This is a genomic window from Pseudomonas sp. MWU349 (assembly GCF_017947325.1).
Classification (GTDB): Bacteria; Pseudomonadota; Gammaproteobacteria; order Pseudomonadales; family Pseudomonadaceae; genus Aquipseudomonas; species Aquipseudomonas protegens.
On record NZ_JAFEVP010000002.1, the window covers coordinates 452,237 to 508,162 of the forward strand.

Sequence of the window (55,926 nt, forward strand, 5' to 3'; positions counted from 1 at the left end):
TGAATGTTCAGTTCACCCTTAGTCGTCTGGCCATTCGCGCAATCGACACTGCGCATAAAAAATTTATCCACGAGGCAAAATCGCTAGAATCCGCCCCCTCCCCCCATCGGATCTGCATGCCCGTGACCACTCGCCTGGTGCCTTACGAACAGCTCGACAGCCACCAGCATGCCCGCTTGCTGGAGCTTGAGGTGCTGCCCGGACAGAAGGCGTTTAGCGGGGACATTCATGGCGCGCTATACACCCTTGGCAACGCGCCGCGGGGAGCGATCAGGGGCTTTGCCCTGCTCAGCAAGGAGTGGCCGGTGGCCTTCCTGCTGCTCAAGCGCCCGCCCTGCCTGCCGGCCTGGGCCGATGCCGACAGCGCCAGCCTGCACGCCCTGCAAGTGGACCGGCGGCACCAGGGCCGGGGCTTCGGCCAGGCCTGCCTGCAAGCGGTGCCTGAGGCCGCCCGCCAGGCCTGGCCCCAGCTCAAGGGCCTGACCCTGGCGGTGGACAGCGACAACCAGCCGGCCCTCAAGCTGTACCGCAAGCTGGGCTGGGTGGAAAACGGCGATGCCTGCAAGGGCCGGATCGGCTATGAACGGCGGATGGCGCTGGCGTTCTGACCCCGAGCCCGCTGCCGTAAACCCGATATCCGCTCTACAGCGACTGCACCATCTCATGCCAGGCCATGCCGCCGTGGTCCGACTCCGACGCCTTGATGTAGACAAAACCAAAGCGCTGGTACAGCGGTACATGGCGTTCCTTGCACATCAGGTGGATGCGCGCCTTGCCCAGTTCGCGCATGCGCGCGATGAAGGCGTGCAGCAGTTGCCGGGACAGGCCCAGGCCCTGGAAGTCCGGGTGCACCACCACCGACATGATCACCACTTCAGGGCCCGCCGGGTCATGGCCGATCAGTTCCTTGAAGGCCTCGTCGGCCATCTGCACGTCGAAGGTGGCGCCGGAGTTGATGAAGCCGGCCACCACGCCCTCCACTTCGGCAACGATGAAGCCCTCGGGCCAGGTGGCGATGCGGGTGGCGATCTTGTCCCGGGTCGCGGCCTCGTCGCCTTCATAGGCCAGGGTCTCGATGGCAAAGCAGCGGTCCAGGTCGGTGGGCAGGACGGTGCGGATCAGCGGAGTCGAAGCGGTCATGGGCAGCAACCTGGGGTCGGAGAAGGGCCGCCGATTCTACCAACAGTGCAGCCTGCGTATGCATTGCATAGGGATCGAAGGGGGCGCCGTAAAGCTTTCATATAAGCCCTGGCAACGCCTGCGCCAAGGGCTTATCTATCAGCTCCCCGACGCCAGGGTGGCCGGCCCGAGCGGGCCGGAACCGCCCCGTCCTGCCCACAGGAGCTTTCCCATGAGCAATATCCAGATCGGCTTTCTACTGCTGTTCGGCATTGCCGCCTTCGGCTGCATCACCCTGTACATCGACTTTGTCCACGAACGGCGCCGCGGCGAAAAATCCCCGGGCCGGGATCACAGCCCCACCAGGCGGTAACCCACCTGCAACTCGGTGATCAGATGCTGGGGCTGGGCCGGATCGGCCTCCAGCTTCTGCCGCAGATGGGCCATGTGCACCCGCAGGTAATGGGCGCGGTCGACGTAGTCCAGCCCCCAGACTTCCAGCAGCAACTGACGATGGGTCAGCACCCGGCTCTGGCCACGGATCAGCGCGCAGAGCAGGCGGTACTCGATCGGCGTGAGGTGCACAGGCAGCCCTTCGCGGCGCACCTCATGGGTGGCCAGGTCGACCTCGATGGCGCCAAAGGCCACCTTGCTGGTGGCGGCCGCCGTACCGCTCTGGCCATGGCGCCGCAGCTGCGCGCGAATCCGCGCCAGCAGTTCCGGCACGCCGAACGGCTTGACCAGGTAGTCGTCGGCGCCGGCATCCAGGGCGGCGACTTTCTCGTCCTCCCGATCTCGGGCCGACAGCACCAGGATCGGCACCGCCAGCCAGCCGCGCAGCTCGCTGATCAACTGCTTGCCGTCGCCGTCCGGCAGGCCCAGGTCGACGATCACCAGGTCCGGCTGGCGGCTGGCGGCATGGATCAGGGCGCGCTTGACGCTGTCGGCCTCGAACACCTGGAAACCTTCGTCCTCCAGGGCGATACCGACGAAACGGCGGATATTGGCTTCGTCCTCGACGATCAGGATGCGTGCGCTGCTCATAGGGTTTCCATGGAAGGCGGCTGACCCGCCGGCAAAGTGATGACAAAACTCAGCCCGGCATCGGCATGAGGCTGGGCCTCGATGCGCCCGCCGTGGGCCTCGACGATACGTTTGGCCAGGGCCAGGCCCAGGCCGATGCCGGCCACGGCGGATTCCTGCTGACCGCGACTGAAGGCTTCGAACAGGCTGGCCGGGGAACTGCCCCTCGGACAGCCCGGGCCGCTGTCGCTGACCTGCAGGATGATCTGCTGGTTGACCTGGCGAGCGCTGATCTGCACCAGGGTCCCGGCCGGGGTGTACTTGGCGGCGTTGTCCAAAAGGTTCACCAGCACCCGCTCCAGCAACAGCGCGTCCACTTCCACCAAGGGCAACTGCGGCGCCATGGCCACTCGCAATTGATGCCCGGCCAGGGGCTCGCGCAGCTGGCGCAAGGCACTGCCGACAATCTCCTCCAGGGAGTTCCACTGGCGATTCAGGCGCACCCCGCGCTCCTGCATGCGCGCCATGTCCAGCAGGTTCTCGATCAGCCGCTGCATGGACGAGGCCTGATCGTGAATCCCTGCCAGCAGGTGCTTGAGCGGGCCCTGCGCAGCGTGGGGCAAGGCGGCGTCGGCGGCGCCGATGATGGTGGTCAGCGGCGTGCGCAGGTCATGGGAAATCGCCGCCAGCAGGGTGTTGCGCATGCGCTCGCCCTCCATCTGCAGCACAGTGCTCTGGGCTACCTCGACGTAATGCACGCGCTCCAGGGCAATCGCCAGCTGGCTCATGCAGGCTTCCAGCAGGCGCTGTTCCTCCGGCTCATTGAGGCGCTCGGCATCCTCGGCTTCAAGCACCAGCACGCCCCGCACCCGCATCGGCGCCTTGAGCGGCAGGTAGCAGCCCTTGGCCGCCGCCAGGGTATCGGTGCCGCGCCCGGCCGGTTGGTCGTGGTCATAGGCCCACTGGGCGATGCTCTCGTCAATGGCCAGGCCATTGGCGCTCAGCGCCCGCACCCGGTTCTCGGCATCCGGCAACGCCAGCCCGACCCGGGCCTCGAACACCCCGCTGAAGGTACGCAGGGCCACGGCGCAGATCTGCTCCTCGGTCAACGCCGCCGACAGCTCACGGGCCAGCCCGGCCAGGGAGGTGGCACGACGCTCGCCCGCAGCCGCGGTACGCGCTTCATGGCGCAGGCGCGCGGTGAGCTGGCCGGTGATCAGGGCAATCCCCAGCATCAGGGCGAAGGTGAAGAAGTACTGGGTGTCGTTGACCGTGAACGACCACACCGGCTGGACGAAGAAGAAATCGAAGCACAGCACCGCCAGCATCGCCGCCCAGACGCCGGGGCCCCGCCCGTAGCGCAGCGCCACCAGGACCACGGTCAGCAGGAACAGCATGACCACGTTGGCCGGGTCGAACACCTTGAGCAGCAGCGCCGCCACCGCGGTGGCGGCAAAGCACGCCAGGCTCGCCCACAGGTAGGCCGGCGCGCGGCTGGGCGGCAGGCCGGCCTCGGGCTTGTCCACAGGCGCGGGGCGCCGGCTCAAGGGCCCGTTGGCGATCACGATCTGGTCGATTTCCGGGTGCTGGCGGCTGATGCGGTCGCTCACCGACTGGTGCCAGAACTGCCAGACCTTGCGCGGGTAATGGCCCAGCACCAGGCGATTGGCGTTGTGCTCGCGAGCGCAGGCCACCAGGGCTTCGGCGACATCCATGCCGGGCAAAGTGGCGGTCTCGGCACCAAACTCGGCGGCCAGGGCCAGGGTCTTCATGGCCGCCGCATAACGGGCGGCGCCGGCGCCACGGCGCTGGGCCGAAGCCACGTGCACCACCATCCAGTCGGCTTCGAGCTTTTGCGCCAGGCGCGCGGCTTCGCGCACCAGGCGCTCGTCCGCCGGGTCGCCGGCCACCCCCACCAGCAAGCGCTCGCGGGCCGGCCACAAGGCATTGATCGAACGCTCGCGGCGATAGTCGCGCATCTGTGCATCGACCCGGTCGGCGGTGCGGCGCAGGGTCAATTCACGCAGGGCCAGCAGGTTGCCCTTGCGAAAGAAATGCCGTGAAGCGCGTTCGGCCTGGGGCCCGAGGTAGACCTTGCCGTCCTTGAGGCGGCGCAGCAGGTCGTCCGGCGGCAGGTCGATCACCAGCACTTCGTGGGCTTCGTCGAACAGGTGGTCGGGCACCGTCTCGCGCACCCGGATGCCGATGATCCCGCTGACGATGTCGTTGAGGCTTTCCAGGTGCTGGACGTTGAGGGTGGTCCAGACGTCGATCCCAGCCCGCAGCAGTTCTTCCACGTCCTGCCAGCGCTTGGGGTGGCGCGAACCAGGGACGTTGCTGTGGGCCAGCTCGTCCACCAGCAGCACCGAGGGACGCCGCGCCAGGGCCGCGTCCAGGTCAAATTCGGGCAAGGCGTAGTCGCGGTGCATCAGGCGGTGACGCTCCAGCACCTCCAGACCTTGCAGCAGCTCCGCGGTTTCCCGCCGGCCATGGGTTTCCACCACCCCGGCCACCACGTCGCGGCCCTGGGCCACTTCGTGGCGCGCCGCGGTGAGCATGGCGCAGGTCTTGCCGACCCCGGCGTTGGAACCGAAATAGATCCGCAGCTTGCCGCGCTGGGCGGCCTGTTCATCCTGCTGCAGCTTTTCCAGCAGCGCATCGGGATCGGGGCGACCGTCGCGGGGCGGCATATCAGCATCGAGAACAGCCATGTGCATCCTTAAATGGACAAGGCGGCACTCGAAAGAGCGCCGCCTTGCAAGTCCCTGTCAGACCAGGCCAAGCCCGGCCAGCAGCATGTCGATCAGCTTGATCCCGGCAAAGGGCACCAGCACCCCGCCCAGGCCATAGATCAGCAGGTTGCGGTTAAGCAGCGCCGCTGCGCCGATGGAGCGGTACTTCACCCCCTTGAGCGCCAGGGGGATGAGGAACACGATGATCAGCGCATTGAAGATCACCGCGCTGAGAATCGCCGAATTCGGGCTGGTCAGCTGCATCACGTTCAACGCACCCAATTGCGGGTACGTGGCGACGAACGCGGCCGGTACGATAGCAAAATACTTGGCCACGTCGTTGGCCACGCTGAAGGTGGTCAGGGCGCCGCGGGTCATGAGCATCTGCTTGCCCACTTCCACCACCTCGATCAGCTTGGTCGGGTTGCTGTCCAGGTCCACCATGTTGCCGGCTTCCTTGGCCGCCTGGGTGCCGCTGTTCATGGCCACCGCCACGTCGGCCTGGGCCAGGGCCGGGGCGTCGTTGGTACCGTCGCCGGTCATGGCCACCAGCTTGCCCTTGGCCTGGTAGTCGCGGATCAGTTGCAGCTTGTCCTCGGGCCGCGCTTCGGCGAGGAAATCGTCGACCCCGGCTTCCACGGCGATGGCCGCCGCGGTCAGGCGGTTGTCGCCGGTGATCATCACGGTCTTGATGCCCATGCGCCGCAGTTCGGCGAAGCGCTCCTTGATGCCGCCCTTGACCACGTCCTTGAGCTCCACCACGCCCAGGGCCTGGGCGCCGTCGCTGACCACCAGCGGCGTGCTGCCACGGCGCGAGACTTCATCGACCTTGGCCTGCAAGGCCGGCGGGAAGCTGCCGCCCTGGGCCTCGATATGCCGGCGGATGGCATCGGCCGCGCCCTTGCGGATGCTCCGGCCCTCGGGCAGGTCGACCCCGCTCATGCGGGTCTGGGCGGTGAACTGCACGAAGCTGGCGCCCAGGGCGTGAAGGTCGCGCCCAGGGATGTCGAACAGCTGCTTGGCCAGCACCACGATGCTCCGGCCTTCCGGGGTCTCGTCCGCCAGGGAAGCCAGTTGCGCGGCTTGCGCCAGTTCGCTGTCCTTGATTCCCGGCGCCGGCAGGAAGGCGCTGGCCTGGCGGTTGCCCAGGGTGATGGTGCCGGTCTTGTCCAGCAGCAGCACGTCCACGTCCCCCGCCGCTTCCACGGCGCGGCCGGAGGTGGCAATGACATTGGCCGACATCATCCGGCTCATGCCCGCCACACCGATGGCCGAGAGCAGGCCACCGATGGTGGTGGGGATCAGGCACACCAGCAGCGCCACCATCACCGTGGCGCTGATCACACTGCCGGTGCCGCTCATGGCCACGGCGAAGATCGAGTACGGGCTCAGGGTCACAATCACCAGCAGGAACAGCAGGGTCAGGCCCACCAGGAGAATGGTCAGGGCCACCTCGTTGGGAGTCTTCTGGCGCTTGGCCGACTCCACCATGGAGATCATGCGGTCCAGGAACGACTCGCCGGGGTTGACGCTGATGCGCACCACCAGCCAGTCCGACAGCACCCGGGTGCCGCCGGTGACCGAGGAAAAGTCGCCCCCGGCCTCGCGGATCACCGGCGCCGATTCACCGGTGATGGCGCTTTCGTCCACCGTGGCCACGCCTTCGATGACCTCGCCGTCCAGGGGCACCAGGTCGCCGGCCTCGATCAGCACCACCATGTCCTTGCGCAGTTCGCTGGCGGCCATGGGCAACCAGGCGGCGCCATGCCGGGGCTGTTGCAGCAGCTTGGCCAGGGTCTGGCGCTTCATGCCCTTGAGGCTCGCCGCCTGGGCCCGGCTGCGGCCCTCGGCCAGGGCCTCGGCAAAGTTGGCAAACAGCACGGTGAACCACAGCCACAGGGTGATGCTGAGGATAAAGCCGCTGGGGGCCTCACCCTCGCCGCCCAGGGACTGGAACCACAGCAGGGTGGTGAGGAGGCTGCCCAGGTAGACCACGAACATCACCGGGTTCTTCCACTGCGCCTGGGGCAGCAGTTTCTTCACGGCATCCAGGCACGCGGTGAGCACTAGCCCACGGTCGAACAACGCTATACGAGGGTTGCTACTCATGATCGACGTCTCTTACTCACTGGCCGCAACGGGCGAGGAATGCAGGGGCGCTTGGGCATCCAGCGCCAGGTTGAGTTGCAGCACATTGACCCGGGGCTCGCCCAGCAGGCCGAAGGTGCGGCTTTCGCTGTGCGCCTGCAGCAGCATCAGCACGTCCACGGCGGCCATGTGCCGCTGGCGGGCCACCCGGTTCAGTTGCAACCGGGCGTTGGCCAGGGAGATGTGCGGGTCCAGGCCGGAAGCCGAGGCGGTTACCGCGTCCACTGGCACCGGTATGTCTGCCACCAGGCCATTGAACTGGCGATAGGCGCTGACCCGCGCGGCCACGCTGTCCACCAGCTTCTGGCTGGTGGGGCCCAGGTTGCTGGCGCCACTGGCCCCGGCGTTGTAGGGCTGGGGCACACTCTTGCTCGGGTCCAGCGGATCGCTGCCCAGGGTCATGCTCGGGCGGCCCTGGAAATACTCCGGGCGGTCGAACGCCTGGCCGATCAGCGCCGAGCCCACGACCCGGCCATCACGCTGCACCAGGCTGCCCTGGGCCTGGAACGGAAACAGCAGGTTGGCCAGCCCCGTGGTGACCAGCGGATAGGCCAGCCCGGTGAGCAGCATGAAGAACACCGCCGACACCAGCGCCGGGCGCAACAGGCCCTTGAACAGCAGCGCGGTGGCGCCCTGGGTTTGCATTTGCGTAGTCATCACAACCCCTTACTTGTAGGTCTGGCCGGCGAGCAACTGCAGTTGCTCCACCAGCGGGCCGAGCGCGAGGGCCGGCAGGAAAGTCAGGCCACCGACCACCAGCACCACGAACACCACCAGCAACATGAACAGCGGCGTGGCGGTGGGAATGGTGCCGGCACCGGCCGGGATGTTCTTTTTCGCCGCCAGGGAACCGGCCACGGCCAGCATCGGCAGCATGGTGAAGAAGCGCCCCATGAGCATCGCCAGGCCAATGGTGGTGTTGAAGAACGGTGTATTGGCGTTCAGGCCGGCAAACGCCGAACCGTTGTTGGCGGTGCCCGAGGCGTAGGCGTAGAGCACCTCGCTGAAGCCATGGGGGCCCAGATTGTTGAGGCTGTTCAGGGTGTCCGGCCACAGCGCTGCCAGGGCGGTGAAACCGAGGATGCAGATCGGGTGCGCAAGCACCGAGAGCATCACCAGCTTGATCTCCCGGGCCTCGATCTTCTTGCCGAGGAACTCAGGGCTGCGGCCGATCATCATGCCCACCAGGAACACCGTCAGCAGGGCGTACTGGATCAGGTTGATAAAGCCCACGCCGTCACCGCCGAACACGCAGTTGAGCATCATCTGCGCCAGGGGCACGAAGCCGCCCATGGGGGTCAGCGAGTCGTGCATGGCATTCACCGAACCGGTGGTGGCGCCGGTGGTGGTGGTGACGAACAGCGCGGTGTCGGCAATGCCGAAGCGCAGCTCCTTGCCTTCCATGTTGCCGCCGCTCTGGGTCTCCGACATCTGCTGGTCGGCACCGGCCTGGGTCAGCAGCGGGTTACCGCCCTGCTCCGCGGTGAAGACAATCGCCAGGAAGCCGACGAACATCACCAGGAAAGTGCCGAAGAACACCCAGCCCTGACGCCGACGCAGCAGCATGCTGCCGAAGGCATAGGTCAGGGCCGAAGGGATCAGCAACATGCTGAGGATGTGCAGGACGTTGGTCAGCGGCGTCGGGTTCTCGAACGGGTGGGCCGCGTTCATGCTGAAGAAGCCGCCACCGTTGGTGCCGATGTGCTTGATCGACTCGAAACTGGCCACGGCGCCGACGATCAATTGCTGCTGGGCGCCTTCCAGGGTGGTGGCCAGGGCCTGGGAGTTGAGGGTCTGGGGCATGCCCTGCCAGACATAGACCAGGGCCATGATCAGGCACAAAGGCAGCATCACCCGGTACAGGGTACGGGTGAAATCCACCCAGTAGTTGCCCAGGTCCGCCGAGCTGGAACGGCTCAGCCCACGAATGAAACCGGCTGCCGCCACCACGCCGGCGGTGGCGCCGACGAACATCAGGAAGGTGATGACCGCCATCTGGCTGAAGTTCGACAGGCTGCTTTCCCCGGAATAGGCCTGCCAGTTGGTGTTGGTGATAAAGGACGCGGCGGTGTTGAACGCCAGGTCCGGGGTCTGCGCCGCCAGCCCCAGGGGGTTGAGCGGTGTGCTGCCTTGCAGGCGCAGCAGCAGGTAGCCCAGCAGCATCATCGCCGCGTTGGACAGCAGCAGGGCCGATCCATAGCGGGCCCAGCCCATGGTTTCAGCCGGGTCGATCCCCAGCAGGCGGTAGGTGGCACGCTCCGGCAAGGCGTGGCCACGGCCGCTGAAGACCCGGGCCAGCCATTGGCCCATCAGCGCGGCCAGCCCGGTCATCAGGCCGAGGATCACCGCGTATTCCAGCACAGTACTCAACATGTCGATGCTCCGTTCAAATCTTGCCCATGGCGACGATGACCAGGGCCGTCAACACAAAGAACCCCAGGGTCAGGCCCACGAAGATCAGGTCGAACATGGCTGGTTTCCTTTCTGGTAGATGCCCGGACGGGCGAATGAAAGTGGGTGGCAGTTGCTGCGTGCGGTCATCAGAATTTCTCGGCACGGATCAGCGCATAACCCAGGTAGGCAAACAGCAGCACGGCGCACAAACCGCTGGCGCCGTAGATGAATGGCAGTGTCAGCAAGGCAGCTCTCCCCTTAATGCTCAAAGGCGGTGCCGGGAGCGCAAAGCGCAACCCGGGCACAGCCGGTCAGGGCACCCGCGACGGGCGCCGGCAGGGAGTCGGGAACGCCTCGTCCACCGCTCTCCTCTGCGCCACGCAGGTTAGGTGAGGGCGCATCAAGGTCGGGCACTGATTGCCGGGGGCGGCATTAAGACGGCGTAAAGATTGCGGTGGTACGGGGCGGGAGAATCGGGGACGGGCCAGCGCCCCCGAGGGGCTCAGTCACTTCTCAGGGGCAGCCAGATTTCCAGTACCCCGGTGCCGGCCTGGGGGTTGAAGTCGGCGCTGTAGCGCTCGAACTCCGGGGCATCGGCGGCCTCTCGACCTGACTGGGGCAGCCAGGTGTTCCAGATGTAGTCGAAGGTCCAGGGCAAGTCCTGCAAGGCGCCGCCATGCTCGAACACCGCATAGTGCTGCGGCTGCACCTCGATCCAGCGATAGCGCTCGGGCAGATCGTCGAGCTTGCTGATCTCGACCCCGGCGATGTACTCGAAGCCGCCCTGGCCGTCGGGGTTGCAACAGATGCCATAGGTCTTGCGGTCGACCTGCCCCGGCACCTTGCCGATGTGCGGCACAAAACGCTGCCACAGCAGGCCGATGTCCTGGCGAGTGGCAGGAGTGAATCGTTCGCCGAGGCCGGCGATCAGCAAAAAACGCTCCCTTTCGAAGCGCGGTTCTGGGCCTCTGCCCTGTTCTTGCTCATCCATGAATGCCACTCCTGCCGCAGAAAAGATGGGTTCGGCACGAAGTATAGAAGCCAATAGCCAAGGCCAGGATCAGAGCGCCGGAAGGTCTGCCGCGCCCGTACCAAGGATGAACTCCTGGTAGCCGGATAGAATCACGTACACCGCGAAATAGCAGAAGATCGCCGCAGATGCCAGGTAGGAGTAGCGCAACAGCTTGTCCCCCAGCAGCTTGCCGCCCTGGGTCGCGGCCAGGCACAGGCCCAGGGTCCAGACCAGCCCGGCACAGAAAAAGCCGGCCAGGAACAATCCCGAATCGGCAATCCCACCGCCCCCTGATCGGGCAATCAGGGTGCCGCCCACGGCAGCGAACCAGAGGATCGCACTGGGGGACGACATGGCCAGGAAGATCCCGCGGAAAAACTCCCGGCGCGCCGAGCCCTGGTCCGCCTCCCCGGCGGTGGCCAGCACCGCGCTGTGATGGAGGGCGGCGTAGATCATCTTCGCCGCGAAGTACACCAGCAGGGCCGAACCGCCGATCCACAGCACCCAGCGCACGCTTTGGTATTGCAGCAGCACGGTCATCCCGGCCAGGGCCAGCAGCGCATAGATCAGGTCACCGACACAAGTCCCCAGGCCCAGGCAGAAACCCTGGAAATAACCCCGCTGCATGGCCAGGGTGATCATCGCGATATTGGCCACGCCGATGTCCAGGCACAGCGAAAGGCTCAACAAGAAGCCGCTGGTAAACTCCATCATTCATCCCGTTTGCTGCTGTTGTTCGAAGAGGGGCCGAGGTGCGCCGCCCCCGCAAAAGCCAGGCCGGCGGAGGCAGCTCGCAGCCCTTGCAGGCAAGAAGCGTGCACGTTATAGCGGCAAATCCTGCCCCCTCGCAAATCCGCCCGGCGCACCAAAAATAATTTTCCGCGCCTCTGGACAAGCCGCCGGCGGCGCCCGTATCGTCTGCCCCGCAGGCCACCGCAGTGGCCAACGTCGCTCGGACGGTTCCGGGCGCTTACGTCTATTCGAGGCAACAATGGCCGAACAAGGTTCGCCGCGCCGCTTTGCGCGCATCGATCGTCTTCCCCCCTATGTTTTCAATATCACTGCCGAGCTGAAGATGGCTGCGCGTCGGCGCGGCGAAGACATCATCGACTTGAGCATGGGTAACCCCGACGGCCCTACCCCGCCGCATATCGTCGAGAAACTGGTCACCGTCGCCCAGCGCGAAGACACCCACGGCTACTCCACCTCCAAGGGCATTCCGCGGCTGCGCCGGGCGATTTCCCGCTGGTACAAGGACCGCTACGAGGTCGACATCGACCCGGAAAGCGAAGCCATCGTCACCATCGGTTCCAAGGAAGGCCTGGCGCACCTGATGCTGGCCACCCTGGACCAGGGCGACACGGTGCTGGTGCCCAACCCCAGCTACCCGATCCACATCTACGGTGCGGTGATCGCCGGCGCCCAGGTGCGCTCGGTGCCGCTGGTGCCCGGGGTGGATTTCTTCGCCGAGCTGGAGCGGGCCATCCGCGGTTCGATCCCCAAGCCGAAGATGATGATCCTCGGCTTCCCGTCCAACCCCACCGCCCAGTGCGTGGAGCTGGACTTCTTCGAACGGGTGATCGCCCTGGCCAAGCAGTACGACGTGCTGGTGATCCATGACCTGGCCTACGCCGACATCGTCTACGACGGCTGGAAGGCCCCGTCGATCATGCAGGTGCCGGGCGCCAAGGACATCGCGGTGGAGTTCTTCACCCTGTCCAAGAGCTACAACATGGCCGGCTGGCGCATCGGCTTCATGGTGGGCAACCCGGAACTGGTCAGCGCCCTGGCGCGGATCAAGAGCTACCACGACTATGGCACCTTCACCCCGTTGCAGGTGGCGGCGATTGCCGCCCTGGAAGGCGACCAGCAATGCGTGCGTGACATTGCCGAACAATACCGGCAGCGGCGCAACGTACTGGTCAAGGGCCTGCACGAACTGGGCTGGATGGTGGAGAACCCCAAGGCTTCGATGTACGTCTGGGCCAAGATTCCCGAGGCCTATGCGCACCTGGGCTCCCTGGAGTTCGCCAAGAAACTGCTGGCCGAGGCCAAGGTCTGTGTCTCGCCGGGGGTGGGTTTCGGTGAATACGGCGACGATCACGTGCGCTTTGCCCTGATCGAAAACCAGGATCGGATCCGCCAGGCCGTGCGCGGCATCCGCGGCATGTTCCGCGCCGACGGCCTGGCACCGAAAAGCTGAGATGGCTTGAGCCACAAAAAAACCGCAGCGATGCGGTTTTTTTGTGGCTGGCTTAACGGCTGTTTTCGCGGGCAAGCCCGCTCCTACGGGCGAAGCTCTTAAACCACCAACGACAGCAGCAGGATAAAGACCAGGCCCACCACCGAAAGGATGGTTTCCATCGCCGTCCAGGTCTTGAACGTCTCGGCCACGGTCATGTTGAAGTATTGCTTGACCAGCCAGAACCCGGCGTCGTTGACGTGGGACAGGATCAGCGAACCGGCACCGGTGGCCAGCACCAGCAGCTCGCGGTTGACCCCGGGAATCATCCCTACCACCGGCACCACGATGCCGGCACCGGTGATGGTGGCCACGGTGGCCGAACCGGTGGCGATACGGATCACCGCCGCCACCAGCCACGCCAGGAGGATCGGCGAGATCTGCGCATTGACCGCCATATGGCCGATCACGTCACCCACGCCGCTGGTCACCAGCATCTGCTTGAAGCCGCCACCGGCACCGATGATCAGGATGATCGCCGCGGTCGGTGCCAGGCTGGCATCCAACAGTTTGAGGATCTGCTTGGAACCGATGCCCTGCTTGTAGCCGAAGGTGTACAGCGACAGCAGCAGCGCCAGCAGCAAGGCGGTGATCGGGTGGCCGATCATGTCCATCCAGATGCGGAAGAAGTGTCCGTCCGGCAGCGCCACGTCGGCGAAGGTCTTGAGCAGCATCAGGAACACCGGCAGCAGCACGGTCACCAGGGTCACGCTGAAGCTGGGCAACTGGGCGGCCTGGGGCTCGCGGGCCAGTTGGTCCACCAGCTCCTGGGACGGATTGCCGGGAATGTACTTGGCAATGAAGGTGCCGTAGATCGGCCCGGCGATGATCGCCGTGGGCAGTGCCACGATCAGCCCATACAGGATGGTCTTGCCGATGTCGGCGCCGAACACGCCGATGGCCAGCAGCGGCCCCGGGTGCGGCGGCACCAGGCCGTGCACCGCCGACAGGCCGGCCAGCAGCGGAATGCCGATCTTGATCAGCGACACCCCGGTACGCCGGGCAACGATGAACACCAGCGGAATCAGCAGCACGAAGCCGATCTCGAAGAACAGCGGGATGCCCACCAGGAAGGCGGCGAACATCATCGCCCACTGCACCCGCTCCTTGCCGAACGAACGGATCAGGGTCTGGGCGATCTGATCGGCGCCACCGGACTCGGCCATCATCTTGCCGAGCATGGTACCCAGGGCCAGGATGATGCCGACAAAACCGAGCACGCCACCAAAGCCGTCCTGGAACGCCTTGATGATCTTGTCCACCGGCATGCCCGACGTCAGGCCGAGGAAACCCGCGGCGATGATCAGAGCGATGAAGGGGTGCAGCTTGAATCGGGTGATCAACACGATCAGCCCGATGATAGTGACCACTGCATCAACCAGCAGATAGGTCTCTTGGGACATGCCAAACATGGAATTGCCTCCGGTTTGTTGTTTTTATTAAAGCGTTAAAAACAAGGGCCGAGTGGGATAGCGCTACCTTTTTCGAGCCAGCACTTAATGTGAAGGTTCCAGGCCATGCTCCAGCCACCATTGGTTGGCCAGTTCGGCCAGGCGCTGGACGCTCAGGGTGCTGGCATCCAGGGCCAGGGTGAGCGGCTCCCCCACCGGGGATTCGAGAGTGGCGAACTGACTGTCGATCAGGGTCGAAGGCATGAAATGCCCTGGCCGGTGCGCCACACGGTCGGCGGCGACTGCCGGTGTCAGTTCGAGAAAGACAAAGCCCAGGCCGGGCGTGGCGGCGCGCAGGCGCTCGCGGTACTTGCGCTTGAGCGCCGAGCAGGTCAGTACCGGGTGCTGGCCGGCGGCCAGGGCACGACGCAGTTCATCGCACAGGCTGTCGAGCCAGCCGGCGCGGTCTTCGTCGTCGAGGGGAATGCCGGCACTCATCTTGGCGATGTTCGCCGCCGGGTGGAAGGTATCGCCTTCAATGGCCATGGCGCCGCTGCGCTGGCACAGGGCCTGACTGACACTGGACTTGCCGCAGCCGGCAACACCCATGATGACCAGGGCGGTGATGGGTTGACTCATGAAACACCTCAGCGCGCAGACAGCGCTACCTTCGCAAATAAAAAATCTAGTACAAAAACAGTGTCTGCCGACGCCTTCTTGTCATTTTTGTGGGTTGCCGCGTATATAGTCCGCCAAACCAAAGAGCGAGGGTCAGGCACACCTCGCTCACGCATTGCAGCTGTTTCAGGACAGCGCTACCTTAGAGACTTGAATTTTGTTTGGCAAGCCGTCTGATGACCACTCATAAAAACGATAAAAACACCCGTACCACGGGCCGTCCCACCCTCAATGAAGTCGCCCGCCTGGCCGGAGTCAGCCCGATTACCGCCTCCCGGGCGCTGCGCGGCGTCAGCAGCGTGGCCACTGAACTGGTGGAAAAGGTGCAGAAGGCCGCGCTGGAACTGAACTACGTGGTCAACTCCGCCGCCCGCGCCCTGGCTTCGGCCCAGAGCCAGTCGGTGGTGGTGCTGGTGCCGTCGCTGTCCAACCTGCTGTTCATCGAAACCCTGGAAGCCATCCACCAGGTACTGCGCCCCAAAGGCTTCGAAGTGCTGATCGGCAACTGCCACTATTCTCGGGACGAAGAAGAAAACCTGCTGCGCAACTACATGACCTACCAGCCCCGGGGGCTGCTGCTGACCGGTTTCGACCGCACCGAAAGCGCTCGACGGATGATCGAGGCGAACAACATTCCCTGCGTCTACATGATGGACCTGGACTCCGGCGCCGGGCTCAACTGCGTGGGCTTCTCGCAATTGAACGCCGGCGAGACGGCGGCCCAGCATCTGATTTCCCGCGGGCGCAAGCACCTGGCCTACGTCGGTGCGCAACTGGACCAGCGCACCCTGCTGCGCGGCGAAGGTTTCCGCCGTGCCCTGCAGCAGGCCGGGCTGTACAACCCCGACCTGGAACTGTTGACCCCACGGCCCTCGTCCGTCGGCCTGGGGGCCGAGCTGTTCCTGCAACTGATGCAGAGCCAGCCCCAGGTGGATGCGATCTTCTTCGGCAACGACGACCTGGCCCAGGGCGCGCTGCTGGAAGCCATGCGCTGCGGGATCAAGGTGCCCGAGCAGGTGGCGGTGCTGGGCTTCAACGACCTGCCCTCCTCCGAACACATGGTGCCGCGCCTGAGCAGCATCAGCACTCCGCGCGAAGCCATTGGCCGCCGCGCCGCCGAACAGATGCTGACCCTGCTGGCCGGCAACAGCGTGGCCGAGCCGGTGGTGGACATGGGGTTTGAACTGCGGGTTCGGGAAAGCACCTGAAACACCTCAGGGCCTGACGCTCAGGACACTGAGCAACAGGCCGAAGCCCACCAGCACCGCGCCGAACAACTGATCGATCCGGCGTTTGTAGGCCAGCAGCCGGCCGGCAATCGCCGGTGCCGAGAAAAACAGCGCCACCAGCACGAACCACAGCACGTGGGCCAGGACGATGATCGCGCCGTAGCCGATCTGCACCGGCAAGGCCGTGCCCGGCTGAATCACCTGCATGAACAGACTGAGAACGAAAATCATCGTCTTGGGGTTCAGGGCATTGGTCAGAAAGCCACTGCGCAAGGCGCCCCAGGTCGACATCCGTGCCCCCTCTGCCGGTTCTTCCCCCGGACGTTGCTCAGGGCTGCGCAACAGCTTGATGCCCAGGTAGATCAGGTACAGCGCCCCCGCGATCTTCAAGGCGGTAAACCACAGCAGCGACTGCTGCAACAACACCCCCACCCCCAGCAGGCTGTAGCCGATATGCACCATGACCCCGAGCCCGATGCCCAGGGCCGTGAACACGCCATGGCGGCGCGAAAGCAGCAGGCTGTTGCGGGTTACCAGGGCAAAGTCGGCCCCGGGGCTGAGTACAGCAAGAATGGTAATGGTGATTACGAGTAACAGTTCGGTCACGTTGAATACGCCTAGGCTATAGAATCAGGCGCTACTGTATTGGGACCATGACCCAGGCCGATAACGATGAAAACTGACATTCCTGGTGATAAAAACTCACAACTCTCGCGACGGCGCCTGCCCCCGCTGAGCGCCTTGCGCTGCTTCGAAGCCGCTGCACGCCTGGAAAGCTTCACCCAGGCCGGCGCCACCCTGCACCTGACCCACGGCGCCATCAGCCGTGCGGTGCGCGCCCTGGAAGAGGACCTTGGCACCCCTCTGTTTGAGCGCCGCAGCCAGCGGGTCTTTCTCACCGCCGCCGGAGCCGAACTGCTGCACAGCGTGACCCAGGCCCTGGACCTGATCGAGAGCACCGCCAGCCGCCTGCGAGCCCCGGCTCCCGCAGCACCGCTGGTGCTGTCCTGCGAGCCGACCCTGCTGATGCGCTGGCTGATTCCGCGCATGCCGGAGTTCTATGCCGAGCACCCGCAAGTGCCGATCCAACTGCTGGCCGGCGGCGGGCCCTTCTCGTTCGGTGCCGGTATCGACCTGGCGATCCGCCGCAACGACTTTGCCTGGAGCCGCGACACCCAGGCCCACTGGCTATTCGACGAAGCCATAGGCCCGGTATGCCGCCCTGAGCGCCAGGCCGACTGGACCCCGGCAACGGCCGGGCTGGCGCAACTGGCGGCGCAGGCCCCACGCCTGCACAGCGCCACCCGGCCGCACGCCTGGCAACAGTGGCTGCAATTGCAGCAACAACCGGTTGCCCCGACGCCACCGGAGCAGGTCTTCGAGCACTTCTACTTCAGCCTGCAAGCAGCCGTGGCCGGGCTGGGTCTGGCCATTGCCCCCTGGCAACTGGTGCGTGACGACCTGGAGGGCGGGCTGCTGTGTGCGCCCTTCGGCTTTGTCGCCGATGGCAGCGCTTATTACCTGCTTTCCCCCCAGGCCATAGACCCGGATTCGGCCAGCGGAAAACTGCTGCACTGGTTGCGCCGGCAAGCCCTGGCGTAGGCACTCAGGCAGGCGGGGCCACGGCCCCCAGCGCCGGGTCCTCGCCGCTGAGCAATTGCACCAGGGCCAGGGCCCCCTTCTGCAAGGGCTGGCTCTTCAACCACACCGCATGCACCGGCAACACCAGGCCGTTGTCGATGTTCTTGAAATGCAACCGTTGCAAACGCCCCGCCGCCAGCAACGGCTGGATCACCGACAGCGGGAAATTGCCCCAGCCGATCCCCGCCTCCACCATGTGCAGGGCCATGGCCAGGCTGTCGGTGCGCCACAGCGACTCGCCCACCAGGGGCCGGGTATCACTCAGGGGCAGGTCGCGGCTGGCCACCACCACCTGACGGACCTTGATCAGCTCTTCCAGGTACAGCGAACCGTCACTGGCCTGGAACACAGGGTGCCCGGCGCAAATGCAGGCAATCATCCGCTCGCAGCCCAGGTACTGGAAATACTCCAGGGCATTCACGCTCAAGCCGGCAAAGGCCACGCCGACGCTGACCCGGCCACTGTGCAAAAGGTGCAGCACGTCATCCTGGGGAGCACTGAGCAGCTCCACTTCCAGCAGCGGATAACGCTCGGCAATCAGCTTGATGGCGGCCAGTACTCGTTGCTTGTCGATGTCATCCACCACCGCGATCGACAGCTTGCTCTCCAGGCCCAGGGACAGCTCGACGGCATGCACCTGCAATTGCTTGAGCTGGTCGGCAATCAACCGCGCATGGGGCGCCAGGGACAAGGCCAGCGGCGTGGGCAGCGGCTCGCGGTGGCTGCGATCGAACAGCGCATACCCCAACTCCGCCTCAAGGTTGGCAATGCCCATGCTCACGGCCGAAGGCACCTTGCCCAGCGCGCGCGCCGCCGCAGAAAAGGAGCCGCGATCGAGCACGGCGAGAAACAACTGGATGCTGTCGCTGGAGAAGTTCATGAGAAACAACCTATCAGGAAAACTGAAAGCTTCCGACTTTTTCTGTCACCTTGATTGAAGCTATCTTCCGCGCCCTGCGCCACCCTCAGGCTGGCCATTCCCATTCAAAATCGAGGAACCCGCATGCAAGGCGTGAAACGCAAACTGGTCTATGTCTCTTTATTCGAAGTGTTCGGCATGACCTTCTCGGCCCTGGGCCTGGCCCTGCTGTCCGGCACCTCGCCCAGCAGCACCGGGCCGCTGGCGGTGGTCATCACCAGCATCGCGGTGACCTGGAACTTCATCTACACCACCCTGTTCGAGCGCTGGGAAAGCCGCCAGCCATCGCGCACCCGTACGGTCAAGCGGCGCATTGCCCATGCCGTGGGTTTCCAGTTGACCCTGATCGTGTTCCTGATTCCGCTGATCGCCTGGTGGATGGCGATCAGCCTGGTGCAGGCCTTTCTCCTGGACCTGGCGCTGATCCTGTTCATCCCCTGCTACACCTTTGCCTTCAACTGGCTGTTCGACCGGGTTTTCGGCTTGCCGGCCTCGGCCCTCCCCGATCCGGCCTGAGATACCCGTAAAGGCAACTCGATCGTCGCCGAGACGACGCCACGCTGTTAGATTCCCATGGCCATCCAGTGCCACGAACAAGGAAGCGTCATGGGAACCCGCTGCAGAATTCTCGGTAAAGCCTCGTCCATCAATGTCAGGAAAGTCTTGTGGACCTGTGAGGAGCTTGGGCTTTCCTACCAGCAGGAAGACTGGGGTAGTGGCTTTCAGTCCACCCATACCCCCGAGTTTCTCGCCCTCAACCCCAATGCCCAGGTACCGGTGCTGATCGACGACGCCGGGGTCCTGTGGGAATCCAACAGCATCTGCCGCTACCTGGCCAACCTGCACCCCGGCAGCGGCCTGCTGCCCACGGCCCCGCGCGCCCGGGCCCTGGTTGAGCAGTGGATGGACTGGCAGGCCACCGAGCTGAACCCGTCCTGGAGCTATGCATTCATGGGCCTGGTGCGCCAGCATGCGGGTTACCAGGACAGCCAGCGCATCGGCGCCAGCCTGCTGGCCTGGAATGCCAAGATGCAAATCCTCGAACGCCAGCTCGAGCGCTCGGGCGCCTATGTTCTGGGCGAGGATTTCAGCCTTGCGGATATCGTTCTTGGCCTCTCGGTGAATCGCTGGAAGATGACCCCCATGGAGCACCCGGCCTACCCCGCCGTGGCCGCCTACTACGAACGCCTCAGCCTGCACCCGGGCTTCATGCTGCACGGGCGCAATGGCATCGCCTGAGCTGGCCATCCCTCCTCTGGCCCATCGGAGATTCGAAATGAACGGACTTAACGTACTACTGACCGGCGCTTGCGGTAGGATCGGCAAGGTGTTTTTTCAGGGCTCCCAAGAGCGCCACCGCTTCACCCTCACCGACCGGGTGGAGCCGGACTTCGAAATCCCCGCGCCACACCGCTTCGTGCGCCTGGACCTCGACGACCCGCAAGCCATCGGCCGCCTGCTGCCGGGGATCGACGTCATCGTGCACCTGGCCGGCATTCCCCATGCCAGCGCCAGCTTCGACCAGTTGCTGGCGAACAATATCCTCGCCACCACCTACCTGTTCGAGGCCGCGGTACAGGCCGGTTGCCGGCGCCTGGTATTTGCCAGCAGCGCCCAGACCATCGAGGGCTACCCGGTGGACCGGCAGATCACCCCGGGCATGCCGGTGATGCCAGCCAACCTGTATGGCGTGAGCAAGTGCTACGGCGAGGCGCTGTGCGCCTTCTACGCCGCCAAGCGCGGGCTGTCCTGCATTGCCCTGCGCATTGGTGCGTTCGAAGACCCGAAACACCACGAACTGACCACCACCCGCGACCTGAGCGCCTGGCTCAGCCCACGGGATGCAGTGCAACTGCTGCAACGGGCAGTGGAAACCCCGGGGGTGCAACTGCTGATCGGCCACGGCATTTCCAACAATCGCTTCAAGCGCCTGGACCTCAGCGAAACCACCCGGGTGCTGGGCTACCAACCGGTGGACGATGCCTTCCAGGAAAATTTCGGCATTCCCATCACCTACTGAGCCACCACCGGGCACCCGCCGTCACGCGCGGGTGCCCGGCGTTGCGCTATAAATCCGGCAGATGTAACGAAATACGACAATAAATCAGCGCATCCTCCGGTTTACGCACGTGGATTCACAATCCTTGGTTTCCGTTAGCAGGCTAAGATTTCCGCTCTGTGTCCTGTGGAATTCCCTGCATGCCCGCCTCTGCCCCGCTCACCAGCGACCTCGACCCTCAACGCGCCGCCGGCATCAGCGCGCGCATCGACCGCCTGCCTGCCGTGGCCACGATCTGGCGCCTGGTGGCGCTGCTGTCCATTGGCGGTTTTTTCGAGCTGTACGACCTGTTCCAGACCGCCTACATCAGCCCGGGGCTGATCCGCGACGGGATCTTCGCCAGCGGCAACCAAGGGGTGTTCGGTGTTTCCGACCAGGCGGCCTTCGCCTCGGCGACCTTTCTCGGCCTGTTCCTCGGCGCCAGCCTGCTGAGCCCGATAGCCGACCGCTTCGGGCGCCGGGCGATCTTCACCTTCGCCCTGATCTGGTACACCCTGGCCACGGTGCTGATGGGGCTGCAGAGCACCGCGCTGGGGATCATCTGCATGCGATTCCTGGTGGGCATCGGCCTGGGCATCGAACTGGTGACCATCGACGCCTACCTCAGCGAACTGGTGCCCAAGCGCATGCGCAGCTCGGCCTTCGCCTTTGCCTTTTTCGTGCAATTCCTGTCGGTGCCGGCAGTGGCGCTGATGTCCTGGTGGCTGGTGCCCCAGGCGCCCTGGGGGATCTCCGGCTGGCGCTGGGTAGTGTTGGCCAGCGCGGTGTTCGCCCTGTTCATCTGGTGGTTGCGCTCACGCTTGCCGGAGTCGCCACGCTGGCTCGCCCAGCACGGGCACTTCGACGAAGCCGAGCGGATCCTGCAAGGCCTCGAGACCCGTTGCGCCCGGGACTACGCCAAGCCGCTGGATGAGCCCGAACCCCAGGCCGTGGATATCCAGGGCCGTGGGCGCTTCACCGATATCTGGCAACCGCCCTACCGCCGCCGGGCCTTGATGCTGATCGTGTTTCACGTGTTCCAGGCCATCGGCTTCTTCGGTTTCGGCAACTGGCTGCCGGCGCTGCTGTCGGGCCAGGGCGTGAGCGTCACCCACAGCCTGCTGTACGCCTTCATCATCACCCTGGCCTATCCCCTGGGGCCGCTGCTGTTCGTGCGTTTCGCCAACCGCTTCGAGAACAAGTGGCAGATCGTCGGCTCGGCCCTGGGCGCCATGACCTTCGGCACCTTGTTCGCCCTGCAGAGCAGCGCCCTGGGGCTGATTGTGTGCGGGGTGATGATCACCTTCTGCAATGCCTGGCTGAGCTTCAGCTACCACTCCTACCAGAGCGAACTGTTCCCCACCAACATTCGCGCCCGGGCGGTGGGTTTCTGTTACTCGTTCAGCCGCTTGTCGACGGTGTTCAGCAGTTTGCTGGTGGGCTTTTTCCTCGAGCATTTCGGCACGCCCGGCGTCCTGGCCTTTATCGTCAGCAGCATGCTGATCGTGATCCTGACCATCGGCCGCTTCGGGCCGCGCACCCGCAACCTGGCCCTGGAAGACATCGCCCACGCATGAAGACGGCGCCGGCAGCGGTTGCCTGAAAGCGGCAAGACTTGTCCGCTTGCTGGCAGCCACGACCGACGTCCTGAGCCAAGCCCTTGATATACAAGGGCGTATCAATCGGCATGGAACTTGCTAAAACCTCAGCCTAGTTCTCTTACACAGGTTCCCGATCATGTTGGTCAACGCCCAGAAATCCGTTTCGGTGCAGCCCACCTCGCGCACCGATATGGACCCGACTACCGCAGCCGCCAGCGCGCTGTACAGCGGCATGCTGCAACAGGCCCAGAACTCCGTGACCTATCCGGCGTCCCAGTCCTCCAGCCAGCAGGCCAACAGCGTGGACGACAACGTCAACGCCGCCTTCGCCAAGACCCGCGTGCTGCTCCAGGCCACGCCACCGACCGCCAGCGCCGCGCAAGCCACCAGCGCGACGGAAACCGGCGCGCTGAGCGAGTTCAAGGACTACATGAGCAAGACCCCGGAACAGCGCCTGCGCGACAGCATCCTCAAGGACATGGGGCTGACCGAGGAAGATCTGAAGAACCTGCCGCCAGAGCGCCAGTTGGCGATCAACCAGGAAATTGCCCAGCGCCTGCAGGACAAGATGCAGCTGGCCAAGGAAGAGAAAGACGCCAAGAACAGCGCCAAACCGGTGGACGAGAAGTTCCTCGCCGCGCTGTAACGCCGCTGGACGCAAAAGGGTTCCCCATGGGAACCCTTTTTTGTGCCCGGCGAAAACCGGCTACTGCAACTGCAGGGTCGAATTGAACTGGCTGATGGCATCCACCACGTGCCGCGAGCCCTGCTGGATCTCCAGGATCACCTCCCCCGCCTCATTCGCCAGTTCGACCCCGAGCCCGGTGCGGCTCAGGCTCGACTGCATGCTGGTCACCGCGCTCGTCGACAGGTCGTGGTTCTTGCGCACCACCTCGACGATTTCCACCGTCGCCTGGCTGGTGCGCGCCGCCAGGCTGCGCACCTCGTCCGCGACCACGGCGAAACCGCGCCCGTGCTCACCGGCACGGGCAGCCTCGATGGCCGCGTTGAGCGCCAGCAGGTTGGTCTGGTCGGCGATGCCGCGGATGGTCTGGACGATGCTGCCGATGATGTCCGACTGCTTGCTCACCGCATCGATGCTGTGGGCCGCTTCATTGAGGTCATGGGAAATCTGCTGAATGATTTCCACCGTCTGCTGCACCACCTCCGAGCCCTTCTGCGCACAGGCGTCATTCTGCACCGAGGTGCTGTGGGCGGATTCGGCGGCGGAGCGCAAGGTGGTCATCTGATCGGTGATGTCGCTGGCGATCTTCACCACCTTGTACAGGCGGCCCTTGGTATCGAACAGCGGGTTGTAGGAGGCTTCGAGAAACACCGTCTGCCCATACTTGTTTTCCCGCTCGAAACGATGGGAGTGAAACTCGCCACGGTTCAGCGAAGCCCAGAATTGCTTGTATTCCGGGGATTCAGCCTCGGAACGGTGGCAGAACATGCTGTGATGCTGGCCGACGATTTCATTCAGGGTGTACTGCATGGTCTTCAGGAAGTTGTCGTTGGCGGTGATGATCCTGCCGTCCGGGCTGAACTCGATGATGGCCATGGAACGGCCAATAGCGTTCAGCAGGCTCTGGTTTTCATGTTCGACATTGATGCGTTCGGAGATGTCCGAAGCCACCTTGATCACACTGCGCACCTGACGGTTGGCATCGAACACCGGCATGTAGCTGGCTTCGAGCCAGATCTCCCGGCCACGCTTGTCCAGGCGCAGAAAAGTCCCGCTGACCGGTTCGCCACGCCCCAGGTCGCGCCACAGCTTGCTGTACTCCTCGCTGCGATAGAACTCTTCCTCGCAGAAAATCCGGTGGTGCTTGCCCCGTATGTCTTCTGCGGAGTAGCCCATGACCTGGCAGAAGTTTTCATTGGCATCCAGCACGATGCCATCGGGCGAGAACTCGATCATCGCCATGGAACGACTGATCGCCGCCAACTTGGCGTTGGCCTCGCTCAGCGCACAGTTGAATCGTTCGATTTCCAGCAGGTCAGCCTTGTGATGTAGGTTAAACATGGTTGTATCACCTTCAACGCTGTCTTTTGATTGACGGAAGCTTCTAGTCTTTCAACTGATCCACCACAACGATCTATAAAACAGGGTAAGCGCCTCCCTACATAAGAGAGAGGAAGTGTCAGGTGATAAATGATGTTTAATCGGAGAGTCCATGTTGCAACGCTCTTATCAAGCCATCCTTTACTTGATGCCCTATTCCCGGGCCTGACCTAACAACGTTAAGAAACTCCATCTAAATCGACACTCCTGATCCTGCAGTGCCTTTAACTGCGCACTCTCGTTTTTATTCATGGATTCAATACTGCGCCCTGGATGAAGGTCGCACGCATACCGATTACAACTGCGCAGGCCGCGCGGGACGGATACTCATAGGCCAACAGATACGAATTTTCACAATTGAGCATAGACAGCCGCAGACCCTATGCAAGGCCACTAGTCAGTCTGTTTTCACAACTTTCGAGGTATTGAAGTGCATGGGCGACAAGTAACAAACAAGACATAAACAGAGCCTGTGGCAATGCCCGGGAGCTCCCGCACTAAAACTCTTCGAGGCTCGACAGAAACGCCTGGACCAGCGCACTCGACTCCCGCCCCGGCGCCGCTACCAGGGCGAACTCCCGCTCCACTCCTGTGCTCAGTTCCAGCACCCGCAACCCTTCGCGCTGCACCGGTAACGTACTCTGTGGCACCAGAGTCACTCCCAGCCGCTCACGCACCAGGCTGAAGGCACTGTTCCATTCCCGTACCTCCACCCGGACGTCGGCCAGGGGGATCCCGGCCTCGGCGGCCAGGCTGCGGGCATTCACCGAACAGCCCCCGGTGGCCAGGACAAAGGGCTGCGCCAGCAAGGTTTCAAGGTCGATGGTCGAGGCCGGCCAGGGGTGATCTTCAGGTAGCACCGCGACCCACGAATCACGCCCCAGCAACCAAGAGCGGCGCTCGGGGGCCGGGTTGAGTACCACCCCAAGGTCCACCAGTTGCGCCTCCAGCAGCGTTTCGACCTCATCATCACTGACCTCAAGCTGCACCACTTCGATGCTCGGATACAGCTGCTTGAAACGCCGCAGCAACGGCGGCAGGAAAGTCGCCAGGACCATGGGAAAGCCCGCCAGTCGCACACTGCCTTGAGGAATGCCCCGCGCCGCGTCCACCTGCCGGCGGACCTCGGCCAGGGCCTCGAGCATCACCCGCGCCTGGGCCAGCACCTGCAAACCGATCGCTGTGGGCAACGCCTGGCGGCTTTCGCGGACAAACAGCTGCACCCCGAGCATGTCCTCCATCTGGGCCAGGGCCTGGCTGGCCCCGGACTGGGTCATGCCCACCTGCTCGGCGGCCCGGGTGATGGTGGAGCACTCGGCAATTGCCACCAGCAGGCGCCAGTGCATCAGGTTCATCATGGCAGTAGCTGTCCTTATGGCAGTGTTCTGAAAGATTAATTTTACCCATGTTGCCGCCTTACACGACACTGGCTCGCACTTTCACCAGAGACCTGCCGATGAAACTCTATTACGCCCCACAAGCCTGCTCCCTGGCCTCCCATATCGTGCTGCGCGAGCTGAAATTGCCGTTCGAGGCCATCCGCGTCGACAACCGCAGCAAGCGCACCGCCGACGGCCGGGACTTCCTCGCCATCAACCCCAAGGGCTATGTAGCCGCCCTGCAACTGGACGATGGCCAGGTCCTCACTGAAGGCCCGGCCATCCTGCAATACCTCGCCGACCTCAAGCCCGAGTCCGGCCTGGCCGCGGCCAATGGCGGCTGGGAGCGGGTGCGCCTGCAGGAAACCCTGAACTTCATCACCAGCGAAGTGCACGGGATCATGGGCTGGCTGTTCAATCCGGGGTTCGATGATGGGGTGAAAGAGGTGTTCAAGCAGAAGTTGTTCAAGCGCCTGGCCTTGCTCGAGCAGACGCTGGAACACCAGGACTACCTGCAAGGCGCGCAGTTCGGCATCGCCGATGCCTACCTGTTCACCGTCCTGCGCTGGACGGCTTCGTTCGCCATCGACCTGGCGAACTGGCCGGCGCTGTCGCGGTTCCAGGCCCGGGTCGAGCAGCGACCGGCGGTACGCGATGCCCTGGCGCTGGAACTGGCCTGAGGGGAGAGAGCACGAAGCCCGCAGGGCGGGCTTCGTCAAAGTGATCAGTGGCCGAAGATATTCACTTCGGTCTTCTTGGCCTTTTTCTCGGCGCGTTTCTCGTCTGCGCTCTTTGCCGGCTTTTTCTTGGCATTTTTCTTGGCGTTCATACCTTTGGACATGACGTTCACTCCACTGATGCGGGAAAGGCTTCAGGTATAGCACCTATAGTCGGCCAGGGTTCTTTTATAATCCGCCGGCCCCTGTTGCCCAATCCGGAAACCTCATGCCCGACCTCCAGATCAACCTGCTTGCCGAGGTTGAACGGCCCTTGCTTAACAAGTTCTATCGCCAGCACCGGTCATCCATGCGCGCCGCTTGCGAGGGGCAGCTTTGGGTTGCCCGAAGCAGTGAAATCATCGCTGGCATGAGCCTGAGCCCGGCAGCTGAGGGCTATTGGCTGACGGGCCTGTTCGTCGCCCCGAGCAGTCGCGGCCAGGGGCTGGCCGCCCAGCTGGTGGCGCAGGCCGTGCAAAGCGTCGAAGGCCCGGTCTGGCTGTTCTGCCATCCGGACCTGCAGGCCCTGTACCGATCGATGGGCTTTTGCAGCACGACCTGCCTGCCACACGCCTTGAACGAACGGCTGGCCCGCTACCAGCGCAGCAAGCCGTTGCTGGCCATGGCCATCGACCGACCTGGGTCGAGGCCCTGACACCGGGCAGGCCGGGGCTTATTCGTCGGCGTTGGGGTCGAGGTCGGGAAACAGCACTTCGGTGAAGCCGAACTTGCTGAAATCGCTGATCCGCGAGGGGTACAGCCGGCCGATCAGGTGATCGCACTCATGCTGCACCACCCGGGCGTGGAAACCCGAGGCCACGCGCACAATGGGCTCGCCCCTGGGGTCGAAGCCTTCGTAGCGGATGTGCTGGTAGCGCTGCACCGCCCCGCGCAGGCCGGGAACCGAGAGACAACCTTCCCAGCCCTCTTCCAGCACCGGGCTCAAGGGCGTGATCAGCGGATTGATGAGGATGGTTTGCGGCACCGCCTCGGCTTCCGGATAACGTTCGCTGTGCTCGAAGCCGAAGATCACCAGTTGCAGGTCGACACCGATCTGCGGCGCCGCCAGGCCAACGCCACCCACGCTTTCCATGGTCTGGAACATATCGTCGATCAGTTCCCAGAGCTCGGGGCTGTCGAACATTTCCGGCGGTACCGGCGGGGCGATGCGCAGCAGGCGCTCATCGCCCATCTTGAGGATTTCACGGATCATGATCAGGCTTCGTCAGTGGTCGGCTTGAGCGAGTGGTCCCGGCCCAGTCCCGAAACGTGTTGTTTTTCGTCGTGCTGGTCAAAGTCCTTTTCGCCAGGGTCCTTGCCTTCGGCCGACATGTGTTCGATCACCGCGTTCATCTCCGCTCCCAGCAACAGCACCGCAGCGGAGATATAGAAGTACAGCAACAGCACGATGATCGCACCGATACTGCCATACATGGCGTTGTAGTTAGCGAACGTCTTCACGTAGTAGGCAAAACCCAGGGAAGCGACGATCCACACCACCACCGCCAGCACCGAGCCCGGGGTGATGAAGCGAAATTTCTGCTGCACATCGGGCATCACGTAGTACATCAGGGCCACGGCCACCATCATCAGCAGCACGATCACCGGCCAGCGCAGGATGGTCCACAGGGTGACGATGAAGTCCTCCAGGCCCACCTGCCCCGCCAGCCAGGCCATCACTTGCGGCCCCAGCACCATCAGCGCCGCGGCGGCCAGAAGCATGCCGGCAATGCCTACGGTGTAGAACACCGACAGCGGGAAGCGCTTCCAGATCGGCCGCCCCTCGACCACGTCGTAGGCGGCGTTCATCGCGCTCATCATCAGGCGCACACCCGCCGAAGCGGTCCACAGGGCGATGACGATACCGATGGACAGCAAGCCACCCTTGGACTGCTGCAATTGATCGATGACCGGGTTGACCTGCTCCAGGGCTTCGTGGGGCAGCACCAGCTCCGACTGCAGGCGCAGCCAGGTGAAGAAATCCGGCAGATGGAGAAACCCGATCAAGGCGATCAGGAACAGAATGAAGGGGAACAGCGAGAACAGCATCTGGTAGGCCAGTGCCGAGGCGTAGGTGGACATCTCGTCCGCGATGAACTCATTCACCGTGCGGATCAGTACCCGGTGCAGGGGCAAACCTTTGAGGTCGGGAAAAATCATAGCGTCTCCTTTCGCCGCAAAAAGGTTGAAGTCGATAGCGACTCAGGGGGCGTTTTCTACAACAAATTAGCCTAGTTGGCGAACCGCAACCATTTCCAGGGGCCGATTCCCCTCTCTCACCCACCCCTCACATGAAAACGGCCATCCGTGGATGGCCGCTGCAGTGGGTCATCGAACAGGCCGTTTTCAGGCCTTGTCGATGGTCTTTTTCACTGCATCCTTGGCTTTGCCCACCGCTTGCTGGGCTTCGCCTTTCTTCTCCTGCAGCTTGCCTTCAGCCTGCAGCTTGGTGTTGTCGGTGGCTTTGCCGACACCTTGCTTGACGTTACCGATGGCTTCGTTAGCCAGACCTTTTGCCTTATCCGCTGTGCTGCCCATGGTATTTCTCCGTAGAACATTCATTGATCGAACAAAGGGGATTGCGTCGTTACCCAAGGTTGACCTGCGGCTTTCGTGCAGAGTTTCAATTATTTTTGCCGAGCATTTCATCGCGCCGCCCAGGTAGCGCTTTATGTTTGCCGGGCAACCCGGGAGAATGCTCCCCCTGTTCAGGCCAAGCACTGAAGATCCAATCCCCGTAGGAACGTTATGAAACTCGATAAAAAGCAGGCTATCGCCCGCAGGAACCAGGAACTGGGCGGTGCGGTGCTGGGCGTCAACAACTGCCACTTCGCGGAGCTGAACCGCAACCGCAATATCTGGTGGTTCGATATCCTGGTCACCCGCCTGGCCATCGGTCAGTACGAATGGGTGCACCTGCTGCTGCACACCCCGGACACCGATCAACTGCTGCACCTGAAGGTGCCTACGGTGTTCCTGCGGGAAAAACTCGAAGGCCTGGTGATCCGCAACGAAGGCAAGCGCAAGGCCGCCCTGAGCCTGGAGTTGAGCGCCGACAAGGACTCCTTCCTCAAGGACGTGCGCCCGGCCGGCACCGGCGTGAGCTTCGCCCAGTTCCAGCAGTAAGGCGGGCGCCGCCCAATAAAAAGCCCCGCACTGGCGGGGCTTTTTTGTGGGCGCTGCGGCTTACTTCTTCACGCCGAGCTTCTTCAGCTCTTCGTCACGCAGCTCGCGGCGCAGGATCTTGCCGACGTTGGTGGTGGGCAACGCATCGCGGAACTCAACGGCCTTGGGCACCTTGTAGCCGGTGACATTGGCACGCATGTGCGCCATCACCTGCTCCTTGGTCAGGGTCACGCCCGGCTTGACCACGATGAAGATCTTGATGGTCTCGCCGGATTTCTCGTCCGGTACGCCGATCGCCGCGCACTGCAGCACGCCCGGCAGCGAGGCCAGTACGTCTTCCAGCTCATTGGGATAGACGTTGAAACCGGAGACCAGAATCATGTCCTTCTTGCGGTCGACGATGCGGATGTAGCCATTGGGCTGGATCAGGGCGATATCACCGGTCTTGAGCCAGCCTTCGCTGTTGAGGACTTCATCGGTGGCATCCTGGCGCTGCCAGTAGCCCTTCATCACCTGCGGGCCCTTCACGCACAGTTCGCCGACTTCGCCCAGGGGCAGCTCTTCCCCGGCGTCGTCCACCACCCGGCACAGGGTCGAAGGCACCGGAATGCCGATGGTGCCGATCTGGATGTTCTGGATCGGGTTGACCGTGGCCACCGGGCTGGTCTCGGTCATGCCGTAGCCTTCGCAGATCGGGCAGTTGGTCACTTCCTTCCAACGCTCGGCCGCCGCCAGTTGCAGGGCCATGCCACCGGACAAGGTGACTTTCAGCGCCGAGAAATCCAGCTTGCGGAACGCTTCACTGTTGCACAGGGCGACAAACAGGGTGTTGAGGCCGACGAAGCCGCTGAACTTCCACTTCGACAGCTCCTTGACCATCGCCGGCAAGTCCCGCGGGTTGCTGATCAGGATGTTGTGGTTGCCCATGAGCATGATGGCCATGCAATGGAAGGTGAACGCATAGATGTGGTACAGCGGCAGCGGGGTGATGAGGATCTCGCAGCCTTCATTGAGGTTGGAGCCCATCAGCGCCTTGCACTGCAGCATGTTGGCCACCAGGTTGCGGTGGGTCAGCATGGCGCCCTTGGCGACCCCGGTGGTGCCACCGGTGTATTGCAGCACTGCCACGTCGCCGCTGGCAGGGTTGGCTTCCTGCACTGGCTGGCCATGGCCCTTGCGCAGAACGTCATTGAACTTGACGGCCTGGGGCAGGTGATAGGCCGGCACCATCTTCTTCACGTACTTGACCACGCTGTTGATCAGCAGGCGCTTGAGCGGCGGCAGCAGGTCCGCCACTTCGGTGACGATCACGTGCTTGACCCCGGTCTTGGGCACCACGGCCTCTGCCAGGTGGGCCATGTTGGCCAGGCAGACCAGGGCCTTGGCGCCGGAGTCGTTGAATTGGTGTTCCATTTCCCGCGCGGTGTACAGCGGGTTGGTATTGACCACGATCAGGCCGGCGCGGATCGCACCGAATACCGCGATCGGGTATTGCAGCAGGTTGGGCAGTTGCAAGGCGATTCGATCGCCGGGCTGCAAATCGGTATGCTGCTGCAGGTACGCGGCAAAGGCCCCGGACAGTTCGTACAGTTCACCGTAGGTGATTGTCTTGCCGAGGTTGCTAAAGGCCGGTTTGTTAGCGAAACGTTGGCAGGACTGCTTCAACACCGCCTGAATATTCGGATACTCGTCTGGATTGATATCGGCAGCAATCCCAGCTGGGTACTTATCCTTCCAAAAGTCTTCGATCATGGAAGCCCACTCCTCAGCAACGCGAATTCATCACCGCATTTGATGCGATTATTATTTGTCTGTGTTTTTTATTGGTGTCTATTGTTGGTGAGTCTGGCTTTTACTTAGGCCGAGAAGTCACAAAGCGCGCCGAGAGTAGCAGCTTTGGAAAAGGCCGACTAGAGCCAAAGAAGGCCTGAATAGTCACAAAAATGACTCAAGACACTTAAATAGTCATTTTTAGAGTAAAAATTCTATCACTCTGAATTCCGCTCTGGCCCGGGGCTTTGCGCCCCCGGAATGCAGAGCGGGCAAGCCGGTTGCGCCAACCGGCTTGCCCGCCAGGTAAAAGCCCTGGGCTCAAGCGATATCGCGCAACTCGCGGCGCAGGATCTTGCCCACCGGGGTCATCGGCAAAGAGTCACGCAGCACAATGTGCTTGGGCACCTTGTAGCCGGTGAAATTCTCTTTGCAGTAGGCCTTGAGCTCTTCAAGGCTGACCCCCGCCTCACGCGGCACCACAAACAGCTTCACCGCCTCGCCGGAACGCTCGTCCGGTATGCCGATGACGGCACAGTTGGCGACCTTCGGGTGAGCCATGACCACATCCTCGATCTCGTTCGGGTACACGTTGAAACCCGAGACGATGATCATGTCCTTCTTGCGATCGACGATGCGCACGAAACCGTCCGGATCGATCACCGCGATATCACCGGACTTGAACCAGCCCTCGGCATCCAGCACTTCGGCGGTGGCCTCGGGTTTGTTCCAGTAGCCCTTCATGATCTGCGGGCCCTTGATGCACAGCTCGCCCCGCTCGCCCAACGGCAGTTCGACGCCCTGGTCATCGATGATCTTCAAGGTGGTGCCCGGTACCGGCAGGCCGACGGTGCCCAGCCGCGAACGCTCGCCATAGGGGTTGGTACAGGCCACCGGCGAGGTTTCGGTCAGCCCGTAGCCTTCGGTGATCCGGCAGCCGGTCAGCTTCTGCCAGCGCTCGGCGGTGGCCTTGACCAGGGCCGTGCCGCCAGAGTTGGTGAGCTTCAGATTGGAAAAATCCAGGTTCTTGAAATCCGGGTGATCCATCAGCGCCACAAACAGCGTGTTGAGCCCCAGTAGCGCAGAAAAACGCCACTTTTTCAGTTCCTTGATGAAGCCGCCGATGTCCCGCGGGTTGGTGATCAGCACGTTGTGGTTGCCGGTGACCATCATGCACATGCAGTTCGCGGTGAAGGCATAGATGTGGTACAGCGGCAGCGGCGCGATCATCACCTCCTGACCTTCGCGCCACTGGGTATGGCCGTCGGGCCCATGCTGGCCGAGGCAGGCCCGCGCCTGCTGCATGTTGGCCACCAAATTGCCGTGGGTCAGCATCGCGCCCTTGGCCAGGCCGGTGGTGCCCCCGGTGTACTGCAGCACCGCAACATCGTCGTGGCCCACCTGCAGCGGCTTGATGCTCTGGCCACGCCCCAGGCGCAGGGCACTCTTGAAGGAAATGGCCTGGGGCAGGTGGTAGGCCGGCACCATCTTCTTGACCTTGTCCACCACGGTGTTGATCAGCCACCCCTTGGCGCTGGGCATCATGTCGCCCATCCGGGCCTCGATCAGGAACTGGATGTCGGTATCCCCCAGCACTTCCTGGACCTTCTGGCCGAAGATGTTCAGGTAGACCAGGGCCCGGGCCCCGCAATCCTTGAACTGGTGACGCATCTCCCGCGCGGTGTACAGCGGGTTGGTATTGACCACCACCAGCCCTGCGCGCAAGGCTCCGAATACCGCGATCGGGTACTGCAACACGTTGGGCATCTGCACCGCGATACGGTCTCCCGGAACCAGATCGGTATGGCTTTGCAGATAACCGGCGAAGGCCGCGCTGTAGCGTTCCAGCTCGGCGTAGGTGAGGGTCACGCCCATGTTGCTGAAGGCCGGGCGATCAGCGAATTTCTTGCAGGAACGCTCAAACACCTCGATCACCGACTTGAAGGCCCCCAGGTCGATCTCGTTGGGGACGCCAGCGGGGCGCTTATCATTCCAGAAATCAGGTTGCATTATTCTTGTCCTCTCTTGTACCTGAGCTGTCCGGGCCGCCACTGTAACGCTCTCAGGGGCGGGGCTCCTCGGACGTTAGCAGCTATGGCGATTCAGGCAAATATGCGCAAGTGTGTCATTAATTTTGTGAATCTTGCTTCCAACGGGCGCGCGAATCAGACGCCCAGGCACCGATGCGCTATAAAGTGCAGCGTCTTCGAGCAAAGGAATCGCCATGACCCATGACACGTTCTGGTTGACCACGAGCGACCACCACCGCCTCTTCGTCAACCAGTGGCTGCCCGAGCCGCCACTCAAGGCGGTAGTCCTGCTGTCCCACGGCATGGCCGAGCACAGCGGGCGCTACGCGCGCCTGGCCCAGGCCTTGTGCGCCGAAGGCTACGCCGTCTACGCCCCCGACCAGCGTGGCCACGGCAAGACGGCGCAACAGGGGGTGCTGGGCCACTACGCGGACCAGAACGGCTGGAATAAGGTGGTCGGCGACCTGGCCAGCCTCAACCAGCACATCGGCCAGCAGCACCCCGGCACGCCCATCGTGCTGCTGGGCCACAGCATGGGCAGCTACATCGCCCAGGCCTACCTGCAACATCACAGCGCCAGCCTGCATGGGGCGATTCTCAGTGGCTCGAATTTCCAGCCGGTGGCGCTGTACCGCGCCGCCAGCCTGATCGCCCGCATCGAACGCTGGCGCCAGGGCGGCCAGGGGCGCAGCGCGCTGATCGAATGGCTGTCCTTCGGCTCGTTCAACAAGGCGTTCAAACCCAATCGCACCGCCTTCGACTGGCTCAGCCGCGACCCGGCGGAAGTCGACAAGTACGTGGCCGATCCATTGTGCGGCTTTCGTTGCACCAACCAGTTGTGGATCGATCTGCTGGGCGGGCTGCAGCAAATCAGCAAGATTGCCAACCTCAAGCAGATCGATCCGGGCCTGCCGCTGCTGGTAATAGGTGGTGAATGTGATCCGGTGAGCGCTGGCAAGCGTCTCAAGGATCTGGCCAACGCGCTGCGCGAGGCCGGCAGCCAGTGCCTGCAACTCAATATCTACCCCCAGGCACGTCATGAGCTGTTCAACGAAAGCAACCGTGACCAAGTGACCCATGACGTGCTGGCCTGGCTCGACCAGGCCCTGCAGCACCGCCGGCCACCGCGGTCGGAATAACCGGTGCGCAGCCAGTGCGCTTATTTATCTGTCAGAGGATTTCAGCAACATGACCCAGGTAACCAACACGCCTTACGAAGCCCTGGAAGTCGGCCAGACCGCCCAGTACAGCAAGACCGTCGAGGAGCGTGACATCCAGCTGTTCGCCGCCATGTCCGGCGACCACAACCCGGTGCACCTGGACCCCGAGTTCGCCGCCGCCACCATGTTCAAGGAGCGCATCGCCCACGGCATGTTCAGCGGTGCGCTGATCAGCGCCGCCGTGGCCTGCGAGCTGCCAGGCCCGGGCACCATCTACATCGGCCAGCAGATGAGCTTCCAGAAGCCGGTGAAAATTGGCGACACCCTGACCGTGCGCCTGGAGATCCTCGAAAAACTGCCCAAGTTCCGCGTGCGCATCGCCACCCGCGTGTTCAACCAGCGCGATGAGCTGGTGGTGGACGGCGAAGCCGAGATTCTCGCGCCACGCAAGCAACAGACCGTGACCCTGCCGACCCTGCCCGCCATCACCATCGGCTGAGTCTCGCTCCCCAGGGGCCGGCTTGCCGGCGAAGGCTGCGCCGGCGCTTTCGCCGGCAAGCCGGCTCCTACTGTTTGCCACCCTCCTCCACCTGCACACTGGCTGTCATGCCGGCGCTCAGGTTGATGCCTTCGGGCACCTTGTCGAGCTTGATCCGCACTGGAATCCGCTGGGCCAGGCGTACCCAGTTGAAGGTCGGCTCCACTTCCGCCAGCAGTTGCCCATCAGGCGTGGCATTACGGTCGGTGATCCCCCGGCTGATGCTTTCCACATGGCCTTGCAGGGCATCACCGGCGCTCATCAGCCAGACCTTCACCGGGTCGCCGACCTGGATCCGCGGCAACTTGGTTTCCTCAAAATAGGCCTGGACATAGAAGGTCGAGTCATCGATCAGCGCCATCACCGGCTGCCCGGCATTGACGTAGTTGCCCTCGGCCAGGCGCAAGTTGGTGATATGCCCGTCACGGGGCGCATGCACCTGGCTGCGGGCCAGGTTCAACTCGGCAACCTTGGCTTCAGCCTGGGCCTGGCGCAGCTCGCCACGGGCGATGCCGGCGTTGATCTGGGCGTTCTCGCGCAGCTCGGCGCTGATGGCCTGGGGGCCCAGAGCAGCGCGGCGGCTGGCTTCATGTTCGCGCAGGCTCAACTGCTGCTGGCGGGTCTGCACCACCGCCTGGGCTTTTTCCAGGGCGGCCTCGAAACGATCGCGGTCGATGCTCAGCAACAGCTCACCGGCCTTGACTGGCTGGTTGTCCGCCACCTTGAGCTCACGCACCCAGCCGGACACATCCGGGGCGACTATCACCACGTCGGCGCGGATCCGCGCATCGCGGGTCCAGGGTGTAAGCATGTAGTACTGCCACAGGTGATAACCGGCAAAGATCGCCACCGCCACCAGGCAGAGGGTAAACACGACACGTACGGGTGTACGCATGATCAACTCCTTATAAGGGCCCCAGGACCAGCGTAATGACCGTCAATACACAGACGTACAGGGCACAATCGAACAGTGCTTCGTGCCAGATCCAGCGGCCCAGCCCGGTTACCCGCACCAGCATCCGCAGGGCACCGGTCAGCACCAGCGCCAGCACCACATAAATCAGGAACGGGCTGAGCAGCACCCCGCCCAGCGACCACTCACGCAGCCCCATGACTTTCCTCCTGCTGCCGGCACCAACTGCGCCAGCTGCTTTGCAATTGCACGACGGCGCCCTGCGCCAGTTTCAACGCATCACTGGGCGGCTGCTGCCCCAATGCCTCCAGCAAGGCCAGGCTTGGCTGCTCCAGGGCATCCTGACGACTGCCCGCCGGGCCTTGTTCCAGGGTGCGCTGCAGGTGCTCGAAATAAGCTCGCTGCGCGGCGCTGACCGGTACCTGGGCCACCGCCAGGCTCAGGCGCAGGTGCATCAGTTCGTCGCCGATATCCAGGCCCAGCAGGCCATCGTCCCAGCGGCTGCGGGCCGGCTCCGGCAATTCCGGATAATGCCGCGCCAGTTGCAACAGGCGATCGGCCATGCGCCCGCCAAACCAGCTTTCCGCACCCCGCAGGTTGCGCCGGGTCAGGCGCACCAGGTCCTGCAGGGTCGCAGCCAGCAGGCGCCGGCCGTGCCACGCCGGGTTGCGCAGGATCAGCAGATGGAAGGCCAGCACCGCGGCGCCCACCCCCAGCACCATGGCCTGGGCGTTATTGAAGAAACTGGCCACATCGAAACTCATGCGGTTCATCGGCGAGATCAGCACGATGAAGTGCAGGCAGAACGAAGTGGCCGTGGCGCCGATCTGCGGCTTGGCCATGCCCAGGGCGCCGAAGAACAGCGGCACGCCCATGGCCATCGCCAGCATCGGGAAACCGCTCCACTGGGGCAGCAGGATCTGCCCCACCACGAAGGCTGCCGGAACCGCCAGGAAGATCCCGCGCATGAAGCTCATGCCGATCTGCGCCCCGTTCTCGCGGCTGGCGAACAGGCTGCAGACCACACAGGTCAGGAGCATCGCCCCGGAGGCCGCGGGCCAGGCGGTGGCCAGCCAGAAGCTGGCCACCGTCAGAAAAGCCAGGGCGCTGCGGGCGCCGAATACCAGGGCCAGCGACAAGTCGCGGTGAGGTGTCAGCGTCGCCGGCTGCACCATGGCCCCGCGCCCCTGCTGCACCGCTTCAAGGGCCTGGGTGGCAGCCAGGGCGGTGTCCAGCAACAAGCTGAAACGCGCCAGGCAGTAACTCTGCGCCGGGCTGATCGCCCCATCGCGGGAGGCCTCCAGCACCCGTGGCGACAAGGCTTGCAGGCTGGCCCCATCAGCGCTGTCCAGGGCCGCCAGGACCTGATCCATCCATGGCTGCAACCGCGCGGCTTCGACGCTATCCAACTGCTTCCACTGGCGCCGCACCGAACGGGAGATGCGCAGCAGCATCAACAGTTTCTGGCTCAGGCCACCGATCGCCCGGGCCCGCTGGCGGCCCTGCGGGCCTTCGAACCAGGCATGTTCGCGCTGGGCATCGACGGCGACGATGCGCCCGAGGATCTCCAGCAGGCCCTTGCGGGCCTGGGCATCCCCGGCCAGGGTGGCACGGGCCGCCTGCATCCCGCTGTGCCAGGCGCTGCGGGCCTGATCGGCCAACTGTCGCTCGACGCGCAGCGGCCAGAGCAAAGCGCTGCTAGCAGTGGCGCAGATGATACCCAGGGAAATCTCCGTACAGCGGGCCACCGCCTGGTCGAAGATCCCCAGGGGATGGCTGATGGCTGGCAAGGCAATGATGGCCACGGTGTAGCCGGCCAGCACGAAGGAGTAGGACCAGGCACTGCGCAACAGGGTCGAACTGGCCGTGCACAACCCCAGCCACAGCGCCAGGGCCAGGAGGAACAGCCAGGGGGTCTGGGCGAACAGCCCCATGAACAGCACCGACATCAGCGTGCCCACCAGGGTCCCCAACAGCCGCGCCAGACCTTTTTGCAGGACCATGCCGGACAGCGGCTGAGCCACGATAAATGCGGTCATCAGGGCCCAGGCCGGTTGCTCCAGCCCCCAGCGCAACGCCAGCCACAGCGCCACCCCACCACCGAGCAGGGTCTTGATCGCGAACTGCAATGCAGGAAGGTTGGGAGCAAGCAGGGCTTGCAGGGTAATGGGCACGGCTGGCAACTCTTGGCAGGACAAACACAACGATAGTCGCGATAGGCATCAGCGAAGCTGGGCTAATTATTAGCTAGCTAACTAAATACCGTCCAGCATTAAATTACCGGCATAAAAAAACGCCAGGCTGGCTGGCGTTTTTGACAGGTTTTGACCCTTACGAACGGGCGCGCGCCTGATTGCGCAGGGCCTTGACCTGGTCGTGATTGCGTTGCACGCCGTGGTACTGGCGCTCTACCACGTCACGAATACCCACCAGGTTGTGCTTGTTGATCTTCTCCAGAGCCTCCTTGTAGGCCTTCAACGCATGGTCTTCACCACGCTCGGCTTCGTTGAGCACCGCTTCCTCGTCCTTGCCGGTCACCAGGGACTTGAGGTCGACCCAACGACGGTGCAGGTCGCCGCTGACACTGGTGGAGGTTTCCGGATCACCGCCCATGGAGCGCACGACCGACTGCAGTTCTGCCGCGGCCGTGGCGCAATCGGTGGAGCGCTTGATGAACAGCGCCTTGAGCTCGGGGTGCTTGATGTCTTCGGCACAGGTCTTGAACCCTTCCTGACCATCCTTGCTGGTCTCGATCAGGCTGTTGAGTACCGAAATAGCTTCTTTATTCAAGTCAGTCATTTTCTGGTTCCTTGTGGGTTGCGAAAATTGGGTTAACTCGATAGTTGAGTTAGTTGAGTTAACCGTTGCACCCGCCATGCCAGACTTGGATTATATTTTTATTCCTTATTATTCAATGACTTATAAAATATACAAAAATCTGTATCCGAGTTATTTGCATGATCTGTCATTTGGCCTCCGTGCAGAATGCCTGTATTTTCCAAGGCTCTTGAATGACACGACAGCCCCCGCCATGACCCCTGAAACACTTGAACTGCTGGTCACCCGGGAAATGCCCTTCGGCAAATACAAGGGCCGCATCCTGGCCGACCTGCCCGGCCCCTACCTGAACTGGTTCGCCCGGGAAGGTTTTCCCAAGGGTGAACTCGGCGGCCTGCTGGCCCTGATGCAGGAAATCGACCACAACGGCCTTAGCGACCTGCTCGATCCCCTGCGGGCCAAACACGGCAAACCCAAACCCCGTCACTGAAAAAGAGCCCTTCATGCCAAGGACTGCAGCCACGCTTGCCCACGATGAAGATCATTGGCAGGGCATCGCTCGCCAGTTCGACATCGAGCCGGGGCCGATCAACCTGGAAAACGGCTACTTCGGGCGCATGACCCGCAGTGTGGCCCAGGAGTACCAGCACAACATCCAGTGGGTGAACCGCAGCAACTCGCTGCTGGTGCGCCAGCGTTTCGAGCAGATCGATGCGCTGCACATCCGCCGCCAACTGGCGGCGCTGCTGCAGGCGCCAGAAAACGCCGTGGCCCTGACCCGCTGCGCCTCCGACGCCCTGCAATCGCTGATCCGCAACTACAACCGCCTGCAACCGGGCGATCAGGTGCTGCTCAGCGACCTGGAGTACGACACGGTCAAGAGCGCCATGCGCTGGCTGGCCCGCCAGCGCGGCGTCGAAGTGATAGAGATCGTCCACCGGCATCCTGCCAGTTTTGACAGCCTTGTCGGCACCTACAAAGACGCTTTCGAGCGCTACCCACGGCTCAAGCTGATGCCCCTGACCTACGTCACCCATCGCAGTGGGCTGGTGATGCCGGTCCGGGCGATTGCCGCCGCCGCTCGGGAACACGGGGTCGACATCATCCTCGACGGCGCCCACGCCCTGGGCCAGATCGACTTCGACCTTTGCGACCTGGGCATCGCCTTCGCCGGTTTCAACCTGCACAAGTGGATCGGCGCACCGCTGAGCCTGGGCTTTGTGTATATCCACCCCGAACGCCTGGAAGACATCGACCCGGACATGGGCGAGTTCCATTTTCCCCGTGACGACGTGCGCGCCCGTACGCCCTACAGCACGCCAAACATTCCGGCGCTGATGACCCTGCCCCGGGTGTTCGAGGAACACCGGGCGATGGGCGGCGCGGCGGCCAAGGGCGCGCGCCTGAACTACCTGCGCCATAGCTGGAGCGAAGCGGTGCGCGAACTGCCCGGGCTGGAAGTCATGACCCCGCAGGATCCGCGCCTGTGCTGCGCCATCAGCGCCGTGCGCTTCACCCGCCACCAGGACCAGCAAGCCCTGGCGGATCGCCTGCTACGGGACTACAACCTGTTCACCGTGGCCCGCAATGGCGCAGGGTTCGGCACCTGCATCCGCATCACCCCGGGGCTGACCACTCCCCTTGCGCATATGCAGCAGTTGATCGAAGCCCTCACCGACCTGGCCGGCCAGTAAGCCCTACCCGCCTGTCGTGCCCCGGGCAGCACTATTTTCCAGGCAAAAAAAACGGTGCGCCGACCAAGCGCACCGTAAAGCCGTAGAACACACCAACGAATCGGGTAGAACCTTCAGTCCAGCAGGGCCAGGGCCTCGGCCGTGCACTCCTGGATCCGTGCCCAGTCGCCGTTCTTGATCCACTCGGGATCGAGCATCCAGCTACCGCCGACACACATCACATTCTTGAGCGCCATGTAACTCTTGATATTGGCCGGGCCGACGCCGCCGGTAGGGCAGAACTTGACCTCGCCGAACGGCCCGCCCAGGGCCTTGATCGCCGCCACGCCACCACTGACTTCCGCCGGGAACAGCTTGAAGCGGCGGTAGCCCAGGGCATACCCCTCCATGATCCCGGAGGCATTGCTGATCCCCGGCAGCAGGGGAATCGGGCTGGCCACGCTGGCTTGCAGCAGGTCGCGGGTGATCCCCGGGGTGACGATGAACTGCGAACCTGCCGCCTCCGCCGCCACCAGCATCAGCGGGTCGAGCACAGTACCGGCGCCGGTCACCAGCTCCGGGCGCTGCTCGCGCAGGATCTGGATCGCCTTGAGGCCGAACTGCGAACGCAGGGTCACTTCCAGGGCGGTCAGGCCGCCGGCCGCCAGGGCATCGGCCAGCGGCAGGACATCCTGCTCGCGGGCAATGGTGATCACCGGCAGGATCCGCGCCTTGGCGCAGAGGCTGTCGATCAGGGCAACTTTGTCCGCCATGGAAACGGTCGGGGCGAGGTTTGTCATAGCGGCTGATCCTTGGCTCATGGGCACCAGTAAATCTCTAACGGGGTTTGCAGGAAGGCGCGAATCGGCATTTCGGCGACAGCGTCACCAGCCAGTGCGGCGCTCAGGGTGGTCAGCTTGGACTGACCGGAAATCGACAACAGGCTGTTGCGGGCCGAGGCCAGCAGTGCCCGGCTCATGCTCAGGCGCTGATGGGGCACGCTGGGCGCCAGCATCGGCCAGCAGCGACGAGTGCCATCGGCCTTGAGCGCTTCAGCCAGGTTCGGGCTGTTGGGGAACAGCGATGCGGTGTGGCCGTCATCCCCCATGCCCAGTACCAGCACATCGATGCCCGGCAGTTCCGCCAGCAGACTGTCGGCTTGCTGGGCAGCCTCTTCAAGATTGGCCGCCGCACTGTAGAGGCCGAGGAAGCGAGCCTTGGCCACTGGCCCCTGGAGCAGGTAGCGCTTGAGCAGGCCCGCGTTGCTGTCGGCATGCTCCACCGGCACCCAGCGCTCGTCCGCCAGGGTGATCAGCACCTTGGACCAATCCAGCTCCTGCTTCACCAGGGCCTGGAAAAACGCCACCGGGCTGCGGCCACCGGACACCACCAGGGTGGCGTTGCCGCGCGCGGCAATGGCCTCGCGCAGCAGCTCGGCGACCTTCAGCGCCTGGCCTTCAGCCAGCAGCGTGGGGCTGCGGAATTCGTGGGCGCGCACGCCCGCCGGCAATTGCAAATCAGATATCGCCATACCAAGACCTCCCATCCCGCGTGATCAGTGCAATGGAGCTCATCGGCCCCCAGGACCCGGCCGCGTACGGCTTGGGCGCATCGCCGGATTTCTTCCACCCGGCAATCAACTGGTCACACCACTTCCACGCGGCTTCGATTTCATCTTTGCGCACAAACAGGTTCTGATTGCCGCGCATCACTTCCAGCAACAACCGCTCGTAGGCATCGGGGATCCGTGCACTGCGATAGGTATCGGAAAAATTCAGCTGCAACGGACCGCTGCGCAGTTGCATGCCCTTGTCCAGGCCCTGCTCCTTGGTCATCACCCGCAACGAGATACCTTCGTCCGGCTGCAGGCGGATGATCAGCTTGTTGCTGATCTGCAGGCGCTGCTCGGGGGCGAAGATGTAGTGCGAGGGTTCCTTGAAGTGGATGACGATCTGCGACAGCTTCTGTGGCATGCGCTTGCCGGTGCGCAGGTAGAACGGCACACCGGCCCAGCGCCAGTTGCGGATATCGGCGCGCAGGGCGACGAAGGTCTCGGTGTCGCTCTGGGTGTTGGAGTTTTCTTCCTCCAGGTAGCCCGGCACCGACTGGCCTTCGCTGTGGCCGGCGATGTACTGGCCGCGCACCACCTGGGTGGTCAGGCCTTCCGGGCTGATGGGCGCCAGGGCCTTGAGTACCTTGACCTTCTCGTCGCGGATGCTGTCGGCCGAAAGGTCGGCCGGCGGGTCCATGGCGATCAGGCAGAGCAGTTGCAGCAAGTGGTTCTGGATCATGTCCCGCAGTTGGCCGGCCTTGTCGAAATAGCCCCAGCGGCCTTCGATGCCGACCTTCTCGGCCACGGTGATTTCCACGTGGGAGATGTAGTTCTGGTTCCACTGGGTTTCGAACAGGCTGTTGGCGAAACGCAGGGCAATCAGGTTCTGCACCGTTTCCTTGCCCAGGTAGTGGTCGATCCGGTAGATGCGGGTTTCCGGGAAGAACTGCGCCACCGCGTCGTTGACCTTGCGTGATGAATCCAGGTCCGAGCCGATGGGTTTTTCCAGAACCACACGGGTGTGCTGGTTGAGCCCGACCCGGGAGAGGTTTTCGCAGATCGCGCCATACACCGCCGCCGGCGTGGCGAAGTAGGCAATCAGGCGCTGCTCGCTGCCGACACGTTCGGCCAGGGCGACGTAGTCCTCGGCCTTGAGGAAGTCCACATGCAGGTAGCTCAGGCGGGCGAGAAAACGCTGCAGGACCTGGCTGTCGATATCCTTGTCGCCGACATACTTGTGCAGCTCGGTTTCGATATTCGCCAGGTGTTCCTGCTCGCTGCCAGGCTCGCGGGCCAGGGCCAGAATGCGCGTGTCGTCATGCAGCAAACCGGCGGCATCGAGTTGGTACAGGGCAGGAAACAGCTTACGCAGCGCCAGATCGCCCAGCGCGCCAAATAAGGCAAAGGTGCAGGGTTCAACCATTATCGAAGGCATGATGTTTGTTCTTTTATCAAGTTAAGCTACAAATACCTTTTTTCAAGGCATCACTCAAGGAAAAATGTAGTAATAAACACAACATTTTTACAAAATACAGATTCCAGGTGGTGGTCGATCCGGGCCATCAGTAGGATAGGCCACCTCTCAACTTCGCATTGCAGGCGCGCCAGCGACCCGGTGCGCAGCGCAATCGCAGCAAGCTCAAAAGGCCTGCACCGACAATCCGTCGGCGCGCCTTGCTCGATTGACCGCTTCCCGGCCCTGCCCGCAGCGCCTGTCTAGCCGATCTAGGAAACCTTAATGGACCGAGTGCGAAACCTTCTGGAGCAGATCCAGAACCGTCTTGAAGAACTGAACAAGGCGGAACGTAAAGTCGCCGAAGTCATCCTGCTCAACCCGCAGCAGGCGACTCGCTTCAGCATCGCCGCCCTGGCCCAGGCTGCCTCGGTCAGCGAACCGACGGTCAATCGCTTCTGCCGCTCCTTTGGCGTCAGCGGCTACCCGGAACTCAAGCTGCAACTGGCCCAGAGCCTGGCCAGCGGCGCGGCCTATGTCAGCCGTGCCGTAGAGGCCGACGACAACCCCGAAGCCTACACGCAAAAGATTTTCGGCAGCGCCATCGCCTCCCTGGACAGCGCCTGCCAGGCCCTGGACCCGAACCTGATCAGCAAGGCCGTGGACTTGTTGATCCAGGCCCGGCAGATCCACTTCTTCGGTCTGGGCGCCTCGGCCCCAGTGGCCCTGGACGCCCAGCACAAGTTCTTCCGCTTCAATCTCGCCGTCACCGCCCACGCCGATGTGCTGATGCAACGGATGATCGCGTCGGTGGCTCATACCGGCGAATTGTTCGTGATCATTTCCTACACCGGCCGCACCCGCGAACTGGTGGAAGTGGCGCGTATCGCACGGGAAAACGGCGCCTCGGTGCTGGGGCTGACCGCAGAAAACTCGCCACTGGCCAAGGCCAGTACCTTGAGCCTGAACATCCCGCTACCGGAAGACACCGACATCTACATGCCGATGACCTCGCGGATCATCCAGCTCACCGTGCTCGACGTGCTGGCCACCGGCATGACCCTGCGCCGCGGCGTGGACTTCCAGCCACACCTGCGCAAGATCAAGGAAAGCCTCAACGCCAGCCGCTACCCGGTGGGCGACGAGTTCAACTGAAGCCGGGCCGGTTCGCCGGCCAGCCGGCTCCCTACCCTGCAGCGCGCGCCTGCAAGCTCAGGTGCGCCTGCTCCCCGGGTGCCAGGCGCAGGCTGTCGGTGCCCCCCACAGCCGCTTCGACACAGACGAACCGTGACACCTCGTTCCAGCTCACCCCCAGCAGCGGCCGGGTGCCGGGGTGCCAGACCACGGTGTCGGCGTCGTCACCGGTATCGATGCACAACTCGCGCTGCCAGGCGTGATCCTTGAGCTGCAACTCACCCTCGTGCTGGAACACCCGCTGGCAACCGCCCTCGACCCGCAACTCGCCCTGCTGCTGGCAGACCTGACGGTTCAACTGGTCATAACCCTGGGCGCCATCGAGCCCAGACAGCGCTATCTCACCAACATCACCAATACGCCAGTAGGCGTGCAGAGCCTGGCTCAACTGGCAGGGTTCGGTGTCCTGGTGCTCGGTGCTCAGGCGCAGGTCCATGCTCTGGCCTAGGTGCGCATGCAAGTCGACCTTCCAGTCGCACAACTGCAATTGCCAGTGCAGGCGCACGCCCTCTTCATCACTGCCGCTGTCCAGCAGCTTCCAGTCCAGCAGCCGCGCCCAGCCATGGGAAGGCCAGGCATTTTCGCTGGGATGGCGCCCATACCAGGGCCAGCACACCGGCACTCCGCCACGGATCGCCCCCACCTGCGGCCACTTCGCCGCACACCACAGCCAGGGCTTTTGTCCGGCCGGCTGGAAGTGCAGCAACTGGGCCCCCTGACGACTGAACACGGCCTGGCACAGCGGGTGATCGATCACCAGCACGTCACGCAGTTGATAGCGCTCCCAGGCAAACACCGGGCGCTCGCGCAAGGATCTGAAAAAGCGTTGTAGCGGATGCTCATGCATGGGCCGCAGTCCTGAAAATCAATGCTGTCTCGCTACTCATGAGGGGCGGCGCCGGCCCGACAAAAAAAAGCGGACGGCCCAGGCCATCCGCAAAATGCGCACAGAGAGAAGGAGCTTATCGCAACGGCCTTAGAACACCGACTGAATTTTCAGACCGGCCACCAGCGCGTTGTCGACTTCATCCACACCACCCGGGTGGGTGATGTATTGCAGGTTGGGGCGCACGGTCAGCCAGTTGGTGACGTGGAAGCCGTAGTTGATCTCGTAGTTGTATTCGGTGTCGCGCAGCGGCATGTACAGCGGGTTGTCGTAGTTGCTGATGCCGTTGTCCTCGTTGATCAGCTGAGCGTTCTTGCGCACATCGTCGTTGACGTGGATCCGAGCAAAACCGATGCCGACGTCATCTTTGGGACGCGCATCGAACGGCCCCTTGTACACGAACATCAGCGACTGGTAGTTGTCGACGACGTTAGTGTCCTTGTCGTGGAAGGTGGCGTTGGCAGCGATGTTCAGGCCCCGGGATGCATCACCGTTGTGCGTGGTGAGTTGCTGCTGCCCGACGAACCAGTAGCCGTGCTTGCTGTTGTGCACGCGATAGGCATCGCCGGTGTCCGCGGCATCCTGGCCATTGACGTCCTTGCGCACATCATTGGCATCGGCCGTGCTCTTGTAGTAACCGACGCGGTACTCGCCCGGCAGGCTATTGAGCTTGGGCGACCAGACCAGTTCCACCGGCAATACGGTGCCCTTGGTGCCGCTGCCGCTGAGCTTGAAGCCGTTGCCGTGCTCCAGTTGCGACGGGTTCTGGTTGTAGGCGCCGATTTGCGCATACAGCTCGGGGGTGATGTTGTACTTGATGCGCAGCGCCGCCTGGCTGACCGGCCAGTTGTACCAGATGCCGGTGGCCCAGTTGCCCACCTGGGAGCCGCAGAACGCCAGGTTCTGGAAGTCACAGGGGAAGGTGTTGAAGTCTTCGCCTTCGCCGAAGTAGCCGGCCTTGACGTCCAGCTTGCCGTCGAGGAACTGGTGCTGAACCCACAACTGGGTCAGGCGGACCATGTGCCCCCGGCCATAGACCTCCTGGGAGGAGCTCAAGGTGCCGGCACGCGGGTCGCCAATGCGGTCGTTGGAGATGTTCTGGCCATTACGGTTGGTCAGCTGGATCTTGGCCTGGGTGTTGTCCCAGCCCAGAAGCTTCTGCAGGTCGAACGCCACGCCCAGGCCGAACTGGTCGCTGTAGCGCCCGGTCTTGTCGTCGTTGTAACCGCCATGCAGGTTGGCGCCCATTTCACCGACGTAGTCGGCCTTGATGTCGATCCCCTGCTCGATCAACTTGGTGCGCTCGCCGCCCCAGTCACCGGTCATCCATTTCGAATCGGCGCTGAACGCCTCATCGGCCATGGCATTGCCGGACAGGACCAGGGCCGCTACCGCCGACAACTGGCAGAGCAATCGGGTGTTGCTGTGTTGCTTTTTCATCCCTACATCCTCGTCTTTATTGTTATTAACGATTTATCCAACGCGGTTTACAGCAGTGGCGACGGATGACAGGCCATCCGTCACGGATTCAGCGCCCCTTGAACTGCGCCACATTGCCGCCCCGGGCCTCCGTCACCGGAGCCCCGGCGGCGCCCAGGCGTTCGCCGCTCTGGGCGTCGAACAACAGCACCCGGGCCGGATCGAACTGCAGTGTCAGGGTTTCCCCGGCCTCGGGGGCCTGGTCCGGTGCCAGGCGGCAGCAGACCTTGGTGCCATTGAGCGTGACGAACACCAGGGTGTCGGGGCCGGTGGGCTCGATCACCTGGACCTCGGCACGAATGGTCGGCAGGCCGTTGGCCTCCCCCGCCGCCAGGGCGATCTGTTCCGGGCGGATGCCGAGGATCACCTCACGGTCTTCCAGCCCGGCATCCTGGGGCCCCAGGGGCAGCTCGCAGCGAGCCTGGCCACTGTCCAGCAGGGCCAGCAGGCGGCCGTCCTTGCGCTGCAGGCGCAGGGGGATGAAGTTCATCGGTGGCGAACCGATGAAGCTGGCCACGAACAGGTTGGCCGGGTCGTTGTAGATCTGCTTCGGGGTGCCGAACTGCTGGATGATCCCGTCCTTCATCACCGCCACCTTGTCACCCAGGGTCATGGCTTCGATCTGGTCGTGGGTGACATAGACCGTGGTGGTTTTCAGACGCTGGTGCATCAGCTTCATTTCTGTGCGCATCTCCACCCGCAGCTTGGCGTCGAGGTTGGACAGCGGCTCGTCAAACAGATAGATCTTCGGCCGTCGCGCCAGGGCCCGGCCCATGGCCACCCGTTGCTGCTGGCCACCGGAGAGCTGGCCCGGCTTGCGGGTGAGCAGGTGCTCGATCTGCAGCAGCTTGGCCACCCGTGCCACTTCCGCGTCGATCTCGGCGGCGGGCATCTTGCGGATCTTCAGGCCGAAGGCGATGTTGTCGCGCACGCTCATGGTCGGGTACAGCGCGTAGGACTGGAACACCATGGCGATGTCACGATCCTTGGGGCTCATGCCACTGATGTCGGCGTCGTCCACCAGGATCGCCCCACCGCTGATGTTCTCAAGGCCCGCGATGCAGTTCATCAGGGTGGATTTGCCGCAGCCGGATGGGCCGACGAGGATCAGGAATTCACCGTCATCGATCTTCAGCTCGATGTTCTTCAGGGTATCCGGCAGGCCGGCACCGTAGGTCTTGTTGACGTTGCGTAATTCGAGAGTTGCCATGCCTTACCCCTTGACCGCGCCGGACGTCAGCCCGCGCAGGAAATACTTGCCGGCGAAGATGTAGACCAGCAGTGTCGGCAGCCCGGCGATCATCGCCGCTGCCATATCAACGTTGTATTCCTTGGCCCCGGTGCTGGTGTTGACCAGGTTGTTCAGGGCCACGGTGATCGGTTGCGCGTCGCCACTGGCGAACACCACGCCGAAGAGGAAATCGTTCCAGATCTGGGTGAACTGCCAGATCAGGCAGACCATGATGATCGGCACCGACATCGGCAGCAGGATCTTGCCGAAGATGGTGAAGAACCCGGCACCGTCCAGGCGCGCAGCCTTGACCAGCGCATCCGGCACGCTCACGTAGTAGTTGCGAAAGAACAACGTGGTGAAGGCCAGCCCGTAGACCACGTGCACCAGCACCAGGCCGGTGGTGGTGTTGGCCAGGCCGAACTTGCCCAGGGTGAACGAAGCCGGCAGCAACACCGTCTGGAACGGCAGGAAGCAGCCGAACAGCAGCAGGCCGAAGAACAGCTGGGAGCCGCGAAAGCGCCACATCGACAGCACGTAGCCGTTCATTGCACCGATGAAGGTAGAGATCAGCACCGCCGGCACGGTGATCTTCACCGAGTTCCAGAAGTAGCCACCGACAGTGTCCCAGGCCTTGATCCAGCCGATGCCGTCCACCACCTGTGGCCAGCTCAAAAGGTTGCCGGTGCGGATATCCTCCGGGGTCTTGAAGCTGGTGAGCAGCATCACCACCAGCGGTATCAGGTACACCGCCGCCGCCAGCAGCAGGGTGGCGTAGATGGCGATCCGGCTGAAGTTCAGGGTCGGTTTGCCAAGGGAGTCAGTCATGGCGCTTGCCCCGCAGTTCGGAATACAGGTACGGCACCAGGATGGTCAGCACGGCGCCCAGCATCAGCATGGCGCTGGCCGAACCTATGCCCATCTGGCCGCGGCTGAAGGTGAAGGAATACATGAACATCGCCGGCAGGTCGGAGGAATAGCCCGGCCCGCCCGCGGTCATCGCCGCCACCAGGTCGAAGCTCTTGATGGCGATGTGGGCGAGGATCATGAAGGCACTGAAGAACACCGGCCGCAGGCTCGGCAGGACAATCTTCAGGTAGATGGTCGGCAGGCTCGCGCCGTCCACCTGGGCGGCGCGGATGATCGACTGGTCGACACCCCGCAGGCCGGCGAGGAACATCGCCATGACAAAGCCCGAGGCCTGCCACACCGCGGCGATCACCAGGCAGTACACCACCCGGTCCTGATCCACCAGCCAGTCCAGGCGAAAGCCTTCCCAGCCCCAGTCGCGAAGCATCTTGTCCAGGCCCAGGCCGGGGTTGAGCAACCACTTCCAGGCGGTACCGGTGACGATCATCGACAGCGCCATGGGGTACAGGTACACGGTGCGGATAAAGCCTTCCTTGCGGATGCGCTGGTCCAGCAGCACCGCCAGGAACACCCCCAGCACCAGGCTGATGGCGATGAACATGCCGCCGAAGACCGCGAGGTTCTTGCTCGCCACCCACCAGCGGTCGTTGTCCATCAAGCGCAGGTATTGCTGCAGGCCGACCCACTTGTAGCTCGGCATGAAGCTGGAATTGGTAAAGGACAGAATGAACGTCCAGATGATGTAGCCGTAGAAACCCACCAGCACGATCACCATGCTCGGTGCCAGCACCAGCTTGGGTAGCCAGCGCTGCAATGCATCTAACGGTGAGGCTTTGCTGAAAACCGCCACAGAGCTCATCGGAATAACCCAGTCAGGAGTGAATCCGGGCTGCACACCGTCGCTGCATGGGCCGGGGCACAGGCAGGGCGGCGACAGTCACGGGTGAGCCGCCGGCGTACCGGCGGCGGGGTTCAAGGATTACTGCGCGGCCTTGACCGCCGAAGCCAGCTGCGCACTGGCCTTGGCCGGGTCCGCATCCTTGTCGTTCATGAAGTTGGTCACCACGTCGAAGATCGCGCCCTGCACCGCCAGGGAAGTGGCCATGTTGTGCGCCATGCTCGGCTGCAGGCCACCGGTCTTCTCGTCTGCCAGGAAGTCCTTGGCCGACGCCTGGGCGCAGGAGTCGAAGCCCTCGGCACTCATGTCGTTGAGCATGTCGGTACGCACCGGGATCGAACCCTTGTTGATGCTGAAGACTTTCTGGAAGTCCTTGCCCAGGGCAACCTTGGCCAGGTCCTGCTGGGCAGCGATATCGCCCTTGCGGTCGGCCTTGAGCTTGAACACTGCCAGGGAGTCGATGTTGTAGGTGAAGGCCTTGTCGGTACCCGGGAACGGTACGCACTGGTAGTCCTTGCCGGCGACCTTCTTGGCCGCGGTCCACTCGCTCTTGGCCCAGTCGCCCATCATCTGCATGCCGGCCTTGCCGCCGATCACGTCGGCTGCGGCAATGTTCCAGTCACGCCCGGCACGGTTGGGGTCCATGTAGCCGGTGATTTTCTTCAGCTCGGTGAAGGCCTTGGCCATTTCCGGGCCGGAGAGGGTTTTCTGGTCCAGGTCCACCAGGGCTTTCTTGTAGCCCTCCGGGCCCATGACCGAGAGCACCACGTCTTCGAACACGGTGCTGTCCTGCCACGGCTGGCCACCGTGGGCCAGGGCGATGAAGCCGGCGGCCTTGAGCTTGTCGCCGGCGGCATAGAATTCTTCGAGGGTGGTCGGGGCCTTGTCGATCCCGGCTTTCTTGAACACGGCGGGGTTGATCCACAGCCAGTTGACCCGGTGGATGTTCACCGGCACCGCCACGTAGTCACCTTCGTACTTGACGGTATTGGCCACCTTGGGCGACAGCAGGCCGTCCCAGTTCTCGGCCTTGGCCACGTCCTTGAGGGTATCGGTGCTGAGCAAGCCGGTGCTGCCCCATTCCTGGATGTCCGGGCCCTTGATCTGCGCCACACCCGGCGGGTTGCCGGCCACGGCGCGGCTTTTGAGCACGGTCATGGCAGTGGAACCGCCACCGCCGGCCACGGCGCCGTCCTTCCAGGTGAAACCGTCTTTTTCCACTTGGGCCTTGAGCACATCGACCGCGGCTTTTTCACCACCCGAAGTCCACCAGTGGACGACTTCCACGGAACCTTTGGAGTCGGCGGCGAGGGCACTCAGGGGAAACAGAGAGGCAAGGGAAATGACAGTGGCGAGGCGAGAAATCGCATTCATTTGAAGTACCTTTCTTGTTGTTATGCATGCAAGTCTGGTGCTTGCGCTGCAAACGAGTCTAAACAGCCTAGTCGATCATTCGAGTAACGAAGCGATGGGGAAATGTCACCACATGGTTACACAAGGCCCGGAACAGACACCTGGGCCAATGCCGAAGCCATGCTCGGGGCCAACGGCAGGCGCGGGATCAGCACCGCCTGCCAGGCGTGATAGAGGTCCGGCTTGCCGCCCCAGATCCGGGCTGACGGCTGGTTGTCCGGGCCCAGTTCGTGGTGCCAGCTACCGTGCCTGCGGTCGATGAAATGGGCCTCACAGAACTCCCAGAAACAGCGGTACCAGGCCTCGTACTGGGCCTGGCCGGTGCGTTTGAGCAAGGCGCTGGCGGCGGCGCTGGCCTCGGCGTGGGTCCAGTGCAGGCGCTCGCGCACCACTGGCCGGTGGTCCCAGTCCAGGGTGTAGACCATACCCGGGGCGCCATCGACGCTCCAGCCATGGCGGCAGTTGCTTTCGAACAGCCTCTGCGCGTCCTGCACCAGCCAGCCGGGGGTCAGCATGCCGGCCTTCACCCGCGAAGCCTCCAGGTGCAACAGCAGCCGCGCCCATTCGAAGCCGTGTCCCGGGGTGGTGCCAAAGGGCCGGAAACCGTCGGCGGGAAAGGCCCGGTTGTAGTCATGCAGTGGTTGCCAGGCGAGGTCGAAATGTTCGATCACCATGAAGTCGTTGGCCGCCGCCTGGGTGTGGATCACCCGTTCGACGATCCGCAGGGCGCGGGTCAGCCAGCGTGAGTCCTGGGTGACATCGGCCAGGGCCAGGAAGGCCTCGGTGGCGTGCATGTTGCTGTTGGCACCGCGATAGGCTTCCTGCTGACTCCAGTCGCAGTTGAAAGACTCGCGCAGCGCGCCCTCCTCCTCGCTCCAGAAATGCCGGTCAATGATGGCGATGGCCTCCTCCAGCAAACGCTCGGCGCCGGGACGTTGGGCCACCACCGCGGAGCTGGCCGCTAGAGCGACAAAGGCATGCAGGTAGGCGGCCTTGGTGCTGTTGCCGTCGGCCTGCCCGGCCACGGCGAACCAGCCGCCGTGCTCGGCATCACGCAAGGGCCCGCCGAGGGCGGCGATGCCGTGGTCCACCAGGGCGGCATAACCCGGCAGGCCCTGGATATGGGCCATGGCGAAGCTGTGGGTCATGCGCGCGGTGTTCATGGTTTCGGCCTGGGCACCGCTGGGCAGGCGGCCCTGTTCATCGAGGTTGCCAAAACCTGCGGGGAGCCGTGAGGCCTTGGCAAAATCCAGCAGGCGCAGGCCTTCGGCGGCGAGCCAGGCTTGATGTGCAGGGGCATTGAGCCAACTGCTGAAGGGCAAGGAGAGAGGGTCCATGGGTGACCTGTTGTTGTTTTTATCGAAGGCTTGAGTCTAATCAAGTCGCCTGCGACCGCAGGTAACGAAGGACCAGCGTAATGTCACCAAACCGTGACATTGCGCTCCCCCGTAGGAGCCGGCTTGCCGGCGAAGAGGCCCTTGAGTCCTGCGGTGCCCTTGAGGACGCCTTCGCTGGCAAGCCAGCTCCTACGCAAGCCAGCGCTTACAACGGCCGGCAGTTCAGTCCAAGGTCCGGGGCAGGTACAGGGTCACCCGCAGCCCACCTTCGCGCAGGTTCTGCAGGCTGACTTCGCCGCCATGGCTGTGGGCGATGTTGCGGGCAATCCCCAGGCCCAGGCCGTAGCCCTGCTGCTGGCCAGCGAGACGGAAGTGCGGCTCGAAGACCTGCTCCAGGCGCTGCTCCGGTACGCCGGGGCCTTCATCGTCGACATGCAGGACAAAGCCGCTGTCGTCGTCTTCGATGTGCAGGTGAGCGTTCTGTCCGTACTTCAGGGCATTGTCGATCAGGTTGCCCATGCAGCGCTTGAGCGCCAGGGGCTTGCCCGGGTAGCTGGCCAGGGCCCGGCCCTGCTGGGTCACACGGCCATTGCCGTTGGGTGCCAGATAAGGCTCAACCAGGCAATCGAGCACCTGGTTGAGGTCCACTGGCTCGATGTTCTCATGGATGTCGGTGTCCTTGACGCACTGCAGCGCGCCTTTGACCAGCAACTCCAGTTCATCCAGGTCGCGCCCGAACTTGGCCTGTAGTTGCTCGTCCTCCAGCAATTCCACCCGCAGGCGCAAGCGGGTGATGGGGGTGCGCAGGTCATGGGAAATCGCACTGAACAGCTGGCTGCGCTCGGTCAGGTAGCGGCTGATGCGCTCGCGCATGCTGTTGAAGGCCCGGCCCACTTCCACCACCTCGCTGCCACCGCCCTGCGCCACCGGCTCGACGTCGGCCCCCAGGGACATGTCCCGTGCAGCCCGGGCCAGGCGCTTGAGCGGCCGGCTCTGCCAATGCACCAACAGGCCGATGAACAACAGCAGAAACCCGCTGGTGAGCAGGATGAACCACACCTGTTGCGCCGGCAGGCCCTGTTCTTCCAGGCTGGTGTAGGGCTCGGGCAACAGCGAGGCGATGTACAGCCATTCCCCCGGCGCCATCTGGATCTGGGTCACCAGCACCGGCGGGTTCACCGGTTCCAGGGTCAGGGCGTAGTGGGCCCAGGAGCGCGGCAATTCGTCGAGCTTGAGGCCGCCATTGAAGATCCGCAGGTCATCGGGGCTGACGAAGGTCACGGAAATATCCGCGTCGTTGCCCAGGGACTGGCGCAACACCTGCTCCACGGCTTGCAACACCGCTTCTTTGCGCGGGGTGGCGGGCAGCACCTGCATGCCCAGGGGCTTGTCGTTCAGGGTCACGACAAACCGCGTACCGCCCATGCTGCGCAACTGGTCCAGCACCAGGGGCCGGTACGCCACCGGCAACGAACGCAGGTAACTGACGCTGGCGGTCATCGAGTGGGCCAGGCTGCGGGCGCTGGTCACCAGCCCTTCGAGCTGGGTGGCGCGCAGTTGGGAAACCCAGATCACGCTGGACAGCGCCTGGGCGAACAGCACCGCCAGCAAGGTCAAAAGCAGCATCCGCCCCAGCAGGGAACGGGGCACCGGCAGGCGCCGCAGCATTCTGCGCAATGCCTCAGTGGCCATTGCCGGCAACCACATTGGCTGCCAATTGATAGCCGCTGCCGCGCACGGTGCGGATCAGCCGCGGCGGCTTTTCGGTGTCACGCAGACGCTGGCGCAGGCGGCTCACCGCCATGTCGACGATGCGGTCCAGGGGCATCAGGTCACGCCCGCGGGTGGCATTGCCGATGGTGTCGCGATCGAGGATTTCCTGGGGATGGTCGAGAAACAGCTTGAGCAGAGCGAAGTCGGCGCCGGAAAGAATCACCTCCTCGCCATCGTTGTGGAACAGCCGGTGGCTGATCACATCCAGGCGCCATTCGTCGAAGCACAGCACCTCGCCGACAACCCGCTCCTGGGTGAACTGCACGCGCCGCAGCAGGGCCTTGATCCGCGCCTGCAGCTCCCGGGGGCTGAAGGGCTTGCCCAGGTAGTCGTCGGCGCCCAGCTCCAGGCCAATGACCCGGTCGGCCTCGTCGGAGCTGGCGGTCAGCATGATGATCGGCACCTGGCTGCGCTTGGGATGCTGGCGGATCCAGCGGCACAGGCTGAAGCCGTCTTCGTCCGGCAGCATCACATCGAGGATCACCAGGTCGCTGGGCGCCTCGTTGAGGGCCAGGCGAAAGCCGGCCCCGTCGGCGGTGCTGCGCACCTGGAAGCCGCAGCGGCTGAGATAGGTTTCCAGCAGCTCGCGAATTTCCTGATCGTCGTCAACCAACAAAATCGACTTACTGACTGAACTCACCGGGGCCGTCCTTATTGTTAGGCAGGGTGCGCGATTATGCCTGATGCCGGGTCGCCTGCCAGGGCGGCGTCAGCCCTGGGCCTGCTCCAGGGCCACGCCGGCACCGGTGAGCCCGGAATAGGGCGCGGTCACCAGCCACACCGGGATGCCCTTGAAGTAATCGCTCATGCAACCCTTGTCGGCAAAGCTCTTGGCAAAGCCGCTGTGGATGAAGAAATCGGCAAAGCGCGGAATCACCCCACCGACGATGTACACCCCGCCACGCCCCCCGGTGGTCAGCACGTTGTTGCCCGCCACCCGGCCCAGCCAGCAGCTGAACTGCTCCAGCACTTCCCGGGCGACCGGGTCGCCGGCCAGGCCGGCCGCGGTAATGGCCTCCGGAGTCTCGAGCTGCGGCTCATGGCCGTCCACCGCGCAGATCGCCCGGTACACCCGGGGCAGGCCGCCACCGCTGAGGGCGGTCTCGGCGCTGACATGGCCGATCTCGTCGTGAATGTGCTGCCAGAGCTGGGTTTCCCGCGCACTGCTCAAGGGCAGGTCGACATGCCCACCCTCCCCCGGCAAGGCCATGTAACGACCGTCGCCGAAGTTCAGCAGGGTGCCCACCCCGAGGCCCGTGCCCGGGCCGATCACCACGGCCGGGCGCAAAGGCTCGGCAACGCCTTCGCAGACCACGCGAAATTCATCCGGCTGCAGGCGGGTCATGCCCAGGGCCATGGCCGAGAAGTCGTTGACCAACAGCAGTTGGTCCACCTGCAACGCCTGGCAGAAAGCCTGGCGGCTCAGGCGCCAGTGGTTGTTGGTGAAGCGAAACTCATCGCCGCTGACCGGGCCGGCCACCGACAGGCACACCGAACCTATGGCCCCCAGGGCCAGCCCCTGGTC

At 63.6% G+C, this 55,926-nt stretch carries 56 protein-coding genes (1 of these 56 running past the window's edge); 18 read left to right on the plus strand and 38 right to left on the minus strand.

Going from position 1 to position 55,926, the window contains the following annotated elements; genetic code table 11:
- The first annotated feature begins 122 nt into the window (after nt 1-122).
- Nucleotides 123-608 (plus strand): GNAT family N-acetyltransferase, encoded by a 486-nt coding sequence (locus KCG88_RS09280; protein WP_210712437.1) that lies wholly within the window; start codon nt 123-125, stop codon nt 606-608.
- Nucleotides 609-642: 34 nt separating this feature from the next.
- Here KCG88_RS09280 and KCG88_RS09285 read toward each other — a convergent pair whose 3' ends face one another.
- Nucleotides 643-1,140: an N-acetyltransferase gene (locus KCG88_RS09285; RefSeq protein ID WP_047337596.1), complete on the minus strand. Its 498-nt coding sequence runs from the start codon at nt 1,138-1,140 to the stop codon at nt 643-645.
- Between the two features lie 211 nt (nt 1,141-1,351).
- On the opposite strand from KCG88_RS09285, the gene KCG88_RS09290 reads away from it, so the two are divergent.
- A complete protein-coding gene (locus tag KCG88_RS09290; protein ID WP_144417779.1) occupies nt 1,352-1,492 on the plus strand; it encodes an efflux RND transporter permease subunit in 141 nt (46 codons plus the stop codon).
- Here the strand turns inward: KCG88_RS09290 and KCG88_RS09295 are convergent.
- The 9 genes from KCG88_RS09295 to KCG88_RS09335 form a co-directional block, all read right to left on the minus strand.
- Nucleotides 1,471-2,163 (minus strand): response regulator, encoded by a 693-nt coding sequence (locus KCG88_RS09295; protein ID WP_011062823.1) that lies wholly within the window; start codon nt 2,161-2,163, stop codon nt 1,471-1,473. The two genes, KCG88_RS09290 and KCG88_RS09295, sit on opposite strands and share 22 nt — an antisense overlap.
- The gene (locus KCG88_RS09300; RefSeq protein WP_210712438.1) at nt 2,160-4,832 is read right to left on the minus strand and encodes a sensor histidine kinase KdpD; all 2,673 of its coding nucleotides are present in this window, start codon (nt 4,830-4,832) and stop codon (nt 2,160-2,162) included. Before KCG88_RS09300 ends, KCG88_RS09295 begins: the two co-directional genes overlap by 4 nt.
- Before the next feature lie 78 nt (nt 4,833-4,910).
- Nucleotides 4,911-6,983, minus strand: a complete 2,073-nt coding sequence (kdpB, locus tag KCG88_RS09305) for a potassium-transporting ATPase subunit KdpB (RefSeq protein WP_047288623.1) — start codon at nt 6,981-6,983, stop codon at nt 4,911-4,913.
- Between the two features lie 12 nt (nt 6,984-6,995).
- Nucleotides 6,996-7,679: a potassium-transporting ATPase subunit KdpC gene (kdpC, locus tag KCG88_RS09310; RefSeq protein ID WP_210712270.1), complete on the minus strand. Its 684-nt coding sequence runs from the start codon at nt 7,677-7,679 to the stop codon at nt 6,996-6,998.
- Nucleotides 7,680-7,688: 9 nt separating this feature from the next.
- Nucleotides 7,689-9,395 carry a potassium-transporting ATPase subunit KdpA gene (gene kdpA, locus KCG88_RS09315; RefSeq protein WP_210712271.1) on the minus strand — a complete coding sequence of 569 codons (1,707 nt, stop codon included), beginning with the start codon at nt 9,393-9,395 and terminating at the stop codon, nt 7,689-7,691.
- 13 nt (nt 9,396-9,408) lie between these two features.
- On the minus strand, nt 9,409-9,579 hold the full coding sequence (locus KCG88_RS09320; protein WP_011062828.1) for a hypothetical protein: 171 nt from the start codon (nt 9,577-9,579) through the stop codon (nt 9,409-9,411).
- Complete coding sequence (gene kdpF / locus KCG88_RS09325) at nt 9,563-9,661, minus strand: K(+)-transporting ATPase subunit F (RefSeq protein WP_019093583.1); 99 nt, start codon at nt 9,659-9,661, stop codon at nt 9,563-9,565. The genes KCG88_RS09320 and kdpF overlap by 17 nt, the downstream gene beginning before the upstream one ends.
- A 257-nt stretch (nt 9,662-9,918) precedes the next feature.
- Complete coding sequence (locus KCG88_RS09330) at nt 9,919-10,407, minus strand: GyrI-like domain-containing protein (protein ID WP_047337598.1); 489 nt, start codon at nt 10,405-10,407, stop codon at nt 9,919-9,921.
- A gap of 69 nt (nt 10,408-10,476) precedes the next feature.
- Nucleotides 10,477-11,139 carry a LysE family translocator gene (locus tag KCG88_RS09335; RefSeq protein WP_047289023.1) on the minus strand — a complete coding sequence of 221 codons (663 nt, stop codon included), beginning with the start codon at nt 11,137-11,139 and terminating at the stop codon, nt 10,477-10,479.
- A gap of 280 nt (nt 11,140-11,419) precedes the next feature.
- On the opposite strand from KCG88_RS09335, the gene alaC reads away from it, so the two are divergent.
- Nucleotides 11,420-12,631: an alanine transaminase gene (gene alaC, locus KCG88_RS09340; RefSeq protein ID WP_011062832.1), complete on the plus strand. Its 1,212-nt coding sequence runs from the start codon at nt 11,420-11,422 to the stop codon at nt 12,629-12,631.
- Nucleotides 12,632-12,729: 98 nt separating this feature from the next.
- Here alaC and KCG88_RS09345 read toward each other — a convergent pair whose 3' ends face one another.
- Together KCG88_RS09345 and KCG88_RS09350 are read right to left on the minus strand one after the other, a co-directional pair.
- Nucleotides 12,730-14,082 carry a GntP family permease gene (locus tag KCG88_RS09345; RefSeq protein WP_047288630.1) on the minus strand — a complete coding sequence of 451 codons (1,353 nt, stop codon included), beginning with the start codon at nt 14,080-14,082 and terminating at the stop codon, nt 12,730-12,732.
- Nucleotides 14,083-14,166: 84 nt separating this feature from the next.
- Nucleotides 14,167-14,700, minus strand: coding sequence for a gluconokinase (locus KCG88_RS09350; protein WP_011062834.1), 534 nt, complete (start codon nt 14,698-14,700; stop codon nt 14,167-14,169).
- A 215-nt stretch (nt 14,701-14,915) separates the two neighbouring features.
- Between KCG88_RS09350 and KCG88_RS09355 the strand changes: the two genes are divergently transcribed.
- Nucleotides 14,916-15,947 carry a LacI family DNA-binding transcriptional regulator gene (locus KCG88_RS09355; RefSeq protein WP_047288632.1) on the plus strand — a complete coding sequence of 344 codons (1,032 nt, stop codon included), beginning with the start codon at nt 14,916-14,918 and terminating at the stop codon, nt 15,945-15,947.
- Nucleotides 15,948-15,953: 6 nt separating this feature from the next.
- Here the strand turns inward: KCG88_RS09355 and KCG88_RS09360 are convergent, their stop codons facing one another.
- Nucleotides 15,954-16,574, minus strand: coding sequence for a LysE family transporter (locus KCG88_RS09360; RefSeq protein WP_047288634.1), 621 nt, complete (start codon nt 16,572-16,574; stop codon nt 15,954-15,956).
- Nucleotides 16,575-16,640: 66 nt separating this feature from the next.
- Between KCG88_RS09360 and KCG88_RS09365 the strand changes: the two genes are divergently transcribed.
- Entirely contained in the window at nt 16,641-17,570 is a 930-nt protein-coding gene (locus tag KCG88_RS09365) for a LysR family transcriptional regulator (RefSeq protein ID WP_047288636.1), read from the plus strand.
- Between the two features lie 4 nt (nt 17,571-17,574).
- On the opposite strand, the gene KCG88_RS09370 is transcribed toward KCG88_RS09365, so the two are convergent.
- On the minus strand, nt 17,575-18,489 hold the full coding sequence (locus tag KCG88_RS09370) for a LysR family transcriptional regulator (protein WP_047288638.1): 915 nt from the start codon (nt 18,487-18,489) through the stop codon (nt 17,575-17,577).
- Nucleotides 18,490-18,612: 123 nt separating this feature from the next.
- Between KCG88_RS09370 and KCG88_RS09375 the strand changes: the two genes are divergently transcribed.
- From KCG88_RS09375 to KCG88_RS09395, 5 genes are all read left to right on the plus strand, one after another.
- A complete protein-coding gene (locus tag KCG88_RS09375; RefSeq protein WP_015636721.1) occupies nt 18,613-19,044 on the plus strand; it encodes a PACE efflux transporter in 432 nt (143 codons plus the stop codon).
- A gap of 90 nt (nt 19,045-19,134) precedes the next feature.
- Entirely contained in the window at nt 19,135-19,767 is a 633-nt protein-coding gene (locus tag KCG88_RS09380) for a glutathione S-transferase (RefSeq protein ID WP_210712272.1), read from the plus strand.
- 37 nt (nt 19,768-19,804) lie between these two features.
- Nucleotides 19,805-20,548: an NAD(P)-dependent oxidoreductase gene (locus KCG88_RS09385; protein WP_047288642.1), complete on the plus strand. Its 744-nt coding sequence runs from the start codon at nt 19,805-19,807 to the stop codon at nt 20,546-20,548.
- A gap of 179 nt (nt 20,549-20,727) precedes the next feature.
- The gene (locus KCG88_RS09390) at nt 20,728-22,143 is read left to right on the plus strand and encodes an MFS transporter (RefSeq protein ID WP_210712273.1); all 1,416 of its coding nucleotides are present in this window, start codon (nt 20,728-20,730) and stop codon (nt 22,141-22,143) included.
- A 160-nt stretch (nt 22,144-22,303) separates the two neighbouring features.
- The gene (locus tag KCG88_RS09395; protein WP_047337606.1) at nt 22,304-22,813 is read left to right on the plus strand and encodes a hypothetical protein; all 510 of its coding nucleotides are present in this window, start codon (nt 22,304-22,306) and stop codon (nt 22,811-22,813) included.
- 60 nt (nt 22,814-22,873) lie between these two features.
- Here the strand turns inward: KCG88_RS09395 and KCG88_RS31120 are convergent, their stop codons facing one another.
- Nucleotides 22,874-24,193 carry a PAS domain-containing methyl-accepting chemotaxis protein gene (locus tag KCG88_RS31120; RefSeq protein WP_210712274.1) on the minus strand — a complete coding sequence of 440 codons (1,320 nt, stop codon included), beginning with the start codon at nt 24,191-24,193 and terminating at the stop codon, nt 22,874-22,876.
- Between the two features lie 536 nt (nt 24,194-24,729).
- Nucleotides 24,730-25,590 (minus strand): LysR family transcriptional regulator, encoded by an 861-nt coding sequence (locus tag KCG88_RS09405; RefSeq protein WP_047288650.1) that lies wholly within the window; start codon nt 25,588-25,590, stop codon nt 24,730-24,732.
- Nucleotides 25,591-25,688: 98 nt separating this feature from the next.
- Here KCG88_RS09405 and gstA point away from each other — a divergent pair, with 98 nt between their 5' ends.
- Together gstA and KCG88_RS09415 are read left to right on the plus strand one after the other, a co-directional pair.
- Nucleotides 25,689-26,291: a glutathione transferase GstA gene (gene gstA, locus KCG88_RS09410; RefSeq protein WP_210712275.1), complete on the plus strand. Its 603-nt coding sequence runs from the start codon at nt 25,689-25,691 to the stop codon at nt 26,289-26,291.
- A 265-nt stretch (nt 26,292-26,556) separates the two neighbouring features.
- Nucleotides 26,557-26,982, plus strand: a complete 426-nt coding sequence (locus KCG88_RS09415) for a GNAT family N-acetyltransferase (protein WP_047288651.1) — start codon at nt 26,557-26,559, stop codon at nt 26,980-26,982.
- A gap of 18 nt (nt 26,983-27,000) precedes the next feature.
- On the opposite strand, the gene def is transcribed toward KCG88_RS09415, so the two are convergent.
- The 3 genes from def to KCG88_RS09430 form a co-directional block, all read right to left on the minus strand.
- On the minus strand, nt 27,001-27,540 hold the full coding sequence (gene def, locus KCG88_RS09420) for a peptide deformylase (protein ID WP_011062848.1): 540 nt from the start codon (nt 27,538-27,540) through the stop codon (nt 27,001-27,003).
- 2 nt (nt 27,541-27,542) lie between these two features.
- A complete protein-coding gene (locus KCG88_RS09425; RefSeq protein WP_015636729.1) occupies nt 27,543-28,487 on the minus strand; it encodes a YihY/virulence factor BrkB family protein in 945 nt (314 codons plus the stop codon).
- Nucleotides 28,488-28,673: 186 nt separating this feature from the next.
- Nucleotides 28,674-28,865 (minus strand): CsbD family protein, encoded by a 192-nt coding sequence (locus KCG88_RS09430; RefSeq protein ID WP_011062850.1) that lies wholly within the window; start codon nt 28,863-28,865, stop codon nt 28,674-28,676.
- A gap of 210 nt (nt 28,866-29,075) precedes the next feature.
- Between KCG88_RS09430 and KCG88_RS09435 the strand changes: the two genes are divergently transcribed.
- The gene (locus KCG88_RS09435) at nt 29,076-29,453 is read left to right on the plus strand and encodes a hypothetical protein (protein WP_015636730.1); all 378 of its coding nucleotides are present in this window, start codon (nt 29,076-29,078) and stop codon (nt 29,451-29,453) included.
- A gap of 60 nt (nt 29,454-29,513) precedes the next feature.
- On the opposite strand, the gene fadD1 is transcribed toward KCG88_RS09435, so the two are convergent.
- On the minus strand, nt 29,514-31,205 hold the full coding sequence (gene fadD1, locus KCG88_RS09440) for a long-chain-fatty-acid--CoA ligase FadD1 (protein WP_047337609.1): 1,692 nt from the start codon (nt 31,203-31,205) through the stop codon (nt 29,514-29,516).
- A 339-nt stretch (nt 31,206-31,544) separates the two neighbouring features.
- Nucleotides 31,545-33,233 carry a long-chain-fatty-acid--CoA ligase FadD2 gene (fadD2, locus tag KCG88_RS09445; protein ID WP_011062853.1) on the minus strand — a complete coding sequence of 563 codons (1,689 nt, stop codon included), beginning with the start codon at nt 33,231-33,233 and terminating at the stop codon, nt 31,545-31,547.
- A gap of 214 nt (nt 33,234-33,447) precedes the next feature.
- Here fadD2 and KCG88_RS09450 point away from each other — a divergent pair, with 214 nt between their 5' ends.
- Entirely contained in the window at nt 33,448-34,392 is a 945-nt protein-coding gene (locus KCG88_RS09450) for an alpha/beta hydrolase (protein ID WP_210712276.1), read from the plus strand.
- 49 nt (nt 34,393-34,441) lie between these two features.
- Nucleotides 34,442-34,912, plus strand: coding sequence for a MaoC family dehydratase (locus KCG88_RS09455; RefSeq protein ID WP_011062855.1), 471 nt, complete (start codon nt 34,442-34,444; stop codon nt 34,910-34,912).
- Between the two features lie 67 nt (nt 34,913-34,979).
- Here the strand turns inward: KCG88_RS09455 and KCG88_RS09460 are convergent, their stop codons facing one another.
- From KCG88_RS09460 to KCG88_RS09475, 4 genes are all read right to left on the minus strand, one after another.
- Nucleotides 34,980-35,846 (minus strand): HlyD family secretion protein, encoded by an 867-nt coding sequence (locus tag KCG88_RS09460; protein ID WP_011062856.1) that lies wholly within the window; start codon nt 35,844-35,846, stop codon nt 34,980-34,982.
- 10 nt (nt 35,847-35,856) lie between these two features.
- The gene (locus KCG88_RS09465; RefSeq protein ID WP_011062857.1) at nt 35,857-36,063 is read right to left on the minus strand and encodes a DUF1656 domain-containing protein; all 207 of its coding nucleotides are present in this window, start codon (nt 36,061-36,063) and stop codon (nt 35,857-35,859) included.
- The gene (locus KCG88_RS09470) at nt 36,050-38,038 is read right to left on the minus strand and encodes an FUSC family protein (RefSeq protein WP_210712277.1); all 1,989 of its coding nucleotides are present in this window, start codon (nt 38,036-38,038) and stop codon (nt 36,050-36,052) included. The genes KCG88_RS09465 and KCG88_RS09470 overlap by 14 nt, the downstream gene beginning before the upstream one ends.
- 157 nt (nt 38,039-38,195) lie before the next feature.
- A complete protein-coding gene (locus KCG88_RS09475; protein WP_011062859.1) occupies nt 38,196-38,663 on the minus strand; it encodes a PA2169 family four-helix-bundle protein in 468 nt (155 codons plus the stop codon).
- Nucleotides 38,664-38,895: 232 nt separating this feature from the next.
- On the opposite strand from KCG88_RS09475, the gene KCG88_RS09480 reads away from it, so the two are divergent.
- On the plus strand, nt 38,896-39,132 hold the full coding sequence (locus KCG88_RS09480) for a DUF3820 family protein (RefSeq protein WP_015636734.1): 237 nt from the start codon (nt 38,896-38,898) through the stop codon (nt 39,130-39,132).
- Nucleotides 39,133-39,145: 13 nt separating this feature from the next.
- The gene (locus KCG88_RS09485; RefSeq protein ID WP_210712278.1) at nt 39,146-40,336 is read left to right on the plus strand and encodes an aminotransferase class V-fold PLP-dependent enzyme; all 1,191 of its coding nucleotides are present in this window, start codon (nt 39,146-39,148) and stop codon (nt 40,334-40,336) included.
- A gap of 113 nt (nt 40,337-40,449) precedes the next feature.
- Here the strand turns inward: KCG88_RS09485 and KCG88_RS09490 are convergent, their stop codons facing one another.
- From KCG88_RS09490 to zwf, 3 genes are read right to left on the minus strand one after another with little or no spacing between them, the layout of a single operon-like run.
- A complete protein-coding gene (locus tag KCG88_RS09490; protein WP_210712279.1) occupies nt 40,450-41,115 on the minus strand; it encodes a bifunctional 4-hydroxy-2-oxoglutarate aldolase/2-dehydro-3-deoxy-phosphogluconate aldolase in 666 nt (221 codons plus the stop codon).
- A gap of 17 nt (nt 41,116-41,132) precedes the next feature.
- The gene (gene pgl / locus KCG88_RS09495; RefSeq protein WP_047288667.1) at nt 41,133-41,846 is read right to left on the minus strand and encodes a 6-phosphogluconolactonase; all 714 of its coding nucleotides are present in this window, start codon (nt 41,844-41,846) and stop codon (nt 41,133-41,135) included.
- A complete protein-coding gene (gene zwf, locus KCG88_RS09500; protein WP_210712280.1) occupies nt 41,833-43,302 on the minus strand; it encodes a glucose-6-phosphate dehydrogenase in 1,470 nt (489 codons plus the stop codon). Before zwf ends, pgl begins: the two co-directional genes overlap by 14 nt.
- Before the next feature lie 312 nt (nt 43,303-43,614).
- Here zwf and KCG88_RS09505 point away from each other — a divergent pair, with 312 nt between their 5' ends.
- Nucleotides 43,615-44,475: a MurR/RpiR family transcriptional regulator gene (locus KCG88_RS09505; protein ID WP_169892262.1), complete on the plus strand. Its 861-nt coding sequence runs from the start codon at nt 43,615-43,617 to the stop codon at nt 44,473-44,475.
- 31 nt (nt 44,476-44,506) lie between these two features.
- Here KCG88_RS09505 and KCG88_RS09510 read toward each other — a convergent pair whose 3' ends face one another.
- From KCG88_RS09510 to KCG88_RS09555, 10 genes are all read right to left on the minus strand, one after another.
- On the minus strand, nt 44,507-45,361 hold the full coding sequence (locus tag KCG88_RS09510) for a D-hexose-6-phosphate mutarotase (protein WP_047288669.1): 855 nt from the start codon (nt 45,359-45,361) through the stop codon (nt 44,507-44,509).
- A 129-nt stretch (nt 45,362-45,490) separates the two neighbouring features.
- Nucleotides 45,491-46,840 carry a carbohydrate porin gene (locus tag KCG88_RS09515; RefSeq protein ID WP_047288671.1) on the minus strand — a complete coding sequence of 450 codons (1,350 nt, stop codon included), beginning with the start codon at nt 46,838-46,840 and terminating at the stop codon, nt 45,491-45,493.
- 88 nt (nt 46,841-46,928) lie between these two features.
- Complete coding sequence (locus tag KCG88_RS09520) at nt 46,929-48,089, minus strand: ABC transporter ATP-binding protein (protein WP_015636741.1); 1,161 nt, start codon at nt 48,087-48,089, stop codon at nt 46,929-46,931.
- A gap of 3 nt (nt 48,090-48,092) precedes the next feature.
- The gene (locus KCG88_RS09525; protein ID WP_011062869.1) at nt 48,093-48,938 is read right to left on the minus strand and encodes a carbohydrate ABC transporter permease; all 846 of its coding nucleotides are present in this window, start codon (nt 48,936-48,938) and stop codon (nt 48,093-48,095) included.
- Entirely contained in the window at nt 48,931-49,839 is a 909-nt protein-coding gene (locus KCG88_RS09530; protein ID WP_011062870.1) for a sugar ABC transporter permease, read from the minus strand. The genes KCG88_RS09525 and KCG88_RS09530 overlap by 8 nt, the downstream gene beginning before the upstream one ends.
- A 120-nt stretch (nt 49,840-49,959) precedes the next feature.
- Nucleotides 49,960-51,252, minus strand: a complete 1,293-nt coding sequence (locus tag KCG88_RS09535) for an ABC transporter substrate-binding protein (protein WP_011062871.1) — start codon at nt 51,250-51,252, stop codon at nt 49,960-49,962.
- Nucleotides 51,253-51,368: 116 nt separating this feature from the next.
- Nucleotides 51,369-52,628: an AGE family epimerase/isomerase gene (locus KCG88_RS09540; RefSeq protein ID WP_210712281.1), complete on the minus strand. Its 1,260-nt coding sequence runs from the start codon at nt 52,626-52,628 to the stop codon at nt 51,369-51,371.
- A 222-nt stretch (nt 52,629-52,850) separates the two neighbouring features.
- Nucleotides 52,851-54,320: an ATP-binding protein gene (locus KCG88_RS09545; protein WP_047337616.1), complete on the minus strand. Its 1,470-nt coding sequence runs from the start codon at nt 54,318-54,320 to the stop codon at nt 52,851-52,853.
- Nucleotides 54,310-55,041, minus strand: coding sequence for a response regulator transcription factor (locus KCG88_RS09550; protein WP_015636744.1), 732 nt, complete (start codon nt 55,039-55,041; stop codon nt 54,310-54,312). The genes KCG88_RS09545 and KCG88_RS09550 overlap by 11 nt, the downstream gene beginning before the upstream one ends.
- Before the next feature lie 69 nt (nt 55,042-55,110).
- Nucleotides 55,111-55,926: the 3' portion of a glucokinase gene (locus KCG88_RS09555; protein ID WP_210712282.1), read on the minus strand. It continues 141 nt past the right edge of the window; the window shows 816 of its 957 coding nt (coding positions 142-957); its start codon lies beyond the right edge, outside the window — the gene reads right to left on this strand; its stop codon occupies nt 55,111-55,113.

Bases quoted from the DNA above. Each gene is read 5' to 3' on its own strand.
- KCG88_RS09350 (WP_011062834.1), bottom strand. From the start codon at position 14,700: ATGAGTCAACCCATCACCGCCCTGGTCATCATGGGTGTTGCCGGCTGC.
- KCG88_RS09460 (WP_011062856.1), bottom strand. From the start codon at position 35,846: ATGCGTACACCCGTACGTGTCGTGTTTACCCTCTGCCTGGTGGCGGTG.
- KCG88_RS09290 (WP_144417779.1), top strand. From the start codon at position 1,352: ATGAGCAATATCCAGATCGGCTTTCTACTGCTGTTCGGCATTGCCGCC.
- fadD1 (WP_047337609.1), bottom strand. From the start codon at position 31,205: ATGATCGAAGACTTTTGGAAGGATAAGTACCCAGCTGGGATTGCTGCC.
- KCG88_RS09335 (WP_047289023.1), bottom strand. From the start codon at position 11,139: ATGGAGTTTACCAGCGGCTTCTTGTTGAGCCTTTCGCTGTGCCTGGAC.
- KCG88_RS09295 (WP_011062823.1), bottom strand. From the start codon at position 2,163: ATGAGCAGCGCACGCATCCTGATCGTCGAGGACGAAGCCAATATCCGC.
- KCG88_RS09450 (WP_210712276.1), top strand. From the start codon at position 33,448: ATGACCCATGACACGTTCTGGTTGACCACGAGCGACCACCACCGCCTC.
- KCG88_RS09300 (WP_210712438.1), bottom strand. From the start codon at position 4,832: ATGCCGCCCCGCGACGGTCGCCCCGATCCCGATGCGCTGCTGGAAAAG.
- KCG88_RS09370 (WP_047288638.1), bottom strand. From the start codon at position 18,489: ATGAACTTCTCCAGCGACAGCATCCAGTTGTTTCTCGCCGTGCTCGAT.
- KCG88_RS09520 (WP_015636741.1), bottom strand. From the start codon at position 48,089: ATGGCAACTCTCGAATTACGCAACGTCAACAAGACCTACGGTGCCGGC.
- KCG88_RS09430 (WP_011062850.1), bottom strand. From the start codon at position 28,865: ATGGGCAGCACAGCGGATAAGGCAAAAGGTCTGGCTAACGAAGCCATC.
- pgl (WP_047288667.1), bottom strand. From the start codon at position 41,846: ATGGCGATATCTGATTTGCAATTGCCGGCGGGCGTGCGCGCCCACGAA.
- KCG88_RS09475 (WP_011062859.1), bottom strand. From the start codon at position 38,663: ATGACTGACTTGAATAAAGAAGCTATTTCGGTACTCAACAGCCTGATC.
- KCG88_RS09390 (WP_210712273.1), top strand. From the start codon at position 20,728: ATGCCCGCCTCTGCCCCGCTCACCAGCGACCTCGACCCTCAACGCGCC.
- KCG88_RS09540 (WP_210712281.1), bottom strand. From the start codon at position 52,628: ATGGACCCTCTCTCCTTGCCCTTCAGCAGTTGGCTCAATGCCCCTGCA.
- KCG88_RS09525 (WP_011062869.1), bottom strand. From the start codon at position 48,938: ATGACTGACTCCCTTGGCAAACCGACCCTGAACTTCAGCCGGATCGCC.
- def (WP_011062848.1), bottom strand. From the start codon at position 27,540: ATGATCCGTGAAATCCTCAAGATGGGCGATGAGCGCCTGCTGCGCATC.
- zwf (WP_210712280.1), bottom strand. From the start codon at position 43,302: ATGCCTTCGATAATGGTTGAACCCTGCACCTTTGCCTTATTTGGCGCG.
- KCG88_RS09385 (WP_047288642.1), top strand. From the start codon at position 19,805: ATGAACGGACTTAACGTACTACTGACCGGCGCTTGCGGTAGGATCGGC.
- KCG88_RS09330 (WP_047337598.1), bottom strand. From the start codon at position 10,407: ATGGATGAGCAAGAACAGGGCAGAGGCCCAGAACCGCGCTTCGAAAGG.
- KCG88_RS09435 (WP_015636730.1), top strand. From the start codon at position 29,076: ATGAAACTCGATAAAAAGCAGGCTATCGCCCGCAGGAACCAGGAACTG.
- KCG88_RS09365 (WP_047288636.1), top strand. From the start codon at position 16,641: ATGAAAACTGACATTCCTGGTGATAAAAACTCACAACTCTCGCGACGG.
- KCG88_RS09375 (WP_015636721.1), top strand. From the start codon at position 18,613: ATGCAAGGCGTGAAACGCAAACTGGTCTATGTCTCTTTATTCGAAGTG.
- alaC (WP_011062832.1), top strand. From the start codon at position 11,420: ATGGCCGAACAAGGTTCGCCGCGCCGCTTTGCGCGCATCGATCGTCTT.
- kdpB (WP_047288623.1), bottom strand. From the start codon at position 6,983: ATGAGTAGCAACCCTCGTATAGCGTTGTTCGACCGTGGGCTAGTGCTC.
- KCG88_RS09535 (WP_011062871.1), bottom strand. From the start codon at position 51,252: ATGAATGCGATTTCTCGCCTCGCCACTGTCATTTCCCTTGCCTCTCTG.
- KCG88_RS09455 (WP_011062855.1), top strand. From the start codon at position 34,442: ATGACCCAGGTAACCAACACGCCTTACGAAGCCCTGGAAGTCGGCCAG.
- KCG88_RS09345 (WP_047288630.1), bottom strand. From the start codon at position 14,082: ATGTTTGGCATGTCCCAAGAGACCTATCTGCTGGTTGATGCAGTGGTC.
- fadD2 (WP_011062853.1), bottom strand. From the start codon at position 33,233: ATGCAACCTGATTTCTGGAATGATAAGCGCCCCGCTGGCGTCCCCAAC.
- KCG88_RS09380 (WP_210712272.1), top strand. From the start codon at position 19,135: ATGGGAACCCGCTGCAGAATTCTCGGTAAAGCCTCGTCCATCAATGTC.
- KCG88_RS09530 (WP_011062870.1), bottom strand. From the start codon at position 49,839: ATGAGCTCTGTGGCGGTTTTCAGCAAAGCCTCACCGTTAGATGCATTG.
- KCG88_RS09510 (WP_047288669.1), bottom strand. From the start codon at position 45,361: ATGCATGAGCATCCGCTACAACGCTTTTTCAGATCCTTGCGCGAGCGC.
- KCG88_RS09485 (WP_210712278.1), top strand. From the start codon at position 39,146: ATGCCAAGGACTGCAGCCACGCTTGCCCACGATGAAGATCATTGGCAG.
- KCG88_RS09415 (WP_047288651.1), top strand. From the start codon at position 26,557: ATGCCCGACCTCCAGATCAACCTGCTTGCCGAGGTTGAACGGCCCTTG.
- KCG88_RS09405 (WP_047288650.1), bottom strand. From the start codon at position 25,590: ATGATGAACCTGATGCACTGGCGCCTGCTGGTGGCAATTGCCGAGTGC.
- gstA (WP_210712275.1), top strand. From the start codon at position 25,689: ATGAAACTCTATTACGCCCCACAAGCCTGCTCCCTGGCCTCCCATATC.
- KCG88_RS09545 (WP_047337616.1), bottom strand. From the start codon at position 54,320: ATGGCCACTGAGGCATTGCGCAGAATGCTGCGGCGCCTGCCGGTGCCC.
- KCG88_RS09395 (WP_047337606.1), top strand. From the start codon at position 22,304: ATGTTGGTCAACGCCCAGAAATCCGTTTCGGTGCAGCCCACCTCGCGC.
- KCG88_RS09425 (WP_015636729.1), bottom strand. From the start codon at position 28,487: ATGATTTTTCCCGACCTCAAAGGTTTGCCCCTGCACCGGGTACTGATC.
- KCG88_RS09355 (WP_047288632.1), top strand. From the start codon at position 14,916: ATGACCACTCATAAAAACGATAAAAACACCCGTACCACGGGCCGTCCC.
- kdpA (WP_210712271.1), bottom strand. From the start codon at position 9,395: ATGTTGAGTACTGTGCTGGAATACGCGGTGATCCTCGGCCTGATGACC.
- kdpC (WP_210712270.1), bottom strand. From the start codon at position 7,679: ATGACTACGCAAATGCAAACCCAGGGCGCCACCGCGCTGCTGTTCAAG.
- KCG88_RS09465 (WP_011062857.1), bottom strand. From the start codon at position 36,063: ATGGGGCTGCGTGAGTGGTCGCTGGGCGGGGTGCTGCTCAGCCCGTTC.
- KCG88_RS09515 (WP_047288671.1), bottom strand. From the start codon at position 46,840: ATGAAAAAGCAACACAGCAACACCCGATTGCTCTGCCAGTTGTCGGCG.
- KCG88_RS31120 (WP_210712274.1), bottom strand. From the start codon at position 24,193: ATGTTTAACCTACATCACAAGGCTGACCTGCTGGAAATCGAACGATTC.
- KCG88_RS09490 (WP_210712279.1), bottom strand. From the start codon at position 41,115: ATGACAAACCTCGCCCCGACCGTTTCCATGGCGGACAAAGTTGCCCTG.
- KCG88_RS09480 (WP_015636734.1), top strand. From the start codon at position 38,896: ATGACCCCTGAAACACTTGAACTGCTGGTCACCCGGGAAATGCCCTTC.
- KCG88_RS09285 (WP_047337596.1), bottom strand. From the start codon at position 1,140: ATGACCGCTTCGACTCCGCTGATCCGCACCGTCCTGCCCACCGACCTG.